Origin of the sequence: Paraburkholderia fungorum, from assembly GCF_900099835.1 — a bacterium.
GTDB classification, from domain to species: Bacteria; Pseudomonadota; Gammaproteobacteria; order Burkholderiales; family Burkholderiaceae; genus Paraburkholderia; species Paraburkholderia fungorum_A.
In genome coordinates, this window is record NZ_FNKP01000004.1 from 345,468 (window position 1) to 403,138 (window position 57,671).

52 protein-coding genes and 3 pseudogenes (1 of these 55 only partly in view) are annotated in these 57,671 nt (G+C 58.2%); 31 read left to right on the forward strand and 24 right to left on the reverse strand.

The genetic code is table 11. The annotated features are described in order from the left end of the window. Positions 1-161: the start of a GNAT family N-acetyltransferase gene (locus BLS41_RS37255; protein ID WP_074774513.1), read on the reverse strand. The gene continues 361 nt to the left of window position 1, outside the view; the window shows 161 of its 522 coding nt (coding positions 1-161); the start codon lies at positions 159-161; its stop codon lies beyond the left edge, outside the window. A 381-nt stretch (positions 162-542) separates the two neighbouring features. Here BLS41_RS37255 and BLS41_RS37260 point away from each other — a divergent pair, with 381 nt between their 5' ends. After that, positions 543-1,037, forward strand: coding sequence for an NUDIX hydrolase (locus tag BLS41_RS37260; RefSeq protein WP_074774516.1), 495 nt, complete (start codon positions 543-545; stop codon positions 1,035-1,037). Positions 1,038-1,145: 108 nt separating this feature from the next. Beyond that, positions 1,146-1,868, forward strand: a complete 723-nt coding sequence (locus BLS41_RS37265; protein ID WP_074774520.1) for a sulfite exporter TauE/SafE family protein — start codon at positions 1,146-1,148, stop codon at positions 1,866-1,868. Positions 1,869-2,064: 196 nt separating this feature from the next. On the opposite strand, the gene BLS41_RS37270 is transcribed toward BLS41_RS37265, so the two are convergent. The 3 genes from BLS41_RS37270 to BLS41_RS37280 all read right to left on the reverse strand — a co-directional run bounded on the left by BLS41_RS37270 (position 2,065) and on the right by BLS41_RS37280 (position 4,777). Continuing rightward, on the reverse strand, positions 2,065-2,883 hold the full coding sequence (locus BLS41_RS37270) for an alpha/beta fold hydrolase (RefSeq protein ID WP_074774523.1): 819 nt from the start codon (positions 2,881-2,883) through the stop codon (positions 2,065-2,067). Between the two features lie 212 nt (positions 2,884-3,095). Beyond that, complete coding sequence (locus tag BLS41_RS40250; RefSeq protein WP_216350664.1) at positions 3,096-3,725, reverse strand: GFA family protein; 630 nt, start codon at positions 3,723-3,725, stop codon at positions 3,096-3,098. Positions 3,726-3,856: 131 nt separating this feature from the next. Beyond that, on the reverse strand, positions 3,857-4,777 hold the full coding sequence (locus BLS41_RS37280) for a LysR family transcriptional regulator (protein WP_074774525.1): 921 nt from the start codon (positions 4,775-4,777) through the stop codon (positions 3,857-3,859). Positions 4,778-4,869: 92 nt separating this feature from the next. On the opposite strand from BLS41_RS37280, the gene BLS41_RS37285 reads away from it, so the two are divergent. Both BLS41_RS37285 and BLS41_RS37290 read left to right on the forward strand, forming a co-directional pair. Beyond that, positions 4,870-5,295, forward strand: coding sequence for a DMT family transporter (locus BLS41_RS37285; protein ID WP_143026508.1), 426 nt, complete (start codon positions 4,870-4,872; stop codon positions 5,293-5,295). 12 nt (positions 5,296-5,307) lie between these two features. Further along, positions 5,308-5,811, forward strand: coding sequence for a DMT family transporter (locus BLS41_RS37290; protein ID WP_074774531.1), 504 nt, complete (start codon positions 5,308-5,310; stop codon positions 5,809-5,811). Between the two features lie 538 nt (positions 5,812-6,349). Here the strand turns inward: BLS41_RS37290 and BLS41_RS37295 are convergent. From BLS41_RS37295 to imuA (BLS41_RS37310), 4 genes are read right to left on the reverse strand one after another with little or no spacing between them, the layout of a single operon-like run. Further along, a complete protein-coding gene (locus BLS41_RS37295; protein ID WP_074774534.1) occupies positions 6,350-7,312 on the reverse strand; it encodes an SOS response-associated peptidase family protein in 963 nt (320 codons plus the stop codon). Positions 7,313-7,369: 57 nt separating this feature from the next. After that, positions 7,370-10,519: an error-prone DNA polymerase gene (locus BLS41_RS37300; protein WP_074774537.1), complete on the reverse strand. Its 3,150-nt coding sequence runs from the start codon at positions 10,517-10,519 to the stop codon at positions 7,370-7,372. Between the two features lie 6 nt (positions 10,520-10,525). Beyond that, positions 10,526-11,995 carry a Y-family DNA polymerase gene (locus tag BLS41_RS37305; RefSeq protein WP_083380293.1) on the reverse strand — a complete coding sequence of 490 codons (1,470 nt, stop codon included), beginning with the start codon at positions 11,993-11,995 and terminating at the stop codon, positions 10,526-10,528. After that, positions 11,925-12,632: a translesion DNA synthesis-associated protein ImuA gene (gene imuA, locus BLS41_RS37310; protein ID WP_074774540.1), complete on the reverse strand. Its 708-nt coding sequence runs from the start codon at positions 12,630-12,632 to the stop codon at positions 11,925-11,927. The genes BLS41_RS37305 and imuA (BLS41_RS37310) overlap by 71 nt, the downstream gene beginning before the upstream one ends. 86 nt (positions 12,633-12,718) lie before the next feature. On the opposite strand from imuA (BLS41_RS37310), the gene BLS41_RS39885 reads away from it, so the two are divergent. Further along, a complete protein-coding gene (locus BLS41_RS39885) occupies positions 12,719-13,003 on the forward strand; it encodes a hypothetical protein (protein ID WP_074774543.1) in 285 nt (94 codons plus the stop codon). A gap of 25 nt (positions 13,004-13,028) precedes the next feature. Next, complete coding sequence (locus tag BLS41_RS38835; RefSeq protein ID WP_074774546.1) at positions 13,029-13,379, forward strand: hypothetical protein; 351 nt, start codon at positions 13,029-13,031, stop codon at positions 13,377-13,379. Positions 13,380-13,952: 573 nt separating this feature from the next. Here the strand turns inward: BLS41_RS38835 and BLS41_RS39890 are convergent. Continuing rightward, positions 13,953-14,285: a hypothetical protein gene (locus BLS41_RS39890; RefSeq protein WP_253189933.1), complete on the reverse strand. Its 333-nt coding sequence runs from the start codon at positions 14,283-14,285 to the stop codon at positions 13,953-13,955. A gap of 486 nt (positions 14,286-14,771) precedes the next feature. Between BLS41_RS39890 and BLS41_RS37330 the strand changes: the two genes are divergently transcribed. The 5 genes and pseudogenes from BLS41_RS37330 (at position 14,772) to BLS41_RS37355 (ending at position 20,461) form a co-directional block, all read left to right on the forward strand. After that, complete coding sequence (locus BLS41_RS37330) at positions 14,772-15,269, forward strand: hypothetical protein (RefSeq protein WP_074774549.1); 498 nt, start codon at positions 14,772-14,774, stop codon at positions 15,267-15,269. A 565-nt stretch (positions 15,270-15,834) separates the two neighbouring features. Beyond that, complete coding sequence (locus BLS41_RS38840) at positions 15,835-16,323, forward strand: hypothetical protein (protein ID WP_253189934.1); 489 nt, start codon at positions 15,835-15,837, stop codon at positions 16,321-16,323. Between the two features lie 669 nt (positions 16,324-16,992). Then, positions 16,993-18,513, forward strand: coding sequence for a hypothetical protein (locus tag BLS41_RS37345; protein ID WP_074774555.1), 1,521 nt, complete (start codon positions 16,993-16,995; stop codon positions 18,511-18,513). Beyond that, positions 18,510-19,112 carry a hypothetical protein gene (locus tag BLS41_RS37350; RefSeq protein ID WP_074774558.1) on the forward strand — a complete coding sequence of 201 codons (603 nt, stop codon included), beginning with the start codon at positions 18,510-18,512 and terminating at the stop codon, positions 19,110-19,112. The genes BLS41_RS37345 and BLS41_RS37350 overlap by 4 nt, the downstream gene beginning before the upstream one ends. A gap of 188 nt (positions 19,113-19,300) precedes the next feature. Then, positions 19,301-20,461: pseudogene (locus BLS41_RS37355) on the forward strand (IS30 family transposase). Between the two features lie 321 nt (positions 20,462-20,782). Here BLS41_RS37355 and BLS41_RS39895 read toward each other — a convergent pair. The 3 genes from BLS41_RS39895 to imuA (BLS41_RS37370) form a co-directional block, all read right to left on the reverse strand. Then, positions 20,783-21,076 carry a DNA polymerase Y subunit UmuC family protein gene (locus BLS41_RS39895; RefSeq protein ID WP_253189935.1) on the reverse strand — a complete coding sequence of 98 codons (294 nt, stop codon included), beginning with the start codon at positions 21,074-21,076 and terminating at the stop codon, positions 20,783-20,785. Between the two features lie 144 nt (positions 21,077-21,220). Further along, positions 21,221-21,703: a Y-family DNA polymerase gene (locus BLS41_RS39900; RefSeq protein WP_253189936.1), complete on the reverse strand. Its 483-nt coding sequence runs from the start codon at positions 21,701-21,703 to the stop codon at positions 21,221-21,223. A gap of 19 nt (positions 21,704-21,722) precedes the next feature. Beyond that, a complete protein-coding gene (gene imuA / locus BLS41_RS37370) occupies positions 21,723-22,400 on the reverse strand; it encodes a translesion DNA synthesis-associated protein ImuA (RefSeq protein ID WP_074774567.1) in 678 nt (225 codons plus the stop codon). Between the two features lie 928 nt (positions 22,401-23,328). Here imuA (BLS41_RS37370) and BLS41_RS38845 point away from each other — a divergent pair. The 8 genes from BLS41_RS38845 (at position 23,329) to BLS41_RS37415 (ending at position 35,468) form a co-directional block, all read left to right on the forward strand. Continuing rightward, complete coding sequence (locus BLS41_RS38845; protein ID WP_143026510.1) at positions 23,329-24,228, forward strand: hypothetical protein; 900 nt, start codon at positions 23,329-23,331, stop codon at positions 24,226-24,228. Between the two features lie 37 nt (positions 24,229-24,265). Then, complete coding sequence (locus tag BLS41_RS37380) at positions 24,266-28,564, forward strand: RHS repeat-associated core domain-containing protein (RefSeq protein ID WP_083380294.1); 4,299 nt, start codon at positions 24,266-24,268, stop codon at positions 28,562-28,564. A 3-nt stretch (positions 28,565-28,567) separates the two neighbouring features. Further along, the gene (locus BLS41_RS37385; RefSeq protein ID WP_074774577.1) at positions 28,568-29,029 is read left to right on the forward strand and encodes an immunity 26/phosphotriesterase HocA family protein; all 462 of its coding nucleotides are present in this window, start codon (positions 28,568-28,570) and stop codon (positions 29,027-29,029) included. A gap of 717 nt (positions 29,030-29,746) precedes the next feature. Continuing rightward, entirely contained in the window at positions 29,747-30,550 is an 804-nt protein-coding gene (locus tag BLS41_RS37395) for a hypothetical protein (RefSeq protein ID WP_074774583.1), read from the forward strand. Then, on the forward strand, positions 30,547-31,353 hold the full coding sequence (locus BLS41_RS37400) for a hypothetical protein (protein WP_074774586.1): 807 nt from the start codon (positions 30,547-30,549) through the stop codon (positions 31,351-31,353). Before BLS41_RS37395 ends, BLS41_RS37400 begins: the two co-directional genes overlap by 4 nt. Before the next feature lie 461 nt (positions 31,354-31,814). Further along, entirely contained in the window at positions 31,815-32,534 is a 720-nt protein-coding gene (locus tag BLS41_RS37405) for a hypothetical protein (RefSeq protein ID WP_074774589.1), read from the forward strand. Positions 32,535-32,784: 250 nt separating this feature from the next. Next, positions 32,785-34,140 (forward strand): AAA family ATPase, encoded by a 1,356-nt coding sequence (locus BLS41_RS37410; RefSeq protein WP_074774592.1) that lies wholly within the window; start codon positions 32,785-32,787, stop codon positions 34,138-34,140. Between the two features lie 185 nt (positions 34,141-34,325). Next, entirely contained in the window at positions 34,326-35,468 is a 1,143-nt protein-coding gene (locus tag BLS41_RS37415; protein WP_074774595.1) for a hypothetical protein, read from the forward strand. A gap of 98 nt (positions 35,469-35,566) precedes the next feature. On the opposite strand, the gene BLS41_RS37420 is transcribed toward BLS41_RS37415, so the two are convergent. From BLS41_RS37420 to BLS41_RS37430, 3 genes are all read right to left on the reverse strand, one after another. Further along, entirely contained in the window at positions 35,567-37,450 is a 1,884-nt protein-coding gene (locus BLS41_RS37420) for a hypothetical protein (RefSeq protein WP_143026511.1), read from the reverse strand. 673 nt (positions 37,451-38,123) lie between these two features. Then, entirely contained in the window at positions 38,124-38,582 is a 459-nt protein-coding gene (locus BLS41_RS37425) for an RES family NAD+ phosphorylase (protein ID WP_253189937.1), read from the reverse strand. Positions 38,583-38,631: 49 nt separating this feature from the next. Next, positions 38,632-39,039 carry a DUF2384 domain-containing protein gene (locus BLS41_RS37430; RefSeq protein WP_074774601.1) on the reverse strand — a complete coding sequence of 136 codons (408 nt, stop codon included), beginning with the start codon at positions 39,037-39,039 and terminating at the stop codon, positions 38,632-38,634. 263 nt (positions 39,040-39,302) lie between these two features. On the opposite strand from BLS41_RS37430, the gene BLS41_RS37435 reads away from it, so the two are divergent. The 3 genes and pseudogenes from BLS41_RS37435 to BLS41_RS40255 all read left to right on the forward strand — a co-directional run. Then, positions 39,303-39,587, forward strand: a complete 285-nt coding sequence (locus BLS41_RS37435) for a type II toxin-antitoxin system Phd/YefM family antitoxin (protein WP_074774604.1) — start codon at positions 39,303-39,305, stop codon at positions 39,585-39,587. Between the two features lie 14 nt (positions 39,588-39,601). Then, complete coding sequence (locus BLS41_RS37440; RefSeq protein ID WP_253189938.1) at positions 39,602-39,925, forward strand: type II toxin-antitoxin system RelE/ParE family toxin; 324 nt, start codon at positions 39,602-39,604, stop codon at positions 39,923-39,925. 443 nt (positions 39,926-40,368) lie between these two features. After that, positions 40,369-40,924, forward strand: a pseudogene (locus BLS41_RS40255) (DUF4158 domain-containing protein); the annotation flags it as partial. An 84-nt stretch (positions 40,925-41,008) separates the two neighbouring features. Here the strand turns inward: BLS41_RS40255 and BLS41_RS37450 are convergent. Then, positions 41,009-42,286, reverse strand: coding sequence for a hypothetical protein (locus BLS41_RS37450; protein ID WP_074774614.1), 1,278 nt, complete (start codon positions 42,284-42,286; stop codon positions 41,009-41,011). A 90-nt stretch (positions 42,287-42,376) separates the two neighbouring features. Further along, positions 42,377-42,664, reverse strand: a complete 288-nt coding sequence (locus BLS41_RS37455; protein WP_074774618.1) for a hypothetical protein — start codon at positions 42,662-42,664, stop codon at positions 42,377-42,379. Between the two features lie 325 nt (positions 42,665-42,989). Between BLS41_RS37455 and BLS41_RS37460 the strand changes: the two genes are divergently transcribed. Further along, a complete protein-coding gene (locus BLS41_RS37460; RefSeq protein WP_074774621.1) occupies positions 42,990-43,334 on the forward strand; it encodes a helix-turn-helix domain-containing protein in 345 nt (114 codons plus the stop codon). Between the two features lie 38 nt (positions 43,335-43,372). On the opposite strand, the gene BLS41_RS37465 is transcribed toward BLS41_RS37460, so the two are convergent. The 5 genes from BLS41_RS37465 to BLS41_RS37485 are packed head-to-tail and all read right to left on the reverse strand — an operon-like array spanning position 43,373 to position 48,439. Beyond that, complete coding sequence (locus BLS41_RS37465) at positions 43,373-44,890, reverse strand: caspase family protein (protein ID WP_074774624.1); 1,518 nt, start codon at positions 44,888-44,890, stop codon at positions 43,373-43,375. A gap of 4 nt (positions 44,891-44,894) precedes the next feature. After that, positions 44,895-46,616, reverse strand: a complete 1,722-nt coding sequence (locus BLS41_RS37470; protein ID WP_074774627.1) for a SulP family inorganic anion transporter — start codon at positions 46,614-46,616, stop codon at positions 44,895-44,897. Then, a complete protein-coding gene (locus BLS41_RS37475) occupies positions 46,613-47,020 on the reverse strand; it encodes a hypothetical protein (protein ID WP_074774630.1) in 408 nt (135 codons plus the stop codon). The genes BLS41_RS37470 and BLS41_RS37475 overlap by 4 nt, the downstream gene beginning before the upstream one ends. 25 nt (positions 47,021-47,045) lie before the next feature. Further along, positions 47,046-47,813, reverse strand: coding sequence for an anti-sigma factor (locus BLS41_RS37480; protein ID WP_074774634.1), 768 nt, complete (start codon positions 47,811-47,813; stop codon positions 47,046-47,048). Continuing rightward, positions 47,810-48,439, reverse strand: a complete 630-nt coding sequence (locus BLS41_RS37485) for an RNA polymerase sigma factor (RefSeq protein WP_074774637.1) — start codon at positions 48,437-48,439, stop codon at positions 47,810-47,812. Before BLS41_RS37485 ends, BLS41_RS37480 begins: the two co-directional genes overlap by 4 nt. A gap of 641 nt (positions 48,440-49,080) precedes the next feature. Between BLS41_RS37485 and BLS41_RS37495 the strand changes: the two genes are divergently transcribed. The 3 genes and pseudogenes from BLS41_RS37495 to BLS41_RS40260 all read left to right on the forward strand — a co-directional run. After that, positions 49,081-50,199: a zinc ribbon domain-containing protein gene (locus BLS41_RS37495; RefSeq protein WP_143026512.1), complete on the forward strand. Its 1,119-nt coding sequence runs from the start codon at positions 49,081-49,083 to the stop codon at positions 50,197-50,199. After that, on the forward strand, positions 50,199-51,410 hold the full coding sequence (locus BLS41_RS37500; RefSeq protein WP_074774646.1) for a zinc ribbon domain-containing protein: 1,212 nt from the start codon (positions 50,199-50,201) through the stop codon (positions 51,408-51,410). Before BLS41_RS37495 ends, BLS41_RS37500 begins: the two co-directional genes overlap by 1 nt. A 68-nt stretch (positions 51,411-51,478) precedes the next feature. Then, positions 51,479-51,544 (forward strand): annotated as a pseudogene (locus BLS41_RS40260) (zinc-ribbon domain-containing protein); the annotation flags it as partial. A 294-nt stretch (positions 51,545-51,838) separates the two neighbouring features. On the opposite strand, the gene BLS41_RS37505 reads toward BLS41_RS40260, so the two are convergent. Further along, on the reverse strand, positions 51,839-52,186 hold the full coding sequence (locus tag BLS41_RS37505; RefSeq protein WP_143026513.1) for a hypothetical protein: 348 nt from the start codon (positions 52,184-52,186) through the stop codon (positions 51,839-51,841). Between the two features lie 240 nt (positions 52,187-52,426). On the opposite strand from BLS41_RS37505, the gene BLS41_RS37510 reads away from it, so the two are divergent. The 5 genes from BLS41_RS37510 to BLS41_RS37530 are packed head-to-tail and all read left to right on the forward strand — an operon-like array spanning position 52,427 to position 56,669. Beyond that, on the forward strand, positions 52,427-53,245 hold the full coding sequence (locus BLS41_RS37510; RefSeq protein ID WP_074774652.1) for a hypothetical protein: 819 nt from the start codon (positions 52,427-52,429) through the stop codon (positions 53,243-53,245). A gap of 18 nt (positions 53,246-53,263) precedes the next feature. Further along, positions 53,264-55,051: a zinc ribbon domain-containing protein gene (locus BLS41_RS37515; RefSeq protein WP_074774655.1), complete on the forward strand. Its 1,788-nt coding sequence runs from the start codon at positions 53,264-53,266 to the stop codon at positions 55,049-55,051. 60 nt (positions 55,052-55,111) lie between these two features. Next, positions 55,112-55,813, forward strand: coding sequence for a hypothetical protein (locus BLS41_RS37520; protein WP_074774658.1), 702 nt, complete (start codon positions 55,112-55,114; stop codon positions 55,811-55,813). Positions 55,814-55,846: 33 nt separating this feature from the next. Beyond that, on the forward strand, positions 55,847-56,029 hold the full coding sequence (locus BLS41_RS37525; protein ID WP_074774661.1) for a hypothetical protein: 183 nt from the start codon (positions 55,847-55,849) through the stop codon (positions 56,027-56,029). Then, positions 56,022-56,669: a hypothetical protein gene (locus BLS41_RS37530; protein WP_074774664.1), complete on the forward strand. Its 648-nt coding sequence runs from the start codon at positions 56,022-56,024 to the stop codon at positions 56,667-56,669. Before BLS41_RS37525 ends, BLS41_RS37530 begins: the two co-directional genes overlap by 8 nt. Before the next feature lie 103 nt (positions 56,670-56,772). Here the strand turns inward: BLS41_RS37530 and BLS41_RS37535 are convergent, their stop codons facing one another. Further along, positions 56,773-57,603, reverse strand: a complete 831-nt coding sequence (locus BLS41_RS37535) for a hypothetical protein (protein ID WP_074774667.1) — start codon at positions 57,601-57,603, stop codon at positions 56,773-56,775. Positions 57,604-57,671: the final 68 nt, after the last annotated feature.

Here is a 57,671-nt window from a genome sequence, read left to right on the forward strand (position 1 = left end):
GTGATCGTTGTTATCGAGTAGTTTTCTTCCTCATGCTTGATTAGATCGCCCGGCGGGTAGTCGATGCCGTATCCCTCCGAAAGAAATGTTTCCCGGAATGTGTCACGTTTCAATTTGGCAAGTGGCAATGCATCTGCCACCGTCGCAATACGGATTCTCATCGGTGCTCCAGCGGTTCAGGGTCACATAGACAGCTGATCTGCCAATAGGCAGTCGAACGCGTCGATACGGCAATAGAATTTTGCCGTCACACTCTACGTGCGCAATGTTCACGTTGCAAATTCGGTCAGTAGCGGGTATTCGACTATTGATTGACCGGTGCGGGTCGAGATATGCCCGTCGCATAAGACGCTGACGGCCAGAACCAGTCGTTCGTCAGCACAGGCTTGATTGTCGACGAAGTGGCGATTAGTCGGGTTACCGTAATAGCGATTTGCTAACCTCCGTGTCCTGAGCGAACGCATGACGATCCTACGGCCGAAAGCAGACCTCGGCGGCGCATGGACAGCACGCTCTTTTATCGCCCAACGTAGCGAGGAAAGATGATCGCATTCGACCTAGGAACTCACCGTTTCCAGTTTCGAGCAGCTGTCGTTATTACGAGGTCTGACCATGTTTTACTGCATCAAGTTGAAGGTCAGGATTTCTGGTGCTTGCCGGGTGGTCGAGTAGAACCCGGCGAGCGCGCAGAGCAAACTGTGATCCGAGAGATGCGGGAGGAAGTTGGCGCGGATATTGATGTGGGAAAGATGTTGTGGACCGTGGAAAATTTTTTCTCCCACGAAAGTCGACAGCATCACGAGATCGGACTGTACTTTGCTGCCACCTTAAAAGCAGGGTCGCCAATGCTTGATTTACCCGGGCGCCACCATGGTGTGGAAGGAAGCAAACGCCTCGAATTTGCGTGGTTTCCACGCGTACAAGTATCGTCACTGGACATCAGGCCTGCATTTCTTCGCAAGTTTCTTGCACAGAGCCAACTCGAACCCGCTCATGTCGTTCAAGACGGAGAGCGATTCACAGTTAGCCGTTCTTAAATCGAGCGCTAACGAGAACTCGCGATATCGAATGCCGATCGATTTCTCCTGCGAACCATTATCGGCTATGACTCTAAATTCATTTTTTTCTACGGTGGAGAGCCTGAGATGGGATATCTCTTGGTGCTTTGCGTTGGCTTGCTCGCAGGAACCTTAAGTGGCGTAATCGGCACGGGATCGTCCATGCTGCTGATGCCTGTTCTGGTCATGCTATATGGCCCGCAACAGGCCGTTCCGATCATGGCGATTGCCGCAATCATGGGTAATCTCGGCAAGGTACTCTCGTGGTGGCGCGAGATTGACTGGCGCGCATGTTGTGCCTATTGCGTGACTGCTGTACCGGCAGCGGCTTTGGGCGTGCGCACGCTGCTGGCCTTGCCACCGCATGCCGTCGAGCTTGCGCTCGGCGTATTCTTTGTCGCCATGGTTCCCACGCGGCGCTGGCTTGCTCGTCATGCAATTCAGTTTTCGCTGCTGCAACTGGCAGGGATCGGTGCGGTGGTGGGCTTTCTCACCGGTATTGTTGTCTCAACCGGCCCGATTACCGTACCCGTGTTCATGGGATATGGTCTGGTAAAAGGCGCATTTCTAGCGACCGAAGCCACCGGCTCTATCGCGGTCTACGGTGCCAAGGTTATGGTCTTCAATCACTTTGGAGCACTGCCGCTGCCGGTCGTGTTCGATGGATTAATCACCGGTTCGGCGTTGATGGCCGGGACGTTCGCCGCACGCCGTATCGTTACGCGCATGAGCCCGGGTACTTTCAAGCTGGTCGTCGATGGATTAATGCTGTCATCCGGGCTTTCGCTACTGTGGGCGGCAGCACGCTAGGTGTAAATCTCAATGGTTATGTGAAAGCAGCCATCGACAAGACATCTGGTCGGCGGTCCCTTTTATGGGCCGGCGTGAACCGATCGCTATCGGCCCCGCTTCGGCCAACAACCGTCACTCGATAACATCTTTTAGATCGTCAACAATCACTTCATGCAACACCGGAAAGTCCTCGTCGGGTTTTTCGCGTCCTCAGCTATTGCTGGGATCGACATTGCTCGATGAAACCCGCGATCACGCTCGTGACTTCCTGAGGCCGCTCAAGGGACGGCAAATGCGCTGTGCTCGATATTTGGTGGAACGTCCCGCGGGCTACGCTGGCCGCGACGTAACGACTTTGCTCCTGAATGCCGGGTAGGTCCAAGTGCCCACACATCACCAAAGTCGGCACTGACAGTTCGCCCAACCGCCCATAGGCGATCGGTGCATCAGTATTCGTGCCCGGCGACCGCAAACCGAGAGCGACAGCGTTCATCTCATTAAACAGCCTACGAGCTTCACCCGTCACGCGCCCCTCAGATTGAAACGGACCATCAAGCCAGAGAGTCGTTCGAATCGCGATAGCCTCTTCAGTGTCATTCTGTGCCTCAGCCACCGCCAAGCGGGTGACCAAATCTTCAACCCGCCCTGCGTGAGTCATTTTCGGCGCGCCTGTCACATTCGGCGCGATAAGAACGAGACCGCGAACACACGCCGGATATCGAAGAGTTGCGTCGAGTGCGATGCCTCCCCCTTGAGAGCAGGCAACGAGTATTGCAGGGGCTCCGCCTGCGACTGATTCGAGAACGGTGATCAAATCCTCAACGGCAGAGTGGTCCTCCGCTTCGGCAACTGTTCCGCCAAATCCGCGTCGATCATAGGCGATGGCTTGGTGGCCAGTGCCAATGTCAAGCATCTGGTGGCCCCACATCCGGCGGTCCGCGACCCGAGCGTGCAGAAATACAATCGGCTCACCGCTTCCGATGACGTCCGTCGCCAAATTCGCTCGGCCCGAAGTGATTAAAAGGCTTTCCATCGCGACCCTCCCTATGTCTGGGAATGTGCATAGTACACGCTGCACTGACTTGCATTCTTCGCCGCTGAACGGCCGCTTTGCAAGAAACCGAGAGTCCGCAACGGGTCGATCTGAGGCGATAACTGTCGGACTCAGCTCTGTCCAATGCGGCCCACCGTTTTGGCCGGCACATACTTCCGGCAGGACGGTCGTTCGACCGGCATGGAGTCAAATTAGGGCGACTGGGGATAGTGTGGAGTTGCCTGACTAAGGCAAGTCCATGGCTGCGCACTAGATGTCCAGATATCCAGCATCGGCTGAAACTTCGACGGATCGTACAGCGTCGGGAAGCGGATGGACATCACTTCCGGAGCAGCTTCCCCACGCGTGAAAAGAGGAGTGCCGCAATCGGAACAAAAGCTGCGAGTCGCGAGTTTGCCACTGCTAGCACGAACTGAGTACGTCTTCGGCGAGCCCGTTATCGTCACGTCGGACACCCGGACGATGAAACCGGACGCAAAGGGAGCGCCGCTTGCGCGCTGACAGTCCAAGCAGTGGCAGTTTAGCGTCGCAACAGGGGCACGCGAGCATACATAGCGGATTGATCCGCAAGCGCACGCGCCGGAAAATGGAGCAGTCACGTCATTGTTTCCTTCTATCGCCTTACGGTCTTTACTGACATTAAAAAGGTGGCTCGCCTGAAGCTTACTGGCAGGCACTTCCTCATCACCCGCGCAGTGTAGCGTTGCCTTTATCGCACGGCAAATACGCTCGCGAGCGTCCGGTTGAGGCAATCGTGACTGTCTGCAACGGGTCGGGAAGACGCATTGCCAAGTGGCCGCTTCCAGGCAGTTGAATTCCACTGACCGCTTTCCGGCGATGAGTTTGAAGTGTGGACGGACTCAGCCCGACCCAAAACGGTCCTCCAAGTAACGCACATTGATTGACTGCTAGCCATTCGCCATCGGTCATTCAAGACGTTTGGCCGTGGCGATCAGAACTCCCAATACGGGGGCGTCCCGATTCGTTCGAGCAGGAAGTCGGATAGCAATTTCACCTTTCGAGAGCGGAGACGGCTTTCAGGAAATACCAGGTTTATCTCCGACGGCTCCGGTTCGACCGAGGCCAGCCAGTCAGGCAACAGGCGAACGAGCTTTTTCGCCTTCAACGCGTCTGCATCGTAAAGCCAGCTAGGGAACAGCACGACTCCCTGACCAGCCAGCGCCGCAGCCACCAGAACTTCGGCATTGTTGCTGCGAAGGTCGCCGCTTATTTCGAAAGGCTGATAGTGCAGTTCGTCGGGACGCGAGAAATACCAGCGCTGAACACCGAGATGCCCTTTGTAGATGAGGCAATTATGTGTTTTCAGTTCACTCGGTTCTGACGGTGCAGCGTTCCTTTTCAAATATTTCGGACTTGCGCAAACCAGATAGCGTTGGGGACCGAGTGTTCGTGCAACAAGGCTTGAATCAGCAAGCTTGCCGATCCGTACCGTGACATCGGCTCCCTCCTGTACCGGATCAACGAAAGCATCTGTCAGCATGAGTTCCACGGATAGCTCGCGGTGCTGTTGCTGGAATTCCGCAATCAAAGGCGCAATGTGCCGCCGACCTAGCGCAACCGGTACGTTGACGCGCACCAGCCCCCGCGGCGCTGCATCCTTGTCGGCCGCTGTCTCGGTAGCCGCGTCCAGTAGTTCCAGTGCCTCCCTGACCTGCACAAAGTAGCGCTCTCCAGCCTCGGTGAGCCGGACTGCACGCGTATGCCGGAACAGTAGCCGCTGGCCTATATCCTCTTCGAGCGCAGCGATATGTCTTGAGACGGACGAACCCGGAACGCCAAAATGCCTGGCGGTTTCGCTAAAACTGCCTGTCCCCGCCACGTGCACGAAAAGCCGCAACGCCTTGATTTGCATGAAGTTGCCGAAAAAGCATTAGTGTTTTCGAATTGTGCTGGATTGTTCCAGAAAATGCATCGATTTACCATGCGTTTCTTTGGGAGCAGATGATGAATTTGTTATTGATACCGCTGATCGTGCTTGCCGGTATGGGGTTGTCGGTTGAGGCGGGGTTACTCGGCCCACTGGGACAGGAAGTGGGACAAGGCTGGGCGACGCTCGGAATCTTCGGAATGGGTTCGCTGTTGCTGACCTTTGGGCTTGTGTTCAATCGCGCCAAGCTGGGCGTGCTGTTTTCCCAACCGCGATGGATGCTGACCGGCGGCGTACTAGGGCCGATCTATGTGCTCGCGCTAACCCTTGCTACCCCGCACATCGGCGTCGGCATGACGATGGTAGGCATTCTGTTTGGACAGGTGGCAGCGAGCCTGATCATTGACCATCAAGGCTGGCTGGGCAGTGTCCGCAGGGAAGTGGACCGTTACCGCGTCGGAGCACTGATCGCGATCCTCGCTGCGCTCTGGTTGATACATTGAAGGAGCAGAAAAATGTTTGTTGCAATGCTGATTCTCGTGGTCGCAAGCGGCGCTGTTCTGTGTGCGCAATCGGCCATCAATGGCCGACTTGGAAGTACCGTAGGTGTACTCGAAAGCGCTTGGCTGACGTTCACCCTCGGCGCGCTAGTCACGTTCGTGATCTCGTTCTTCGCAGAAGGGCATCACGCGCTCACGCTGTTCACCGCACCGCGCTGGCAGATCACAGGCGCATTTTTTGGCGTCATTTACATGCTCGTCATTGTGTTTGCAATGCCGCGAGTGGGTACAGCGGCGGCGACTGTCGCCGTCATTAGCGGACAGCTTCTGATGAGCCTGCTGATCGATAATTTTGGATGGCTCGGCAACACCGTGATTGAACTCGGGACCCGGCGCTACGCCGCAATGGCACTACTCGCCCTGGCGCTGGCGCTGATCTATCAGAGCAATGCTGCAAGCGCCAGAAAGAGCAAACGGATGCAGGGCGACCCGGCACGAGTGCTGTCGGTAATCGAGTAGGAGACCGAACTCGAACAGGTTTAGTACTGACGCGGGTTGCGATTCTTCGCTTGACTGAGGAAGGTCGTTTTCAGGATTTGTCCGGTCATTCAGGCGAGGGCAGTATTCCCGTCACGACCGGCCGGATTTGGCCGATCGGGTGAGTTCGCCAGCGGCCGCTTACCGGCACTCCAGTTCGCTGAACATGGATTCGGCTGAATGACCGGTTTGGAGGAAGCTGTATGACCGGGTTGGGTCGTATTGAGCTGGTCGTGTTCGGTGGCTGCTCGATGCAGCACGGGGCCACCCGCCACCGTGAGTTGCGGGAGATGAGCAGGCCGCATCCGGTTACATCAAACGGTCATCGTATAACCGGAGCGTTTGCAAAATGGCGCTCCGAAGCGTCCGCGAAGTGATGAAGCATGTTGAACGGTTTGGGCGCGCGAAGCGCTGCTGAAGATATCTTCTATCGCGCATCCGTGGACGATCGGGATATGCAGGTAGCCTTTTCAGCGCTCAGATACGGAAACATCGCCACGGCCGTCGGGACTGTGCCGCCTTACGCAGCCAGTCGATGCTCATAATACGGCTGGTCGCGGTCATCGAGGATGGCATAGAGAGCTCCGAGATCCGACGCATCGGTGTTAAGCCACGCGTCGATGTTTTCTGGTTTGATTGGAATGATGCACCGGTCGTGGCCAGCAGCCGCCACTTCCGGTGGTGGTTCATCGGTGATCGCCGCGAACGACAGCAGATCCGGCTCGCCCGGTGCTGTCCAGCGTGACCAGATACAGGCGACATGCATTAGTTCGCCGTTACTGGGGCGAAACTCCAGAACGACGTTTTCATCGCGTTCGTGTGTCTCTGAAAGCGTTCCTTCGAATTTCGCCTTGCTGACGTTTTCATAGAAAACGTCGACCAGCATGACGCCATGCGTGTACCCAAAGCATGGTTTCCAGAACCCTTCAAGGTTGTCGCGCCGCGCGTTGTACGTTCCAGGATATTTGACGTCGTAGGACGCGGGCTTCCCGGCAATACGGCACTGATAGCGCATGGGTTTAATCACGCGCTGGCCATTTTCCATGACCATGACAGGCGCGTACTGACCCGGGAAAATGCGTGAGTCCCGAGGTAGAAGCTCAGGGCGTCGAATGTCATCGAGCTTGCGCAATGCCCAGGCAATCTTGTCAGTAGCGATGCGTTGGCTCTCGGTCGCCGCCTTGGTCACTTTCGTTTGAAGTGTCCGTTCGGCATCGGCCAGCCGCTTGCGCTGTTTAAACAGGTCCTGCTCGAGTTTTGACAACTGTTCGGCGTTGAACCGTTCGATCAGTGTTTTGATCTGCGCGTCAGTCTCAGACTGTGGTTGGGCGAACGCGTCTTCCATGGCCTTGGGCACCTTTGCCTTGCTGATGCCTTCAGCGCGTTCGAAGAACAGGCGCGCGAACTCGTGAATGTCCATCAGCGCGCCGAACATGCGCACGAACTTGCGGTAGTCCGCCACGATCTGAGCCGAGTAACACATGGAACCCTCCGTGGTGTGTGTCCATGGTGCCTGTCCATGATACGCATTTGTGCGCGGTCAGCAAAAGTCCCGGCTGACGGTGGTCAGTCCGCCTAGCAGGTGCGACATGTCCACGAGCCGCTGGGCGACAAGATGCCGGACTTCGCCCTGACATTGCCACGTGCCATAGACGGCAAGCAGAGGGGCGCCAAGGGCTTCCTTCCGCTGCTTCTCCAGCAGGCTGGGCCAGATGATCACATTGACGTTGCCCGTCTCATCTTCGAGGGTCACGAACATGACGCCCTTGGCGGTGCCAGGCCGTTGGCGTACCGTCACCAGCCCGCAGCCTCGCGCGAGACGGCCGTCGCGATAGGTGCGCAGGGTCGACGCCGGCATCAGGCGGTTTTCGAGCAGTTGCGGTCTGAGCAGTTCCAGCGGATGTCGCCCGAGTGTCAGGCCAACCGAGCGGTAGTCGGCCACCATGTCGTGAGCCTCCGTCGGCGCTCCGAGCGCAGGCGTCTCGTCCTGGACGGCAGCGGTAGCCAGCATGTCCCGGTCAGGGATCGCGGCCACCGACTGCCAGAGCGCTTCGCGGCGATTGCCCGCGAGCGAGGTCAGTGCATTCGCGTCCGCAAGGACGTGCAGGTCTTTCCGGTCGAGTTGTGCCCGACGGGCCAGATCGTTGACGCTTTCGAAATGCCGCACGGCGCGGGCATTCTCGATGCGCTCTGCGGCGCCATCCTTCATGCCGCGGAGCAACGAAAGTCCGAGCCGGACAGCAGGTCGTATCTGGCCAGCAATCGATTCGAGCGACGAGTCCCATCCGCTCACGGTCACATCAACGGGCAACACCCTGACCCCGTGTCTCGTGGCGTCCTGCACCAGCTGCGAAGGCGAATAAAAGCCCATCGGCTGGCTGTTGAGCATGGCCGTCAGGAACGCCTCGGGCTCGTGGCATTTGAGCCAACTGCTGGCGTAGACGAGGAGCGCGAAACTGGCCGCATGGCTTTCCGGGAAGCCGTACTCGCCGAAGCCCTTGATCTGCTCAAAGATGCCTTCGGCAAATGCGAGCTCATAGCCGCGTTCCTGCATGCCAAACACGATGCGATCGTAGTATTTTTCGAGACCGCCTTTGCGCTTCCACGCAGCCATGGCGCGCCGCAGCTGGTCCGCCTCGCCGGCGGTAAATCCTGCCGCGAGGATCGCGACCTGCATCACCTGCTCCTGGAAGATCGGTACACCTAGTGTGCGGCCCAGAGCTGTCCTGAGCGCCTCGCTTGGATAGGTCTCCGGCTCGAAACCCTGGCGTCGCTGGAGATACGGATGGACGGCGCCGCCCTGGATAGGGCCGGGCCGTACAATCGCGACCTCGATCACCAGATCGTAGAAGGTGCGTGGCCGCATGCGCGGCAACATGCTCATCTGTGCGCGCGATTCAATCTGGAACACGCCGACAGTATCGGCGGCCGAGATCATGTCGTAGGTGGCCTCATCCTCGGGTGGAATGTCCTGCATCTCGAAGCGTTCGCCGCGCTGCTCTGAAACCAGATCCAGGGTGCGCCGAATAGCGGACAGCATGCCGAGCGCAAGCACGTCGATCTTGAGCAGCCCCAGCGATTCAAGATCATCCTTGTCCCACTCGATCACGCTGCGGTCCGCCATCGCCGCGTTTTCGACGGGAACGAGCCGCGTGAGCTTGCCGCGGCTGATGACGAATCCGCCAGAATGTTGCGACAGATGGCGGGGAAAATTCAGCAGCTGCGACGCAAGTCGAGCCCATGACTGGATCAAGGGCTTGCTGACGTCGAGGCCCGACTCTGCAAAGCGCCCGAGCAGGTCCTGACTCGTGTCAAACCATTGGTGCGACTTCGCGACCATATCTACGATCTGCGGATCGACGCCGAGCGCTTTTCCTGTCTCGCGCAGCGCGCCGCGTGGCCGGTATGTCGAGACGGCGGCCGCGATCGCTGCCCGGTCCCGACCATATTTGCGATAGATATACTGGATGACCTCTTCGCGTCGCTGGTGCTCGAAATCGACGTCGATATCGGGTGGCTCGCCGCGCTCCTTGCTGATGAAGCGCTCGAACAGCATGTTGCCCCGGGCAGGGTCGACCTCGGTGACGCCTAAACAGTAGCAGACCGCACTGTTGGCGGCCGAACCACGTCCCTGACACAGGATGTGCTGGCTGCGCGCAAAGCGCACGATGTCATACACAGTCAGAAAATATGGCTCGTACTTCAGGTCCGCGATCAATTCGAGTTCGTGTTCAATCTGCTCCTGGACGCTGTGTGGAATGCCCGATGGAAAGCGTCGCTGTGCGCCGAAATAGGTTTCCTGCCGGAGGTAGGCCGCCGGCGTAGAGCCAGCAGGAACCAGTTCGTCGGGATACTCATAGCGCAGTTCATCCAGTGAGAACGTACAACGGGCAGCGAGGTCAACGGTCGCGTCGAGCGCATCGACCGGATACAGGTTGGCCAGTCGAAGCCTTGAACGAAGATGCTGTTCCGCATTGGGCGCCAGATCGTACCCGCATTCGTGCACCGGCCTGCCCACACGGATGGCCGTCATCGTGTCCTGCAGCGGCTTGCGTGAGCGCACGTGCATGACCACGTTGCCGAGTGCCACGACGGGCACGTCCGCGTTGCGGGCGACGAACTCGACGGCGCCGCGATGGATGTCGTCCATTGCGCGCTGATGTAGCACCAGTCCGACCGACGCGCGACCGGTGAACGTATCGTCAAGCCACTGAACCTGTGCGGCCAGCACATCTTCCTTTGCCGGAAAATCCGGAACGAGGATAGCGAGACAGTCCGGCATGCCGAGCAGATGCCGATTGTCTTTCTCAGGTCGCGACAGGTCCTGCGGCGTGAGCCGGTAACTGCCTTTCGGTGCGCGCGTACGGGCGAGGGTGATCAATTCGGACAGGTTGCCGTACCCCTCACGGTTTTTTGCCAGCAGGACGAGTCCGAAGGCAGGGGAGCCGTCAGCATTCACCAGCCTGAAATACGAACCTACAATGAGCCGCAGCACTGCCGACTTTGCCGCGACGTGGGCACGGACCACGCCTGCGAGTGAACACTCATCGGTAATCGCCAGCGCAGAATAGCCGAGCTGCGCTGCGCGTGCGGCCAGCTCTTCCGCATGCGATGCGCCGTGCAGAAACGTGAAATTCGAAAAGCAGAACAGTTCCGCGTAATCCGGGAGGGTGGAGAAGCTGGTATCCATCGCATGTCATCCAAACATGCCGTGCAGAAACCACCTCTGATCGTCTTCGGCGTCGCGGCTGCTGACGCGCTCACGATAGATCCAGAAGCAGCTCTGGTCGTCACCCTGTGCGACGAAGTAGTCGCGCGTGACCAGTTCGCCGTCGAACCAGCCGGCCTCGATGCGCTCGCCCGGCGACACCATGCGCAAGGGCGAGCCATAGAACGGACGGTGTTGGCGCATCAGGAGCCGCACCGGATTGTCGAGCAGCCAGGTGGGTCGCGGAAATCCCTCGGGAAGCACTGTGCTTTTCGACGTGCTCGCGACAGGCACCCACCGGTTGGCAATCTCAGGGCGGTAATCGGCGGTCGGCGCCGGGCGCAGCACGTTGTCTTCGCCCAGCCGTGCGACGAGCAATTCGAGCAGACGTGCGTGGTCCTCGGCAGAGCCGCCGGGTTCTGGAAATAGCGTATCGGAGACCGCTTCGGCCGGCTGGACGTTCGTTGCGTCGAGTCGCAGGGCGATGACAGGCGCTGTCAGTTCTATGCGGCCAAGCCGTTCCTTGATCAGCCGGACGAGGTGATCCTCTTTCCACGTCGGCTCGCCTAACGCAATGTCGATCGGCGTGGGCTCGATCGCCTGCCTGCCGCGCTCGTGCTCCAGCAACAGTGTCGCTCCCGTGAGAGCAAGCTGTTTGGCGCACAACCAGCCGCAAAGCTGCACGATCAGACGGTGTGCACCGAAGAGTGCGGCATCGGCGTGTTCAATACGGTCCGGCATCTCGATCCGGGCAGAAAATGTCGGCGGCAATTCCAGCCAGTCGAAAAGCTCGGGTGCGGTGCCGAACGCACGGTCCAGCGAATCGAGCAGGTGCTCGCCACAACGGCGTTGCAAACCGGCCCGGGGCAGCCTCCGGATGTCGGCGATCGTGGCGCAACCCATACCTGCGAACCAGTCTGCAAACTGCCGCATTTCGGGCACGGATAGCAGGGGCAACACGGACAACTGCCGCTCGAGCGAGTCCAGCTTGACCACGCGACGGCTCCCGCTTCTCGCCAGTAGCCAGGCGCCTTGGCCCGTCGGCGCGGCACTGATGCGCGCTGTAAGCCCAATAGCGTTGAGGAGGCGGCGGGCTTCGCGGCATATCGCAAGCAGTCCACCAAAAAGACGCAGGCTGCCGCCAATGTCGGCCATCACGACGGCCTCATCCAGCACCGCGACGTCAGGGGAAAACTGCATGAGCGCCAGGGCGACTTCGCGCTGCGCTGCGTCCTCGCGCGTGGTGTCGCGTTCGACCATTTCCGTCTCAGGCGCCAGCGTTAGAACGCCGCCGCGCTTCATGCCAGTCCGCACACCGGCTGCCCGCGCAACGCCGTCCGCTACCAGCACTTTGCCCCTGTCGAGAACGACACAGCCATGCGTTGGCTCAGACAGCCACTTTGGCCGGAAGACCTCGAGTTGCAACCGGGGCAAGTGGACGGCGAGAAATACGCGCATGGTGTGAAAACAGGACAGGTGTTGGTTGAAGTGGAATGGACAGAGGTTCTGCGCGTGCTGGACCTCGTCGCTTGGTGATGTCGACGGTCAGGCCGTCCCGCTCTGGCCGTAGCGCCAGCCGCAAAACGGCAGGTGATGCATCCTGCGCAGCAGCCAGCGGCCATACCATGAAAAAGAGCGTTTCCGATGATTGCGCGGCCAGATGAAGCCGTCTGAGCGACGACGTCTGGACGTACTGCGACCAGAAGAGCAGGGCGCCACAGCTTCCGGCACGCAGGATCTGCTCGGCCGACCACAGGGCGTCTGCTGTCTTTGACGCACGGATCTGCAGTAGCTGGTCCGGCGTCATGCCGATGTATTCGAGCCCAAGTGCGTTCGGCACATGAGGTGGCTGCACCATGGCGACCGGGCGCTTACCCAGCGTGCTGAGCGCGGGGCGAAGCAGGCGCATCTCTCCTACGCCGGCCTGCTGAACCAGCAGGTCGACCAGTGCGCCGATCGGCCAGCCCCCGCCCGGGAGCTCCTCCGACAGGGCCGGATAGCCGGTGTCGACGACCCGCCCACGCCCGCGCGCAAGCTGGGACGCCCGCCACAAGGACGGGTGAATAGCTTCCGGGGACGGCGCGGGCAAGGTCATGTTTGCCAAAAATACCTGTATGGATATACAGTATCCTACACGGATTTGAGTGACAGTGGATAGACACTTATCGGCGGGTAGACAAGATAGATATGCGTGTGCGGAAGCCTGTTGGACACCCAATGCCCGAGATTGCCGAGTTTGTCGCGGGCATGAATAGGGTGTTCGGCGAGACGGAGATTGACGAAGCCATTCGCCGCGGCAAGGCTGGGGAGCCGACGTTTTACGCGCGTGAAAACGGGCGCACGGTCGGGACGCCCAGCCACGGCCAGACTAATGTCTGGGCAGTTGACCGATCTCTACGGGACCGGCACTATTGCGCCGGCTGCGACGGCGGGTGCGTCGGAACCGCGAAGTTGTGCAAGGGATAGGTGGAATGGCAACTCTGGAGAATGCATGCGTCGATACCTGGGAGCGGGGGTGATTCTGCTGATGTTCGCGTCGTCGGTGATGGCAGACGAACACTATATCGAGGTCTGGAACCCGCCCGAGGCGCGTGGTGGAAGGCAGCATCCCGGGTCATTGCATAAGCGATCCAGGCATCATCATGCGCCGGTTCACCCGATTCGTTACCGGACGCACACGCGAACTGTGCCATTGCCTCAAGCAACCGCAGAATGCTGCAAGGCTGTGGGTCGATCGAAAATGGCCGAGCCTGACTGGACGGATATTCCACGCCAGATCACACCAGAAGGGAACATCCTGCGTGTCGATTCGCGTCGGGCAGATGTGCATATTGCACGTTAAGGACATGCATCACGGACAGGACACCAGGTAAAGGCGCAGTCTGCAGGACGTTGGATTCGAGTTGCGTCTCGGAGACTGATTGTCGATACAGCCACGATCTGGCCAGAACGCAGAGGAGCGCTGAACGTCGACGCAAAACAAAACGCCACCTTCCGGTGGCGTCTCGCTCAGAAAAATCCACCCATTTACGACTCTGATTCCGCAGTGCGCCGGGTACGCACGCGTACCGTTGCACGGTAGGTCTCGCGCGCCGTCTTTCCGGCCAGTGCACCGTTCTCGACCGCTGCTTCCGTTCGCTGGAGAATCACGGCAACGCCGCGCTTCTGCAGGGCTATCACCTTCGGGCGTAGCCTGCTAGATGCGTTCAAAGCCATAAAAACCTCCTTCGTCGGATGCTGGCCGGGTCACACAGCGAAACGTTCCCCGAGTTCACCGCGCCCAAATTTCCTCACCAACCTATATATAACGCGTCCAGTTTGCCCGTTTGTGGCATGTAAAAGTATTGCGTCGTTTCCGGAAACGCATCGGCATGCGCGATTGGCGTCATGCCGAGTGCCTCGCTGGACTGCCAGATCATCGCGGGACCGGGCAGCGGCCATTCGCTGGGTAAAACATTGTCTCCCGATCCGCCTCGGCGCGAAAAAACTTGACCAGCCGGGAGTTTGGAGCGGGGAGGAATGCACCATTCCATGCAGCGGCGGTTTCTCGGACAAACTGTTCGTCGTGGCCCGCATACGTCATTACGTCAGCAAAAGAGACCAGGTAGCGGATGCCGTCGAAGTCGATGCCACTCGCTTCAATTGCGTCATCGACCGGGACAGGTTCGGTTACGCGCAACGCGCCTGCCCCGCCCACTCCCTCTGGGAAAAGCGTCGCCAGCAGGGTCTCGCTAACGAACTCGATCATTCCAGGTTCCTCGTTTCGTTCCCCTCCATTTTCTCATCCCGGAGCCCATGCCCAGCGGGCAATTCCAACTGTCAGCCGCGGGTGCCAGCAGCAACTGGTGGTTCGAGATTCGGAAGCTTGTCGCAAGAGCGATACGAGGTCGCCCATGATCACAAGTGACGATCATCCGGACCAGAATGACGACCGACGCACCGATATGTCGCAGAATCTTTTCTGCACAATTTGACGATCGCGTTGGTGAACTGCCCTGGCTTATTCGCCCAGACATGACTGGCGCGACATCATCGGATGTTCCACTCGCGACGCGACAACTCCTACTTCGAATCGTCCACTTCGGAGCGCCCGGCAGCCGCCAGGGTTGCCCGGACGGCATCGAGAATTGCGCAAGCGAGCCAGACGCCTCAAGTTCCAGTGTGGCAAGCCGTATAGGCGAGGGCGGCATGACAGAACGACACAGACGAGAGGTCCGGCAAGACCGGGAAATATGTGAAAGAGCAGTATATTGAGGATGACCATGCACGACATCTCGCCGACCGCGTGCGGCTACTGATTTACGCCTGGAACCGTCCATTGCGGCGCCTCGTCCGGGACGTCGAGAACCTGGCGTGCTTCGATTCGATCGACGGCCCGATGCCACCGCACCTGCAGCTCGCATGCGCGGCTCCCCCCTTGACTCCGCCGGCGTCGGCCATCGTTGACGCGGTCGTACGCATCTGGGGCGATTGTCTGGTCTCGGCGAAGGCGGGGCGGCTCATGGTGGGCACGCTGGCCGTCAAAGGGCCAATTTCTGGCGCTGAATCGCTTGTGCTGATGTGGAATGGGCAGCAGCCTGATTCGCCCCGCCTGCAGGAAACCGATGACGCCTTCCGGACCAGTTTTGCCCGGTACCCGGAGCTCTATCTGGCGGACGCCCGAAAGCTGCTTCAGGCCTATACGTCGAGGCTTCCTGGCGACACCAAGACCGCTCATAATCCGAAGGACTAAGCACGGCTACGCGACGAGTGCCGGGCGCTTCGCATCAACGCGAGACAACAGGGAGAAATATGGGCAAGGTCCCGTACGTGTACAAGTGCGCAGACTGCGGCAAGCGTGGCGAACGACACCTCGATGGAGACTCGCATGACGGCCTGACTTCTACCTGTGCTTTCTGCGGTGCGCCTGTAACCCTGGAATGGGATGGCGGCGTTGTGCTGGAGACGCCGCAGACTATCGCAGCCGAAGTGATTGCGCGTGCCCGTGCGCTCAAGCGATAGGCAACAAACGCGTCTCACGGCATTCGAAGGAGCTGTGAAGGCCTACGCGCCTTGTGAGACATTTCGTTGAGGTTGATGGTGAGCTCCCCGAAATCTGGGTAAGGCAAAAAGACAAATCAACCTGAAGAGCTAACGCATCGTGTCGCGAGCGCTCTACAAGATAGCGGTGCGGAAAAGAGGGCAGTTAGCGGCTGCTTCTGGCGGCGACGAATTACGCTGCGGGCTGCTGGGAGATCCATCGCGCGATTTCCCAGACGAGTCACATTTTTGGCAAGAGGAGTTGGAGCATCTGCAGCATGAGTTCAAGACGAAAAGGCGGGGTCCGTTCACGCTCGCCACTGACGAAAACGCAATTGCTGCCGATGAGCCCAGCATTGGCGCGAGAGCGGTCATTGGCCTACCACCTCGCGCTGGCCAGTTGGCGCACCGGCCACGGTTATCCGCGCTCGGTCAACGAGCTTATTCACGCAGCTTACATCGCGTGGTACGTGCAATGTGCCGGGTACGGTGAAGAGCCCGTCGAGAACTTCAAGATCATCGAGTTTGCCGTCGAAGCAACGCTCGCGGCGGATGACGCGGGCAGCTGGACCCTCGATCCCGATGCTGTTTCCGCATTCGAGAGCGTGCTGGCGCTTTCCGACCGGCAACTTGCTTCTGTTCCGCAATATCGTTTCGACGATGCGGAGCGACAACTCGCAGCGTTTCTCCGGGGAACCGAGAGGTCACCTATCCCTATGCCAATCAATGTCGTGACCAGCGAGCAGCCTGTATTCCCAAACCTGTAAGAGGTAGACCGGCGTTCAATGCTCAGGGGCATCATGCCGGTCGCGCGCATTGTGTCCTTCCATCTCCACGATGGGAATAATCCGCGGACGGAGTCTGTTGGCGGAACGGTGTCACATCTGCGACGCCGCAATCTGTTGGTGCAGCCAAAGTCGAGTCTGCCCTTGTCTTGCTGTCGGGTGCCACCATTAGTGAATAATGCTTTGTTGGGTTTAAAGCGATTTTTCACGACGAGTGGCATCGAGCGACCAGCACGTGCCAGGGAAAGTGAAATATCCGTGGCGCATCGCCGAAGTAAGTGGAAAAGGAAACTGGCGATCAGCGACAGGCAAAATCCGGCCACAACCGGCCGCTCGACGACAGAGGCTAAATCGTTGACAATCTCGTGTCGTTGATTCGAGTGCACTTCATGCCAAGAACGTGCAAGATTCGGCGCAGCAGCATTACAGTTGCTGAAAGGACCGAGGTCCAGCCGGCGTGAGTGACGGACGAACTCGAACGCTCGTTCGAGCCGTGTAGGGACGCGACACCGCAACATCTCGGCCGACCTCGCGCGTACCAGATGGGCGGAAATCAATCGAAGCCGCCGCATTCGCGATACTACACTCTGCAGGAATACCGAATACACGTCCCCTGAGAACAATATTCAAAAATCCGGCGCGGTCGAAAAAATGAATAGTGTCGAAGACAATGCTCCCTCTGCCGAAGATATAGCCCAACAGCATTCTGGTCTTAAGGGCCGCCTCACGCGCTGCGCAGTCTTTGTCATCAGTCTCGCGCTAACGGGCTGTGCTTCAGATCCTACTACCCGCAGCGGGGGCATCGGTGAGGTGATGGTTTCCGGCGCCGCAACCTGCATGGGATTAGGGTTTGCACGTATTTGTGATACACAAAACGACAACATATCAAAGCCATTCTACGAGGCGTTTGACAGCACCTCAATGGACCGGCGACGAGTAGCGAAAGAGATCGTAGCGAGGCACGCCAGCGTGTCGCTTTCGAACATAGAGATCCTTCCGGTTGCAAGTCCGACAACGCAGCGCTGGCATGCAAAACTCGCGGTCGTTGCTGCCTCCTCCGTTTTTGACAGTTCGAAAACACCCTACCTGCCCCAAGACGAAGAAACCCGCAGCTGGATGCGACATCAAGATCTGCCAGTGTTTGCCAACGTGTCTTTATCTCCCTTCAAACTTCAGGTCAACGATTCGGCCGTGCGGCAATGGGCTTTTCGGCTGCACAACGATCCATACGCGGCTGACAAATGCACATTTAATGGTGTTCCGGAAGACTGTGCGACTGTTCTAACTCCGGACCATATCCATACGCTGGTGACTCTGATCGACAAGGCATCACAATCTTCAGATGAGGGGCAAGATCTCACGGGATTTTTTCGTCGCGAGTTGGCGGCTCAGCGTTTTCAAAAATTCACCAACAATTCTTTATCAACGATAGGCCGGGACGTCTATGTTGTCCATGCAGAAGGTTTCTCGCCGCAAGTTGATTTCCTCGGTAATCTGTACATTCCCGATACCTTCGAGAGAAATTGGGATCAGGCCGAGCAAGAGCTGATACTTGACCACGAGGCGGCCCATGTCTCTGCGTTTGGGGTGGACTGTCAGACTTTTTTTTTGCAGCAGGCCTTCACCTACTATTTTTCCAGTGGAAAAGTTGATCTTTCGCCCTTGTATGCCATCATGCGAAAACCCGATGAGATGTTCGTCGATCTTTTAGCGGCGCGCGCGTTTCATATGACACCACAGCAACTGCGAGAATCTGCCTCGTTGCTCGACGGTCTTGAAAACGCATCGCCAGCTCGCGCGGACGGACTAAGGGAGTTGGCGTCGCTTGAAGCGAAGGGCATCGCAATCAATACACTGGTTGGCCGACGGCTTCAGACTAATGTGACGGCTTCTCAGTTGCCAACTGGCACGGACAGCTCGCCGCGAGATATCGATACACGGTTGGCCAGGTACCGGGATCTCACCGCTGAGTATCAAGCTTACCTCGCTCCTGGGCGGGTGCAGGCACTCGCCGGCGATATGACGATTGACAATCTTGCAGTACATGACTACGTTATCCGCGCGCTCCATAGAGCCGACTCAGCGCAACTCAGCTTCAACACGAGCGATGGAATCACGTGGGCGCTGACTTTTACGACCATTTCACTGAAATATTCTGGGGACACCAGATGAAGTATATGCAATTAATTTTTCTAATAATTTTGGCAATTCTCAGCAATATTGCCCACGCTGATGACCAGTTGCTTAAGCAATGGGACGATGCAACTCCTGCCTATCCGTTTTTCTCCAATGGCATCATCAAGGAGTGCCCGTCGTGTGACACGCTAGTAATAATCGCATCAACTACCAAAGTATCGCCCCAGTTGGTTCAGCAATTCAGAAAGCTATCGCAGCGCATCGGCAACGATCGAACAAACCAAGGTGTGATCATGCGACGAGATCAGGTGTTATCGCAGGCCGACGAACTGACAGAGCTTCGATGCCCCCTTCCTGAGCATAACGAGTTAAATGTTGCTTATTTTGTTGATAGAAAGGGCCAGCGTTGCATCAAAATCCCTTACCAAGACGAAGATACATTGAGAATTACACTAGAAAGGATCTATGGCTATCTAGGTAATACATCCGAGGTCGCCGCCCAACTCGACACGGTTAACCGAGATCGGGTGCTTCGCGAGTACTATGAGAATGCTAAGGAAGCTATAGGCTCGACGGCACCGTACATTCACGATCTGCTCCAGCTAGCTCTCGCGTTCTTACAAAGAGCGAAGTAGATTGGCGTCCATGTCGGCACGGTATCCATGCGGTCATGCAACGTGTGGGTGGCGCTGTCGCACGTGCGCGGGATGGTGACATTGCTCTGAACGGCGGCTTTTGAGAGACCGTAACGTCCGTTCAGGGTGGCGGATTCAACCGGTCGATGCAACACCTAGAATCTGCGTGAGCAGCGGAGGTGTTGCAAATGAAACAGCGACCGAGAATCTATTACTCCGAGACCCAGAAAGCGCTGATGTGGGATCGATGGCGCAAGGGCGATACGATTCATCAGATTGCCAAACTGTTTGATCGGGGCCATTCTTCGATTCAGCGAATACTATCGGAGAACGGTGGCATCCAGCCACCGCAAAGGCATCGTGCGCCACAGGCATTGACACTCGCGGAGCGCGAGGAGATTTCCCGTTCACTGGTGTCCGGGTTGTCGATCCGGTCGATAGCAGCCCGGCTGGGACGCGCTCCTTCCACTATAAGTCGTGAGTTGCAGTGCAACGGAGGCAGCCAGGGCTATCGGGCAAGCCAGGCGGACGCGATTGCGTGGGAGCGTGCACGTCGGCCGAAGGTTTGCAAACTGATGCAAAACCAGACGCTGGCGCGAGTGGTCGCTGCAAAGCTGAAGTTGCAGTAATCCCCTGAGCAGATTGCCGGTTGGCTCAGACATGCTTATGCGGTCAATAAGGACTATCTGGTGTCGCACGAGACAATCTACCGGAGCCTCTATATTCAAGCTCGTGGTGCCCTGAAAAAGGAACTGCTTGAGCACTTGCGACGCTTTCGAACCATGCGCAGGTCCTGTCATCACACACTTAAAACCGCGGGTCGCACGAACATTCGCGACGCCGTATCGATAAGTGAACGCCCCGCGACGGCGGAGGATCGCGCAATACCTGGGCACTGGGAAGGTGACTTGCTGTATGGCAACGCGACGAGCCAGATTGCAACTCTCGTCGAACGTCAAAGTCGATTCGTGATGCTGGTAAAAGTGCCCAGCAAGGATTCTGAGGCTGTGGTCGACGCGCTGATACGACACGCCAGCAAACTCCCGAGAGAACTTTATAGATCGCTGAGGTGGGACAGGGGATCGGAAATGTCGGATCACCACCGCTTTAGCGTTGCAACCGACATTGAGGTCTATTTCTGCGACCCACAGCATCCCTGGCAACGCGGTTCGAACGAAAATACGAATGGGCTTCTGAGGCAATACTTCCCCAAGGGTACTGATCTATCTGCCTACTCACAGGCCGGACTGGATGCCGTCGCCAGGCGGCTAAACGAACGTCCCCGAAAAACACTAAGCTTCGATACACCAGCCGAGCGATTTAACCAAATCGTTGCATCGACCGGTTGAATCCGCCGTCGATAACGGTCCGCCACTACGCGCAGTAGCCCACCATAAACTATCCGCGGACCGATTCGTCATGCTGAGGTTTGTATGGCACTTTCAGCGGAGGCATCGTCTGTCCTTCATGCGCGAACTCAAACGTCTTGAGCGCTAATTCATTAGCAGCGGAGTTCAGATCGGCCGCCCTGTGATTTTTGTCGGAGTGCCTTATCAGGGTCCATTCCAACGTGGTTTCGGCGAGATCCGCCACTGGCAGCGGACGAACAGAGGGTGCACTCCGATGGATTTGAGGCATCGCCGTTACTCCCCTGTCCCGGTCGAAGAACCTCACTCCGCTACCTGTGTTGCGCTCAGGCTTACCGCGATGGCCGCCGCGCCAAGTTCGATACGTCCGAGCCGTTCCTTGAGCAGCCGCACCAGGTGCTCTTCGTGCCACATCGGCTCTGCGGGCGCAATTTCAATGGTCGTTGGCTCAATGGCATCCCGGCCACGCTCATGTTCGAGTTGTACCGTTGCCTTTGTGAGTGCCAGCTGCTGCGCACTGAGCCAGCCGCACAGCTGCACCACAAGCAGGCGAGCGGAAAAAAGGATTGCGTCCGCGTGCTCAACGCGATCTGGCAATTCGACGCGCGCGTTAAAAGCGGGCGGTACCTGAAGCCATTCGAATATTTCCGGTGCGAGGCCGTATGCCCGGTCCATTGAGTCGAGGAGCGCGACGCCACACCGCTTTTTAAGTCTCGCACGTGGAAATCGGCGGATGTCGCTTCACTGGACGCAGCCTAGCCCGCTAAACCAGTCGGCGAAGCGACGCATTTCGAGCACGACGAAGAATGGCATCGTGTCCAGTGTACGTTCCAGCGAGCGCATCTTGAGCACCCTTGTCTTTCCGCGCCTGGAAAGAAGCCACGCGCCTTGACGGGTTGGAGCAACACTGATTCGACCCGTGACGCCAACCGCCTCGACGATCCGTTTGATTGAGCGGCGGATGCAGGGAACGCCGCCAAAGAGCCGGATGCTTGCCGTGATGTCAAAAACGATAGTGTCTTCGGCGCACTCGGCAACCATCGGCGTAAATCGCATGACCGCATAGGCAATATCGAGGAGCAGGGCACGTTCGCGCGCAACGTCCCGATCGTAGACAAGCGCTTCCTCGGCGAGCGTAATGACTCCGCCGCGACGCATGCCGATGGCAACGCCTGCCTCGCGCGCCGACGCATCCGCTATGAGCATCTTTTCCCGATCGAGCACGACACATCCATGCTCCGTCCTAGGCGACCACCTCGGACGGAACACCTCCAGCGGCAGGCGGGGTAAGTGAATGGCGACGAACACGGCCATCAGGGCTTAGCAGAATCGGTGAGGGTTGAAGGGTGATGGACAACGTTTCGTTTCTGATGGGTCTTCGACGCTTCAGGACATCGACGATCAGTCCGCCTTCAGCAGGGCGCAGACCTAAGCGCAACGCAGCCGGCGACGCATCAGCCGCGCTCGCCAGCGGCCGGACAAGCACCAGGAGGGTCTCCGTCGCCTGCGCCGCAAGATGGAGCCGTCCTAATGCGTCGGTCCGGATGTGCGGTTGCCAGAACAGAAGGGCGCCGCAACTGCCTGTCCGCAATATCCGCTCCGCGCTCCAAAGAGCGTCCGCAGTTCTGGGCGCCCGAATACGCACGAGTTTCGCGGCGGGCAAACCGAGGTACGAAAACGCTAGCCCATTGGACACATGCGGCGGCTGTATCAAGGCGACAGGACGCTTGCTGACTGCGGCCAGCACAGGCTGAAGCAGCCGTATTTCGCCGACTCCGGGTTGCTGGACAAGTAACTCCATCAGAGCGCCAAGCGGCCAGCCCCCGCCAGGTAGCTCGGCGGAAAGCGCTTCATAGCCCGTGTCTACGGTTCGTCCAGTGCAGCGCGCGAGCTGGGCTCCGCGCCAAAGGGCGGGATGCATGGACTCGGCATGAACGGGAGGGCGGACCCGGAATTTACCTGTATGAATATACAGTAGTAATTCTAGCCCATATTCCGTGAAACCTGGGAAGCCGGGAGAAATAAGCTCGGTTCAGAACGCGGTAGCCGCGCGCAGTGGGGACACCTCCCAAATCACGTCCCAATCCGAACAGTGGCGTATCTCTCACCTGCGCTGAACAGTTTGAACGCCGCCCACTCTCGAGCCGTCTTGCCCATTAGCCCGGCATCTATCTCGCGCTCAACCGCGGGATTGCGGAAAACACCGGTCGCGGCTTTCCCAGCGAACGTCGTGGCGGTAGCATCTCGCTCGCTCGCCTGCAGGAATGCTTCTCCACTATCCTCAAACACGACGATACCGAGCGTTCCCGGTAACCTTGGAGGCCATTCCCACGGCGCTTATGCGGGACGATTAATTACTTTTTAAAATTATGCCAACTGCATTTTAATAAGCTGCGCTGCATTATTTTTATATTAACTTATAAAATTATCGATCTTTACTTGACAGAAATGATGCGCATGCTTATAAACTCCACTCTATCATTAGACGGAACCACTTATGGGTGAGAGATATATTCCAATCGAGGCTATTTGAACCTTTTCATCCGATCTTGACTGGACAATATCAATTGCCAGAGCTTAATGGCGCTTACACATCAAAAAGATAAATTTCATTAGACAAAAAACTACGGACCTCTCTCGCTATGATGGTCGTGCGTAGAATTCGGCGCCACTAACGGCCGGGCTTCGCCTTGGATAAATAATTTAGAGATATTGGCTGATTAAACGGGGGCATGATGCGCGGGCGCTACATTCTGTATTCCATGGTGACTACTTGTCTATTTTTTCTAAACGCTATTCCCGCCAACGCAACGTGTGCGACTTTACCCAACAATTTAACGAACGGCCAAGTGGCGGATGCTAGCCAGGTGATGGCCAATTTCAACGCGTTACAGGGTTGTATTGGCCAACAAGGTAGTGTGAGTAGTGGCAACGCCGGGCAGATTGGCGTGTATGGTTCGAATGGGAACACGGTTTCTGGAGAAGCGCCTTCCGGCATGCTAGATTCAGCATTTGGCGCAACCCCGGGTTCTATCCTTTATCGTGGTACATCCGGGTGGGCTGCATTAACACCAGGGACGCCCGGCCAGCTACTTTCGACGGGCGGATCGAATGCCAATCCTGTCTGGACCAGCGCCAGTGGAGGGGGGAGTACAAGCCCTTTTTTTACCTCTTTGCAACCACCGTCTGCAAACGCCTTCTTACTTGTGACTGCAGCGGGTATCACAGCAACGCTCACAGATCTGCCAAGCGGTCGTGGAATGACCATGAATAATAATGGTAGCAGCACCAATACCATGTCGAGCATGGAGCAGCCCGTTTTATCGCAGTCAGCATTTACAGTCACAGCATGTGTATATCTTGCGTCGTCTCTTGCCAACAACTGGTTTATAGGTATTGGAGTTGCCGACAGCAGTGGCAAATACGATGCATTTGGCTGGCGGAATAATACCTATGGCCTAGGCGCGTTCAACGAGTTTCAGTTCAGTAGTATCAATACGTTCTATTCGGCGACAGCGTTCTTCGGAGCATTTAACCAGAACGGACCTGTCTGGTTAAGGCTTCAATTAACCGGTGGTAATTTTGTTTTTTCCGCGTCGTTTGATCAGGAGAACTGGGAAACGATCCAGACCGTGAGCGCGACACATTATCTTGGATCGGCTATTTCAAAAGTCGGATTAATTGTAGACAATAATAGTACACATCATATGATAGTCGACGCTTTCTCGTGGTCGCAAGTAACTCCCTGATTAATAATTTAATAAAAAAAATTTCAAGGACGCACTCATGGTCGCTGCCATTCGTACGTTTTTCCGCGTCATCATCGTAATTTTTATACTTATCTTGTCTAAACCCGCGTTGGCGGCCTGGGGCACTACCACCTCCAGCGGATGCGGGCAAAATTGCGCGTCTCCTCAGGACGTTTGCGACTTTTGGGGCGCTGCAGTCCTGGGATACTGTCTAGGGATTGGCCCCCCAATTTATAGCGCAACGGGAAAAATGATCGGGACACATTACTCGGTCAGTTTCGTTCAAGAATATCCGGTTATAGATGGCGAAGCCTTCCTGTTTTGCACGGCGCCTTACACATACGACGGATTAGCTCCAAGCGGCTGCTCCCTTGCCGTTACAGTCCCAGAGAAACAATTGGGATGTGGCTGCTCAGGTGAGGGAATGGTAGGAAATCCCATTACCTTGAATATTGGAAATAAATTTGAAGTAACGACCGATTTCGAAACAGACGGTCAAAACTCTTTAGCGTTCGTTCGTTACTACAACAGTCAGTCACAGCAGAAATCTTCCTTGGGTTTTAACTGGCGCTCCAACTTCGACCGGGGTTTTCGCTACAACGGCGGAGATGCTTCAACTTCAACAATCGTTTGGTTCACTCGACCCGATGGGGCGACATATTCATTTACCAACGTCTCCGGAGCGTGGCTGCCAAGTGATGTTGATGTCAATATGCAACTTACGTCATTGGGAGCATCGGGTTGGGTGCTGGCAGATCAGAACGACAATGTCGAGACATATACACTGAATGGCCAGCTGACTTCGATAAAGACGAGATCGGGCTACGAGCAGGATCTGACCTACGATGCCGATGGCAATCTTGTTTCGGTAACGGATTCTTTTGGTCGTACCCTTGCGTTTTCGGTCGTAAACGGGGTTATCCATACGATGACCGACCCCGACGGCAAGCTCTATACATATGGCTATGCGAATCTTCTCTCGACGTCAGACCAGCTGGTAAACGTCAACTTTCCTGGCAGCAATTCGCCGACCATTCAATATCTATATGAGAACGCCTCGTATCCGTACGCTCTTACAGGAATTGTCGACGAGAAGGGCACCCGCTATGCAACGTGGTCATACGATTCGACCATGCGCGCTGTTAGTAGTGAGCACGCAGGTGGCGTCGAAGCAACGTCCCTCGCCTATAACCTGAACAGCAACGGAGCAGGGACGGTTACAACGACGAACGCACTCGGCAAGGAGATGATCTACACGCTTGGCCTAGTTGCGGGAGCAGGAAAAATCACCGGAATTTCAGGCCCGGCAAGCGCGAACACGGCAGCGACATCGGAAAGCTTCACTTACGATAGCAACGGTTATATCGCGAGTCACACTGATAACAATGGAAATCTAACAAAATACGTTAATGACACACATGGCCATGTAACCAGCGAGACCGATGCCTCCGGGACGGAGCAGGCTCGAACCATTACTACCGCCTGGGATGCCATCTATAATTTGCCGACGGAAACCGTGCAACCGGGCTTGACAACCGACTACACGTATTCATCCGGCTTACTAACTACAAAATCTGAAACAGATACGACCACGACCACCGCTCCATACAGTACAAATGGAACGTTAAGGACGTGGACATACACCTATTTCCCAACCGGCCTTTTGCATACCGTTGATGGACCGCTTACCGGAACAGTTGATACGGTCGCCTACACCTATACGCCTCAAGGCTGCGTTGCCTCTTTCACCAATGAAGTGGGACAGGTCACCAGCATTACCTCCGTGAACGGACGCTGTGAGCCACTGTCTTCGGTCGATCCTAACGGCGTCGTGAGTAACTACACCTATGATGATCGCGGCCGCATCACCTCGGTAACAATAAATCCCGGTGCGGATCAATCTGAAACTGGCTTTACCTATGATCTCGCCGGAAACCTCACGGATGTTACTTTTCCGGATAGTTCCACACTGACCTACGCGTATGACGACGCGCATAGATTGACCGCTATCACCAATAATCTGGGAGAGAGCATCACTTACTCCCTTGACGCGATGGGCAATCGAACCGCTACGGCGATCAAATCAGCGTCGATGGTCATCACCAAGCAGCAATCGGCAACTTTCGATGAACTCGGCCGCCTGATGGCCGACATCGGTGCGGCGTCACAAACCACTACGTATAAGTACGATCTCAACAGTAATGAGACAGCCACGACCGATCCACGCGGCAAGGTCTATGGTCATACCTTCGATGTGTTAAATCGCTTATATCAGGAAGTCGATCCAGATTCCGGCTACACGACGACAGCCTTCAATGGCAAGGACGAGGTAATAGGCGTGACAGATGCCCGTTCGCTTGGGACTACGTACGTACGCGACGGGTTTGGGAACACCATCCAGAGGACGAGCCCGGACACTGGTATCGACAAATTCTGGTACGACTTGAGCGGCAACATTATCAGGAAGGTGGACGCGCGGGGCGTAGAAACGGATTTCGCATATGACGCCGCCAGTCGATTGATCAGTCAGACCTTTCCGACAGCGTCCTCGGAAAACGTTACGTTCGGTTATGACGCTACGGCGAACGGTAACAAGGGTGTCGGCCACCTGACGTCTTTCACCGACCCAAGCGGTTCGACGGCCTCGGTTTATGATGCGCTCGGACGAGTCGTATCCGACGCAAGGCTGGTTGCGGGTGTGTCTCATGTCATGACTTACACCTATGATCGTGCCGATAACATCCTCACAGAAACCTATCCCTCGGGCCGTATCGTCGCCTACGCGCGCGACGCGACGGGCCGCATTACCGCGGTAACGACGCAGCAGAATTCGGGTGCCGCGCAGGTCAGTATCGTAGCTGGCGCGAGTTACCAACCGTTTGGCCCACTCGCTGGCTTAACCTTTGGTAACGGTCTCGCTGCGTCAATCACGTCTGATCTGGATTACCAACCAACCGGTTTTAAGGTAACAAACGGTACGACGACGATCCAGAACATCACTAACGGCTTCGACGCGTCGGGCAATATCACATCGATCACCGACCACCTGGCGACCTCCCGCAGCCAGAACCTGGTTTACGACGATCTCAACCGTCTAGCGACCGCAAGCGGTACCTATGGCACACAAACCTACACCTACGATGGGGTAAGCAACCGACTATCGCGCAGTGCCAACGGTACGACGGAAGCCTATGCTTATCCATCCAGCTCCAACCGTTTGGCATCGGTCACCACCTCGGGAGGGAGCGCACGGAACTTTTCATATGAAGCGAGCGGTCAGATGTCGCAAGATGTGCGCGACAGCGGCCAAACCTACGTTTTTACGGTGAACGGAGACGGACGAGACGCCGCCGTCTCACTGAACGGCGAGGTGGCTGGCAGTTACCTTTACAATGCGCTGGGACAGCGGGTGCAGAAGATCGCGGGTGGTATCACCACCCAGTTGATATTCGATCGCGCTGGCCGCCTCATGGAAGAGACGGATGGTTATGGCGCAGTGCTGCGGGACTATGTCTGGTTGGACAGGGTTCCAGTGGCACTGGTGGATGACACTGGTTCAAGCCCGGTGATCTATTACATCCACACGGACCAGCTGGGCACGCCACAGAAGATGACTGATGGATCCGCGAATATTGTATGGGACAATGTTACGGATCCGTTCGGTAATTCGGTTGCGACACAGGGAACAAGCTGGAGCGCGGCGAACTGGGGCAGCTTCAACTGGGCTGGGACGATGCTGTCGTTGAGCAACCTCCGGTTCCCCGGGCAGTACTTTGACCGAGAGAGCGGGCTAAACCAGAACTGGAATCGGGACTACGATCCAACCACGGGGCGGTATGTGCAAAGCGACCCGGTGGGTTTGATTGGTGGCGTCAATACCTATCAATATTTAGCGAATCCTGTAACGTGGATTGATCCGTTCGGATTAGAGAAAACTTACCAGACATACACAAAGCTCAACCCAGTTACCGGAGAAGTCTATACAGGCAGAACTAGCGGCGATGGAGATCCGCTGGCGAACATCGCGAGGCGCGATCGATACCATCACATGGGTGATAGGGGTTTCGGGCCTGCAGTTCTTGACGTATCTTCCACAGATGCCTGCGCGATTCGCGGTCGGGAGCAATTGCTGATTGACGCGCACGGTGGCGCGCGCTCTATGGGCGGAACGTCGGGTAACGCAATCAACGGGATCTCGCCCTACAATCCTAAACTTTCAACGTTTTTGGGGGCTGCAGAAGCGGAGTTTGGCCCTATTGGCGGAAGCGGCGGCGGAGGAGCAAACCTCCCGCATGGAATTATTCCCGACCCGAAGACCGAGATTCCATACGAGTAAAAAATGGCGAAAATAAGAGGACGAGGCAAGGTCGGTGACGTTGTAAAAATCGACCTTGCGAATGGCATTTTCGGATACGGGCGAGTTTTACCCGAGCCCTTGATGGCTTTCTATGATCTCGGGTCAACTGAACCACTCACCTTGCCGGAAATCGTTGGCTCGCCAGTTTTGTTTCTGGTTAGCGTGATGTACCGTGCGATTAAGTCGGAGCAGTGGGAGGTCATTGGGACCTGTCCGCTTGAGGAGCGGCTTGCAATCAAGCCCAGGTTTTTTATGCACGACATGTTTAGCAAGAAATTTTCGATCTATTTCGAGGGAAAAATTACCCCTGCCTCTCGGGAAGACTGTTTGGGTCTCGAGCGGGCGGCGGTATGGGAAGCCGCCCACATCGAGGACCGTTTGCGCAACCACTTTGCCGGCGTGCCGGATCCGACAACGCAACGTTTGAAACTCCCTGATGCGTAGTGTATTTCGGCATACTGAAGAATAATGGGTTGCTGTCGCAAGCACCTTCGCCATGCTGACTTGGAGTGTAGGGCGCATCGCTGGAACCAACGTCCTAAAGCCGTAAAGTTTATTGCACCGGGAAGCTTGAGACCGACAGTGTTGCCGGCCTGATCCTAAAAGACTTTGCACTTCCAATCTTCGCTTCTGCAAGCCGCACATAGAATGAGATGGCTTTCGGCAGCCTAATCTGCATTATCAGGAAGTTAAGGTCGGGGCGTAGTTGCCTAATGGACCCGGACACCGATTAGCCGAGAATACTCGGCGCGAAGACATGTCTACAAGCAAGCAACGGCGTACGTTCCCCCCGAATGGAAGCACGCCCCGCATCCCTTGCCCTGGACCAGAGCTATAGGCGTTGCTTGCAGGGGATGGCGAAACCTACGTTCGAACGCGGATTTAGTAGCTCCTATCGTGCGTTGAGTCTTCTCACACTCCGTCGCAGGTCGCTATGTGGGACTGTGACGGTTGCAAGATGCTGGTGACGCTCGAAGTCGCGGAGCCGCAGTTGGACGATGATGGCGTCTACTTCATCTACCCTGTGCCCCGCAACCGCAATGGGCTGCAAGCATTGCCGAGACCGAACGCGAACGACCACTGGAGCAGGAGCAGGAGCAGGGTCACAAGTAAGGTATATTTGTCGGCGCCGCCCGGTTAGGGCCATATACGACTTGAATAATGATCGCGAATCTCACCGACGCATGGAGCAGCCTTAAGAACGTCCCGAACATCGTCGGAATATTCGTTGCAGGCATGACTGCTGTGGCCGGCGCAACGGGCGCGCTATTTGGCGTTGTAATCACCGCGCTGGTAAGCCTGCGCAATACGCGCAAGACGCTCGACGGTCAGCGCGTTACTGCCGCCCGATCTGCGTCCACGTTCATTGGCGACAAGCGCCAAAAGTGGATAGACGACCTTCGAGACGACATGGCCCTTTTCATAGCGAACACGCATGAGCTCGTGGCCATCTGGCTAATGTTCGTAATAGAGCAGGAAGATGACAACACTGTTAACCCGATGGATGCTGCGAGGGTCGCGCGTGAGCATCTGAAAGCGCACATTAAGTTGAATCGGGACAACACAGAGCGCGACGCCGCGCACCAACAGGTTTTAACACGAATACGATTTCGGCTGAACCCATTAGAAACAGAACATCTCGAATTACTGAAGACGCTATATCGGGTGGGGCACGCATTAGAAACCATGGTAAACGGTATAGCGAGGCGTGAGATTCTAGCAACTAAGTTGTCATCAGACATTTATCAAGATCTTGATAAATGCGCTGCCTACACCACGGCGATATTTAAAGGGGAATGGAACCGAATCGCTCGAGAAGTCGCGGAGCCTGAGAAATTGCTTGAGTCGATAATTGCAAAGCCCTTGCTCAACGTTGGCGCCTTAGCGGCCGAACTGCAAAAGAGGAGGCTTAGTATCCGTCCCACGTCTGTAGCGAGTAAGTCAAGAAGGGGGCAGACGCCATGAGTATCCACACGGCGGGGTGGGCAATCATCGGCTCCGTGTCCATCGGCGCCCTGTCCATCCTCGGCAACATCTACCTTGCTTTCAAGAGCCGCAACCAGGTGATTGACCAAGCGGCCAGCCAATTCAAGCAAGCCGCCGCGTCTCTCGACGTGCAACGAACCTCTACAGCACGCGCAGCATCCACGTTCATCGCTGACAAGCGCCAAAAGTGGATAGATGAACTGCGCACGGAAACCTCCCACTATATAGCGCTGACGCTGGAACTGACGGAAGCCTGGAAGCGTCTCTGCGACGCGATGAACGAAGTATGGTACGAGGTGAATCGAAGCCCGCAGGACCAGCTTGATGAATGCGCAGATTTGCGCTCCAAGTTTGAGCACAGCATCGCGGCAAGCAACAGCGAGCACTATCAGCTTCTGGTTCGCGTCACCATGCGACTGAACAATGACGAGTTGACCCACCAAGGTTTGATTAATGCTCTCAGGAAGCTGCGCGGCCTACTCGCTGACCTCCAAGTGCGTGCGCAGCAGGATAGGACTGACATTCGTGATCTATTGATCCTAACGGAAAGCGAGTCTCAGTTCGCAACCGGCTTTACCAAGTCGATCCTCAAGGAAGAATGGCAGAAGTTGAAGCGCGAAGTAGCCGATCCTGAGCGTCTGATTGCGGACATCCTCGCTACCGGCCCATCTCTAGACTACGGCTTAGAGACGCTCGTTCGTAAGGGAGTAGCTCGCGTATCCTCACCGCTCTCAACTGTTGCGCCAGCGCCGACTTCAGCCCCTCCCAGCTCTAACCCATAACGCTAAATCCTCCCACGACTTCACCTCAACTTCGGGAAGGTCGGTATTCCGTTGCTGCGAACCTTCGGTATGGCTGTCCCCCGGTGCCGGTAATTGTGGACCCTGAATGTCCCGCCTGCAGGAGTAGCTAGCTGAAGCGCTGCGACGACCGTCACCCGAGTCACCCAGATCTCCTAAGCGGCCGTAGATGCTGGAATTGCCACCGTTCGTTGCCCGCAAGGCTTGCATCATCGATCAGACCACAGAAATCAACGCGTGAGCATTGCACAAGTGCGAATAGTCAAAGCTGTTGATCTATACAGCCCGACGGCAGATAACGATGACAACAACGGGCAAGTCGAGTTGAACCGATCGGGCGCATTACTTGGGAGTGGACATTCGATACCGGATAGATGGCTGTCGAGTAGTCGCTACTATCATGCTAATCTTGCCGTTTCGTGTGAAATAGCGATATTGAGCTTATGGCGGATGCAACGGCTGTGACAAGCGTGGATTGGATAACCGTAGTTGCGTCCAGCGCTGTAATCAGCGCCTTTGTCAACGTATGTTGGGGCGCAGCTTCGAAGTTGCTGGATCGCGCACGAGAAAATGCGAAGGACAAACATCGGATTGATCATGTCAAACTCGCCGTTGCACAGCAGCTCGAAGCCTTTGCGAAGAGCTGCCACACCTACATCGAAGACGTTCAGGAAGCGATCGGCAGATATCACAATCACGAAGAGAAAGCTTTCGATAATATCCAAGGGGCGTTCGTCCTCCGGTTCGACCCTGAACCTAAATGGGAAGAGCTATCGGTGGGGTTCGTCTCAACCGTCAAAGCGATGCCCCGCGAGTTTGACTACTCAGCCGAGTGGATTGGTCGCGCAGGCCTATGGGCTGGCATTGACGACCAATATGAATTCGAGTCTGAGCGGGCAGCGTATTACGGTTTGAAGGCTATGCGTGTCGCGGCAAGCGTGCGCAACGAGATCGGCGCCGTCGGTGATAGTCGCTTGCAGATGGCCGCTGCCGAGCGGTCGTTTCGAAAGTTGATAGAGACCAAACGGAAGGGTTTTAGAGTAAGCGGCGACGACATAGACGTCCTTCCTGAATTACGAGCCATGTTCATACAAGAGTCGGAACATTGGCTGACAAAACCACGGATCGACACAGTGCCAGATGTTGATGTTGACTTAGCGTAACGCGCGGCTGGGTCGCCGGATCACGAAAAAGCCGAGCTAATTCGCTCTAGCGCTATGAGGCAAGCTTTACCACACTCGGACGCCATTCTTGACATGCGGATTGTGGCGGGCAGACCAAGCGGTAAATCGTCGGTACTATTTGGCGTCATCGGTCGCATTAATGTCGCGTCGACAGGTCAGGGCTCCTGGCTGCTCGCCACGCGCAGAAACGCACGCGTATTAAGAGCAAACATTCTGGGGAAGCGGATATATGACGATCGCGGGGTTCGACAAACAGGCGATTCGCGAGCAACTTAAGGTCGCGCTATCAGCCGCGCAACCAGTGCGCACGCCAGAGAAACTCAAGGGCCGGGAGCGTGAGCTAGAGGACATCGATCGCGCCATATCGGCCCGTGGGCGCAACATCTTCATTTTTGGCGACCGTGGCGTTGGCAAAAGTTCATTAGGCGCAACCGCAGCCTACGAGTACCAGAGCGCGGACAATCGCCCCATAATTGTAGGCGGCTCACCCAACGAGACCTTCGATTCCATCATCGCTAATATCGCGAATCAAGCGATCGGGTACTCGCGGACAACTAACGTCAAGGAGCAGTCCGGTATCTCGCTTGAGTGGCGCGGGCTGAAGTGGCAGCAGGGCCGAGAGGTTAGCGCCAAAGATGTGAAGGAGCAACTCAGAACGGTCGGCGACGCAGTAGATTTGCTTGGGGAAGTTGCGCGCGTGCATTCGAAGCAGCCCGTCGTCGTTATCGACGAGTTCGACACAATTCCAGACACGGAAGAACGCAACCGGTTCGCGGCACTACTCAAAGCGCTCGGCGACCGCGAAGTGGACCTCAAATTCATCTTCACAGGCGTTGGGCGCTCGCTCGAAGGACTGCTCGGAGCGCATCAATCGGCCTACCGCCAACTCGCAACGTTCGAGGTACACCGCCTTGGCTGGGATGCGCGACGCGAGATTGTCATCCAAGCAGCGCAGGAATTCGGGTTGGATGTGGACAACGATGTGAACTGGCGCATTGCGATTGTCAGTGACGGTTTCCCGCACTACGTGCACTTGATCACCGAGCATATGATATGGCAGGCCTTCGATGACGACGGCGACTGCGACACGCTGGGGCCGCACCATTACCAGTTGGGCTTGCGAAAGGCAATCGAGCAAATCAATGTCGAGTTGAAGCGCCCGTACGAACGAGCTGTGCTGCATCGGGCACCCGAGTGGGAGGACCTCGTTTGGGCAACTGCTGACGGCGAGGACTTGATCCGGCCGAGCAAGGACATTCAGCACTCTTACCGGTCGATTGTCGAGCGTCGCAACAGTCCAGTAATACTCGAGAACGGAAAGTTCGCGGAATCACTGCGTCGACTAAAGGCAGAAAACTATGGCTCGGTACTAGAGGGGGTGCCCCAACGACAGGGCTGGTACACGTACCGGGAAAAGATGCTGCGAGGCTTTGTACGTATGCAGGCCGAGGCGTCAGGTATCGAGCTTAATGGCGAGGTCCCGCTGCAGCGGCAGCGAATGCATGTGCCGGCGAACATGCGAAGCGGATACCAAGAGGCGCGCGTACCGAGCAACGTTCGTCTGCGCGACGATCGCAAGAGGTGAGACTGCGCAACACACGTTGCCCGAGCTAAGTACCGCACGGTGCACTTCGAACGCCCCTCGTAAACGGTGAGACGGTAGGCTCGGCTCGCAACGTCGTGATCCTGGCGCCGGAATACGCGAAGGTCAAAGCTGTGCTGGTGACTTCAATATTTGGATACCGTACACCCTTTACCCCCGGACAAACAATGATGCACACCGACACTCCACTCCATCTGGATATTGCGCAAGCTCCAGCGCGATGCCTATGGCTTCTCGACAGAAATCTGGTGGAGTGGATCATGCAAGCGAATGGAGCCAACCCGAAGCTAGACGACGCGAAGCGGGCTATGCTGACCGCGCTATCCACGATCGATCACAAGGGAAGCTACATCAGCCCGCTGGTTTCGATCATCGAAGGTGAGAAAGGGCGGTTTGATACGGCTGAGGAGAAGGCCGAATGTCTAGAAGCGGAAACCGCGGCGGTTCGAAAATTTTTTAAAGCCGCGACTCTTGATTCTGACTACCTTAAAGCAAACGAATCCCTCGCCTCACTCGTCTTTACTCAACATCGGGAAGGCTTCGGGACGCAACGAGAGATTTTTTTTCGACAGGCGCGAGGCCTGCTTGTTGAAATAGCTAAAAAAGTAGAGCGAAAGCGCATTCAAGAACAACTCATCACCATCGCGACGTCCGTAGGGCTGGCGCTCAATGACCCCATTCTCGTTTTTTCTATCGCGTGCCTGCATCAAAATGATTGCGCACGAGATGTGCTCAAACCGCGAGACGACTCGATTTTCAATGCGCTCAATGACGTGCATCTGGTAAGCCGAATCTCCGCCGTAATGGCCGTTGGACTGGCACATGATTCAAGTCTCTCGTTCGGCTTTCTGACCGGAGATATCGGATTGCGAGAAGTCCTGCGTTTCGTGCAGTTCGGCACCCCAAAGATCTCTGAGGACGGCACGGTTTTCACCGAACTCAAATACTCTGCCGATCTATACCGTGGCCTCGGACAGGACGAACGCGAGCTGCTGAAGAATCGCCTCGAACTACCAGCACCCTTCGACAGCGATAATTTAGAGCCAGCGCACACTTACGAGTCAATCACGGCAGGCACGGAAGCAGCTTGTCACGAGTCTATGGGTATAGCCGCCCAACTCGCCGCAGCTGGAAAGATGCAAGAATGGGCGATGCAGCGAGCAGTGGCAAGTGGGCTAATAATCTCGTGGCAGTGGTTGACGAAAGACAGCGTTAGCCGTGCAACGTGGAAGGTGGATCGTCAACGCTTGGATGCTATCGTTTTCCCTGAAAGTTCAATGTCGCGCGAAGCTCAGACGCGACATCCATAATAGAAAGATCTGTTGTTTATATCGATCGACAGGGGAAAAAGAGGCATTGATTCGGACAGACATACCGCACCCCAAAAAAACGCGGTGTAAGTCATCGATCAGGCGGCAACAGCGTCCTTGCGCGCCAACATAGTAACGAGTGTCGCATCGCTGGACTTCACCAGTTCCGCGCGCACCTGCCTAATGGCGTGTTCTTGCCGCTCGAAGAACTCACGCGCGCTCTGCATCGTGGGATGGCGATGCAAAGCCTCAAGGAACGTCGCGAGGACTGACTTAAGATAAAACTCCAGATTTGCACAGAGGAGTGTCGCGTCAACCATTCGCTGTGCGCTATGCACAATGTCACATCGCGCACGGTAGATCCGTTGCACATGCCAGCGCAGGCGGCGCTCGTGATTGGCAAGCGCTGCTGCGAGCTTGGCCTTGTCCGTCAATATTCCAAAAAGGCGTCTCAGATGAACGAGGACGAACGGACGGTCTGCGCATGCAGCCTCGATGGCAGCGCGCTGCGCCTGGTCCTGCAAAAATGCGTAGAAAGCTGCAAGACCCAGACTTTTCAATTCTACGGGCGTCCCGGCCGCGTCAGTGAGTTCGATCTTCAACTGGTCCACAAGCAGGACGCGCAGGGCCAACAGCAGTTTCGGCAGGTAGGATAGGGTGACCGTTGGTGCCAGCGAGTGCTCGACGCCTGCCCCGATCCCGTCCGACGCTCCTCCGCTGCCCTTGACCAAATATTCAATCGCGGTCCACCAGTTAATCAGCTTGTTTTCGAAGTTGGAGGTCTCCGCGCCGATCCGGTACAGGCGAAACGCCGAGTAGATTCGGTCCTTCGTATCGGCACTAAGGGTACCGCTGCCAACCAGTTCCTGAAGCCGTCGCATAAAGATGCCGAGTTGCTCTTCGCCTAACGAAGAATCCGGATTCGGGACGGTGCCTGGCAACGGCAACAGGATATGTTTGCCCGGCTTCTCGACCAGAAAGCTGTCGGCGAGTTGGAGGTTCTTGCGCTCATAGTCGTAACGGACCACATCTAGAACCGCCGCGATGCGATCGCTTGCAATTGAGCCAGCGATCCGTCCGTCCTGCGCTTCAACCACCATTGTGGCGAACAGCCGTCCGCCGACTGCCCGGGCATAGCGTTGAACATAGCCGCTTGACCGCGCGCCTAAGTCCGGCGGATTCACGCTAAACGCGATCGAGCCGACCTGCTCGGGAAAGCTTGTAGGCTTGCTCACGTTGCTGATCGCAAATGTGACGCGATACGGTTTTGGTTCTGCCGTGAGCCGTTGGAAAACCTCGGCCAAGGCCACGTCGAACGCATAGGGTTTGCCAGAGGCACCAGCATCCACCGGCAGCAGCAGCGACCGGTAAAGCGTAAAAAGGGACGCAAAACTCCAGCCTTGGTTGACGAGGGTGCTCAACAGCGTGGACAGTACCGCCTCTATTTTGACCAGATGCGGCTCGACCTCATCAAAGTTGCTTCCCTCGTCGACGACAGAAAGCTCGCGAGAGAGCCAGGCGATGCATCTGGCAACGAAGTGCCGCTCCAACGCGTCAAGCAGTTCGCGCCCAAAAGCGTCGATCAGCGACCGGTGTTTCATCAGGGACGCGCCGGCCGCCTTCGCGGCATCGGCGGCCTTTGAACCTTCGTCCGCCGGCTTCGACTGTTTGCCACCGAGCGCATCGTCGAGCAACGCACACAATTGCGCCGCGACCGGATTGAAAACCGGATCGCCCAGAATGGTTTGGTCCGCGAGGATCTCTCGCGCTTCGAGGGCAACCCGGCCGATGTCCGGCTCCTTCGCATGCTCGACGTCGAACATTTTCAGCAACTCGCGAACGATGTTCACCGGATTCATAGCGCGAACACGGAAGGCGTCAAGGGAGGCTTCGTGCACTAGATTGAACCAGCAATCGCAGAAGAACCGCTGGCGAGGCGTCAGTAAGGCCTCTACGTTGTCGATCCGACGGTCGGTGCGCATCGGTTGCCCAGTTGGTGAGAAAGTTGTATTCTACTGATTCAGCCAGTGAAACTTTCTTGGCGTCAGAAAAATGGGGTTAGGGCTTGCTGGTCTGGACGTCGTTCCGCAGCATTCTCCGCCCCGCCTTCACCACGGCCCGCCTTATGCGGGCCGTTTTTTTGCCCCTTGAAAGTCTGATAATTCTTACTATTAGACTTGCATTTGGGCGGTCGAGCACATTCCTGGCAAAGTGGGTGGCGATGTGACCCGTTGTCGGTCAGTGTCGTTAGCGCATTCTGGTAACTTGATTACGGCGGGTCCCCCAAATGCAAAGGCCGCGCATGGTCTGATGAGGAGCGTCTCATGAGCGTTCTGGATGTCGCGGACGCTTCGTTGCCAGATGGGCGCTCGGTATCTCTTACCCTGTCGGCGCGCGGCTGCCAGTTTGAAGGTGCGATCGCACTGCACCGCGCCGAAAGAATATCTCCGGCTACCCGCGGATGCCGACGCAGCGCGGACTTTTGTGGATGGCCGAGAGCGGATCGTTGCCTTAGCTCAAAGAACGTGGCTGGCGAGTCAGGATACGGTGGTACGACGGGACACCCACGCTTTTGTCGTCCGGTGATCCGGGCTACGTTCAAGTCCAGACGACGAGACCGCAGCCGACCCAGCGTCGTCGGGGATCAACTACACCCTATGTCCATGACGATTGATCCCTGGGAAGCGAACTTTGGGGATCGTGGACGTCAATCCGGTCCGCAGGGGTCAGGTCGTCGACATACATGACTAGGTTGACCCCTTCGGCGGACAGGCGAGACCGGAACAGGCTGCCTTTTGCCCCAGCGGTGACGACTTCATCAGCGATGATCCAGCTTGGCGGTTCGATGCGCTGGTTAAACCAACAGCCGCGCCACTCGCAATAGAACTCTTCCCACACGGGCGACCAGACGCCGCCCTGAAAGCCACCTGTGAAATCAACGACCGGATCGGCAGTAACTCGGTAGCTGACGAGCGTCCCGGGTGGCATCAATGGGGAAATCTGCTCGTATTCCGATACCGCAGTCTGGACGTCCAGGGCTAGGTAGAGCGCGTTCAGTCCGATGCGGTTGACGCGACCGCCGCGCCGGCGCCGCTGGTCGGCGCTACAGCCCACTTGGGCACGTGCATACGGTACGCCGTGAGGCCGGACAGGTTAGTGAGAATCATCCCGCTGCGCCCGCCTCGAGCGACGACACGTAACGAAGCAGGTCGTCCGTCCGGCCATCGGATACCAGCTGTTCGGCCGTCTGGTAATCGAATACCGGCAGAGGCTCGTTTCTATACCAGAACAAAGCCTGACCGACATCGCCCGAGATATCGGTGGCTGCCCGGATGACCCGGAGTGCGTCGCGCAGGAACCGCTGGACGCTTTCCGAGCCGGGCTGGCGGCTCAGGGTATTTCGATGCACGTGCGCCTGCTCGGCGAGTGTCTGCAGATCGATGTGGAGCACCTCGCCGAAGCGGCGCGCTGACAGGATCGGCGCGGGGTTGTCGGGATCGCGCAGTGAGGCCATGAACTGGTCAAAGCTGGCGCGCGTCGTTGCGCCGGCGTGAGTGGAATCCGGGCTCATAAGCAATACTCCATGCACAAAATATGCACAAGAATAGCACAGAGTATGCTACAAAAAAGCAGCATGTCGGCCAGCGCAACTCAGGCTAGCTCAGCTGCTGAACGCAAGATAGGTCCGAAACAAATCCGATAAAACGCTCCGACCCTATTTTGTTGATAACTTTAATTATGTCAAATACGATCTTATTTAATCAGACGGCAGGATTGCCATCGAACCGTTAATGGTTTAAATTCAGTCTTGATGAACCTCCCGTGGAGCGGACAATGCATCTCGCCGATCACATCAAGCCCATCAGTTACCTCAAAAGCGAAGCCGCTCAAATCGTCAAGGATCTGACTGATTCCGGCGAGCCGCTCATCATCACGCAGAATGGTGAGGCAAAGCTCGTCGTCCAGGACGTGCGATCGTACGAAGCGACACAGCAGACACTCGCGATGCTGAAATTGCTGGCGATCGGCCAGAAGCAGATCGAGCGCGGAGATCACGTCGATGGTGACGATTTCTTTGCGGAACTCGATGACCTCGACCGCCGGGAGCAACTGCGCTGATGGTGGAACCGCTGATGAAATACCGTATCCTCCCGACCGCGCGAATTGGCATCGACGAACTCAGAAGCTATGTCGTCCGGACTTTCGGATGGGAAACATGGCGGCAAACGTCGACGCAACTGCAGGAAACGATCGCACATATTCGCCAGTTCCCCGCTAGTGGTCACACGCCTGACGAACTTGAGGGCCTGTTCGAGGACAGTTTCCGGCAGGTCCTGTCCGGCAAAAACCGGATCATTTATCAAGTCCGTGAAGATACCGTTTTTATCCATCTCGTCGTTGACGTCCGGCGTGACCTACCCTCCCTCCTCCATCGAGTCCTGCTTCGCTTGATGTGACAGATCAGACGAGCAGTCCTGTGCTTCCCTCACTGAAGTTCAGCAGTCGACCCTGAAGCGCTGTATGTCAAAGTGATCAACTTTTTCGTGCTTGCTCCCATTGTCCTGACTGGTCTTCTGCGGTTGCTTCCCATAATCATTTGGCATCGCTGGTGAGCCACGGCTGAAACGCTTAACAGATATTTCGCGGCGGTTGGGTCTTTAGCTGGTGTTCCATCAAGTTTCCCCTGCCGCCGTCACGCAAACGCAGGGTCAAGAAGGATCAGTCCCACGTCGTTATAGGGGTAATCGTCCTTTTCGTGCTAAAGCTGGCGGTTCGTCCGCAAAGCCTTTATCTATACCGCTGCGATCGGCTCTAACTGTTGTCTGAAGGTCTCAAAAGCGCTTGCGATAACATACCCGCCCGCAACTGTGGATCGCGCGACTTTGATGGGAGGCAGGAAATTCCAGGTCTGGAATTTCGCTATGTGGGACAGCGTCGCCCGCCAATCCAATTGTCGGAATTCGACGTGTAGCGCTACTTCGCGGTGACTGACAGCGACATTGCCGCCGTCAACAAGCATTTTCGGCGTGATCGCCGTGCCGGCGTCGCGATCCAGTTGCTCTTTCTGCGGGCGAGTGGCCACACTCTTGATCATGTCGGCACACTGCCACGCCAACTGTTGCACTATATCGGTGAGCGGCTCGGCCTGCCCACCCCGACGATCGCCCCCCTCTCCCCACGCTCTATCAACGCTATAAGACACTCTACGAGCATCAGGCGTGGACCTGCTAATACCTTTGAAGTGCGGATGCGACAGGACGCCGCCGAATGGCTCACGCTCGACGAACTCCTCCAGCACGCCCATTGCGGGCTTTATGAACGTCGCGATCTGATACCCGCCGAACGAAAGCCGGTCGATCTGGTCGGACGTTGAACGTGGCTTGCTCGCACTTATCGAGGCCACGGTCACAGAAACGCAGTTGATGCACACCGATGCGGTCCTATCTGCCCAGCACGATATCCAACTGATCCTTGAACTCAACACCTGATGTTTGCCCGGGACAAAAGCGCGCACCCATATGGATGCGCGCCCGCTCAGCTCATTGCTTGTTGCACAGACCCATCACAAAGAAGCCGGATCCGTTTGGCTCGTCGAGCCAGTACATCGTCGAGCTGTTCACCGGCAGCAGTACGGTGGTTTCTTTTCCTGCCTTCAGCTGGAATTGCGCCGCAATCAGACCGTCAATGCCTTGCGCAACCACCGGATCGGCACCGGACAACGCAGCCGCATCAAGGTCGAAGGCCGCGTTGTAATACAACGGTGATTGCGATTGACCATCCGCGCTCAGCATCAAGGCACCGCTGATGGTGGTCTGGATCACATCGGTCTTGCCGGTCAGCACATTGGCGGGCGTCGTATCAGGTTCGGTACAGACCCAACTGCCGTCGTAGTCGCCGCTATTCAACGTGCGAGTGCTGGTCAGCACCCACGAACCCGTGCGCGGATTACCTTCGGGTGCAGTGCCGAAGCGATCAATCAACAGCGTCGTGTTGCCGCCCTGGCGCGTGGTGAACACACGGCCGACCTGCTGACCGCCGACCGTCATGTCAAACGCGCCAGGATAGCTGGTCTGGTCGGGGTCGGCGGAGAAAGTTGCAGTGTCGGTGAGCGTCGCCCCGGTCGACGTATCGATGTCCGTGCACGTATCCGAATAGACCTTGCCGAAGCAGAAGCGCGCACTGCCGTCCGCATTGATGCGAACCTGGCCCGCTTCCGGCGCCTGCGAGTCGACCGGCACACCCTGGCTGCTGTAGTCGCCGGTCAACCCGACCATGCTGTATGTGCCCGCGAGTTGTGCGAGGTCAGGCACGCCGTTGTTGGTCAGCGCAAGTTGGCCCTGCAGCAGCCCCCCGCCGCCCAGCAGGTTGGGCACATTCGACAGCGCGCCGCTCAGCAGGCCCGCTCCGCTGCTGTCCTTCACGAGCGTAAGCGACAGACCCAACGCCGCGGCCTGCGCGGCTGACAGTGTCGAACCCGTGCCGGCCGTCAGGCCCGACACTGTAATCTGGTTGGTGCTGCTGATCTGATAGGAGCCCGTCACCTGCCCGGCCAGACCGAACTGCGACTTGACGAAGCTGAGCGTCAATTTCCCTGCCACGGGTTGGTCAAGATCGACGCGAATCGTATCGCCGAAGCCCACCATGCCGACATAGCTAGATCCGGAGGTGAGCGGCGTCACGGTGCCGGCGCTCTGAGCGGTTGAGGTTTGCGTCGACGGCGAGCCGGAACCATTGCCGGCGCCCCCGCCGCATGCGGACAACAAGATCGATGCGCCGACGCAGAAGGTGAGAATTGTCAGATTGGTCTTTTTCATCATGTTTTATGTTGAATCAAAGTTTATGTGATCGAATCAGAGAGCCATTGCGCTGGTCGACAGGTATCCACGAGTTGATGCCGCGCTGTGGCTTCATTGCCCCGACGTGCGGCAATAGTTTTGAAACCCCCTTTGCAATCGGGGATGCGCTTTCACGACGTCAAGACACAAGTCGGGGAATTGCTTTAGAAACGGAATCAAAGGCGTGTTGTCGCGCGGAAAATGAGTGTCATCGGTGGGGCAATCGATTGTGACTTTGTTCGCATCCGCGGAAATCTCGATTCGCGGCCACGCGAGGCAGATAAAGCAGCCTTCCACAAAAACATTGGTATCGGAATGAAATGCCTGAGGAACAGCGTCCAGCATGAATTGCAGCGCCATGGATTCCATAGTTCTTGAATAACCGGTACTTGCTATGCGTAGACCGTGCATGAATGGCGCGGCCGGATCGACGCATCTAAGCGTCTTACTGAGGTATTCGTGGATGAAGCCAATTTGTTCGCCACCGGTCCGAAAATATTTTTGTCATCCGGTCGCCGTGGAGAAGACGACACGGACCCGTCATCCGCTTCGATATAGCAATGTTACCTTTTAAGGCGCATTGAAACTCAATACGCCCTGTATGTCAACAGGTAGTGATGCGACTATTAAGGTAGTGTGCATACCAGCGCCAGCAATCACGCAATCACCAGCAGGACAGTGGAATATGAATCGAAACGAAGAACAGGCGTTGGCCGAAGCAGTCGGCCGTGTGATCGCGCGCAAGCGCGTCGAGGCAGGGTTGACGCAGGAACAGGTGGCGGAGCAACTATCGCTCGGACGGGAAGCGGTTGCGCGAGTCGAACGCGGCACGGCCGTGCCGACGGTCGTGCGTCTGGTGGAATTGGCGGAGCTGTTTGGCTGTCGCGTGGAGGAACTGCTGGCCGGCGCGTCGACCCGCGAAGACGATCAGGCCGCAGCGATCGCGCGCAGCCTGCGTGGCGTAGCATTGAAGGATCGGCAGATGCTGGTCGACTGGGTCGAGACGTTCGCACAGCGTCTACGCAAATAGAGCGAGGCGCATAGGGCCTCGCTCTACCTCATGTCACTTCACTGACCCGGTGTACTGCCTGGATACGGTTTGCGTGGCCGGATGCTGTCGATCATCAGGTTCATCGCATCGGCCCAGTTTTGCATCGTGTTGCCCTGGCCACGTTCGGCGCGCAGCTGCGCGAGATCGAGCCGCGCACGGCTGAAGTCCTGGGCCGCCGCGCGTGCCAGCCACTTCTCCGCCTGGTCCAGATCGCGCGGGACAAGTTTCCCTTCGAAATACGCCTCGCCGAGCAGGGTCTGCGCGATCGGATAGTTTGCCTCGGCGCCGCGCCGGTAGTACGACATCGCGGCGCGCGGGTTGCGCGGCACACCAAGCCCCTCTTCAGACATCATGCCGAGCGTCGTCAACGCTACCGGATCGTGCGGACGGGAACGCAGATTCTGCAGATCGCTGCGGCTGCTTTGATGCGCGGCCGTGGTAATCCTCATTTCGGCGTCGTCCCACGACTCGGCTCGCTGCCGGGTGCCGGGATCGTTGCGCAGTGGTTGCAGGTTAAGCGAATTGTTTGCATTGGCCGGATTGACCGGCGCACCGGGTGCGGGCACCACCGGCACTGTCACAGTTGCCAGATTCGAGGGAGTGGGCCACGGCGGTGTCCCCGCCGCAGCGACCCCACGCGTAGGGCCGTTGGGCGGCGCGACCTGCGCATAGACCGGTGGTGGAGGCGTGCCTGTCAGGTTCTGCGCGAGCATAACGTCGCCGATCAGTCCGCTTTCGATCCACGGCTGCTGCTGGCCACCGGTGATATCCGCGACCTGTTGCTGCGTGTGTTCGAGTGCTCCTTTGATTGTCGCATTGGGGGCCTTCATGTACATCGCCAGGTAGTACGCAAACGGACCGTCGTCGGTCTGCGTGCCGAAGGTGCGCATCGAGTCATAGGCGGCAGCTTGCGTCGCGGTCGAATAGGCGATCAGTTCACCACGTGCGGCGGGTTCGCGTTTGAGCGTGCTGGTGGTCGCGCCGCGCGACGGCACGCGGCACGCATCGATCAGCGCAATGAACGATGTGGGCTGCGACGCCCTGACCTTCGCCAGCGCGCCCTTCAGACGGATGGCCCGTTCAAGTAGCAACGAACGCGTCATCGCATTGATGGCGACGCCGGCATGCACAGGCACGAGGAAGTTATCGCCCGCCGATTCGAAGCCATGGCCCGCGTAATAAAACACCACGACCTGCGCGCCCCGCGCGTGCGTGGCCAGCCAGTCGATCGATCCATTGAACTCGTCTTGCGAGAGGTCATAGTCGACCCGTGTATCGAAGCCCAGGCCGCGCAGCGTTTCGCCGATCAGGCGTGCGTCGTTGGCGGGTGACACCAGGCGATCACCGCCGCTATACGCGCTGTTGCCGATCACCAGCGCGACCTTGGCGGCGTGGGTGGTTTTAGTGACCGCGGATCCAGTCTCAGGTGCACTAGCCAGAGTTCCGGCGGTCGCGAACGCCGTTACATATAACGTACAGGCCATCGTCGCCACGACGCCTACGATCAGTTTCGACAGATAAGTCCAGCGCAGCATGAGGTTATCCGGTGACGGCAGAGGTAGCGGGGGTACGAGGGCGAGCCGCGAAGTCCAGACTGTCCGCGCGCTGAAAAGCCCGCATCGCCATGGCGACCTGCCCTGCGCGCGCGTGTGATGGTTGCGCCAGAATGAAGCGCAACGCAACCCCACGTTTCGCACAGAACACATCGAGTTGCGCCAGCGCGCGGCATGCCGACGCGTCAATTCGTGCGACTTCGCCCAGATCGAGCACGATACGCGCGGGCGGTGCGCTCTGCAGGCGGCGCAACAGCGGCCCGACGATCTGTCGCTCGACGTTGTAGCTGAGCAGCGCACCCTTTGCGCTCAGACCCAACTGCGAGTTTAGTTCCCCCGGCTCATCCCAATGGACTTCGAGCGAACGTGGCGACGGAACACCGAGCAACGCACCGGCCACGCAGCCGACAAAAAAGCCAATGCTGGGCTGCGCGGTGAACAGCGTCACACCCGCTTCGATCAGGAAAAGCCACATCGCGCAGCCGATCACCAGACGCGGCTCGGTGTCCGAGAACGCCATCGAGGTCATGGAGCGCGACCAGTCGTCGATCATGTCGAGTGACATGACGATCACCACGACTGCGGCCGAAAGTTTCGGCAGCATCGCCACCAGTTGCACGCCCGCGGTCAACGCCAGCAGCACCAGCGCGGCATGCAGCAATGCGACAAGGCGGGTTTGCGCGCCTGCGGCGATCGCCATCGTCGAGCGGGTGACCGAGCCGACGCAAGGCAGCAGCGCGAGCACACCGAGCAGCATGTTTAGCGCACCGAATGCAGTGAGATCACGGTCGACAGAACCGCGCCGCTGCGTCAGCGATTCAATGCTCGACACTGCGATCACGGTATCGATCGAAGCAATGAAACCGATCGCCACGCCGTAACCGATCACCCACGCGAGCGTCGACAGATCGAGCACGCCAGCGAGGCGCTGCCAGAGTGGCAAATCGAGCGGCCGCCACGCCGCCAGGTCGAGCCCCGCGACGCCGACCAGTCGGCACGCGGCAGGTGGCGTAGGCAGCACCGAGACCACTGCGTAATACGCGGCGGCGGAGACCATCAACGCGGCGAACATCGACAGACCCGGTGGCAGCTTCACGTGCGGTGCGACACCCCGGCACAAGGCCTTCCAGCCGAAATGCGCGGCAACACCGAGCACCACCACACCGAGCGTGGCGACGTGCCAGTCGAACACGCAGGTCGTGACAAAGGCGAACTGATCGCTCATCGCGAGACCCGCCACGCCGAACAGCAGGCCGGACAGCACCGGCGCGGGTACCATGCGCACGAGCGAGCCGCCGCGCAACGCGCCGAGGGCGAGTTGGAACAGGCCGGCAATCGCCACTGCGACGCACGAAAGCGCCATCACAGCCTTGATGCCGAGCATAGCCACCTGGCCGTTCAACAGCAGTTGCCCCACCAGTTGCGACATCAGCACGGTCGCGGCCACTCGTGGCCCGGAGATCATTGGGCGTGTGCTAGCGCCGAGCGCCGACAGAGGCACACCGATCACGGCCGTCAACACACCGAGCATCACGCCATACGCCGCTGCCTGCGACCCCGGTAATGCCGAGGTGGCCTGCGAGCCGAGCGCCACGTACTCAGTCGCGCAGCCCAGCGTGACTATCAGCGCGGCGAACGCCTCGACCAGCCAGCGAGTGCGGCCCTCGGGCGCGGCGCCTGGCGCTTTCAAGGTGCCTGGCGCATTCATGACGCTGCGCCGTCGGGGACCACCACGTCGGCGGCGCGGCATTGCGCATTGGCTCGAGCACGTATCACGCCCGTTGCGCGCGAGGTGACCTGAACCGCCTGGTCCGACTGCAAGTCCGGAAAATGCAACTGATACGCGCCCTCTTCGTTCGGGCCGTAAGTGATGACCGCACCGTACTGAAGCAGAAAATCGTTGACCGAGCGCAACGGCACGTCAGCGGCGAACCACGTCAGGACCTCACCGCACGGGCCACTGCTCGCGCCGCGCGTCGCGCTATGGCCGTGGTCGCCCGTCAGCCTAACGGCGGCGTGTGAGAGGCCCATCACCAGCCCGATCAGCACCAGCGCGAACGCCAGTACGAAAGCCGCTTTGCTGTTGATCCAGTGTGCAAGGGTGTTTAGCATAGGCGTTTCGTCTGGCGGATGAGGGTCAGGGGGCGCTGGTCGCGGCGGCGGCACGATCACCGCACTGCACTGCGTCGTCGATGCTTTGTGTCAGGCGGCTGCGAGCCGGGTCATGGATGAACGCGACACGCGATTCGACATCCGGCAACGTGATACGCAAACGGCCCTGGGCATCGGGGCCGGCCACAATCGAGCCGCCATACTGCAGCAGCCAGTCTCGCAAGCCCTTGACGGTCGCATCCGGGGTTGGCGTGACCCAGACATCGAGGCACGATCCGGTCGCGCCGCGAGTTGCCGCCGGCGCCTCGGTGGTCACATGATCGCGATTCTGGCCGTTGATGAAATAGCCGAGCACGCCCGCTTGCGCGACGATCAGCGTAAGTAATATGGGCTGCAATGCCGGGGCGTGCGAACGCAACCACGCTTGTAGCCGCTCGAATAGCGATGGCTCGCGGCGGCGGCTCGATGCCGATGCCCGATTCGGCGATAGCGACGTCGGGTTGGGCGCGTTGTCCGACGTAGTGCGCCCGGCATGCGTGCCGCCTAGCGCACTTTCCAGGCGCGCGAACGCGGCATCCGCTGTGCTGTTGACATAATCGTCCTGCACCGCCTGGGCCGTCGCGCGCAACCACGCGAGTTCTTCCCGCAAGGCCGGCGAAGCGGCCAGCCGCTGTGCCAGTTTACGCATCTGTTCGACGTCCAGCTCGCCGCGCAGATAGCTAAGCAGCGCATCGTGTGAGTTTGCACCGTGGTCGTCGCCGTCCATTTCCGGCAAAGGTGTGTCCATGCTCATGCTGCGCCTCCCAGCGAGGATTGCGCGCAACGCGTGAGTACGCCCTTGGTTTCGGAAATGCGCCGGCGCACGGCGACGGCCGAGCCAGCGCCGGTATGCGCCTGGATTTCGACGTCGCCGTAGCCACGTAGCGCGAGTTCGAAGGTTTGCCTGGCCAGCACGGTCAGCTTGCGCATGCAGTCGGAGAGCACCCGCATGCGCGTTGCGTGCATGAGGTTGTCTTCAGGCGTCGGGGTGCTATGCCCAGCCTCGCGCATCAGCCGGTCGAGCACGTCCGATGCGTCCTCTCCGTCTTCGACGACAATGGGCTCGGGATCGCCCGGACCCGGCCGGCCGATCCGGTCGATGATCTTGTTGATGGCAGCTGCACGCAAGTAGGCGGACAGGTGCGCAGCGAAACGCTCCAGATCGTCGAGTACGGCTGACGGCGCCGAGTAACTGCCACGGCGCTCGAGTACCGCCACAAAGCATTCCTGCACGCTCTCCTCGACATCCGCGTCGCGCACCCACGGAAAACGGCGCCGCGCCATGCGAAAGACATCCTTACGCAAGGTCAGGAAGAAACTGCGCAGTCGCTCCCGGTCCGCAAGCAGACGGTCGATCGCAATGGAAGCCCCATGGTCCATTATTTGGTCAATCTCAAAAGCATTATTTTTGAGTAGCGCAGAGTATCAGAATTGAAACCGCCGCGAAACTCCCACGACACAGGCGTTGCGGACCGCATGCAAAAGAGCTGCAAAAACCAGCGAACAAATCCGCCTGGCCCACGAATAGCAAGGGGAGCCCTACCATTAGGAGAATTTTCATGCCGCGCTTTCGTCTTTTCATTTTTTTGCACAACATACCTTCCTCATGCCGTATTCCCGGCATAAAATCCGCGTCACAAAGCAAATCCGAAGTAACGCAGCGTGCGGTAAGGCCAGGGGTGGCCTGTGGCGCGGCGATGAACCAAAAGAGACCAAAACATGCGATATGAATACGTAAAACGTTTGCCCCGACCGCGATTAGAAAGTCGGTCTTGTACATTGGCATTTTTTCAGGCCGGTAATTAGCGTATTCGTCGCCGCCTTCAGGCCGCTACTGCCATCCAAATGTCATGGTGCTTTAAACGTACCGAATAGAGACGCATTAAGCGCGCCGTCAAGTTTTTCCGATCTTATGCCGTTAAGTCGAACGGGCATTGTGTCGTCGCACGTCATTGCTTTATGCAACGTTTCGCGCCGGTTCATTTGCCCGTCATAACCACAATCTGTTAGCCGGGGAATAAATGTCATCATCACAAGACGCGATTCGCGGATCGTTAGTGGTTTTCGAAGCGGTAGATTCCGCACGCAATACGCGCGCTTTTGCCCTGTTCCTCGGTTGCGCGGTCTCCGCGCTGGTCGTCGCCGGGGTGTTCGCCGGGATCGGCGCAACGCTGGCCGGCAATGGCGTATTCGTGATCGGCGGCCTGTTCACGTTCATCGGCGTGATCGCTGCCCTGATCGTGGCCGGCACCGGCGTGTCGGCGGCGGGCAAGACGCTGATGGATCAGATCCAGCAACGCGCGCCGCTGTCGATTCGCGACGCACTGATTACCGGTCTGATGACGCTGCCCAAGCTGCTCGGTGTCTTCCTGATCGAAATCGCGGTCTTCATCGCGTTCATGATCGCGCTCGCGATCGTTCTGTTCGTCTGCAAGATTCCCGTCCTCGGACCGTTGCTCTACGTTGTGGTCTATCCGGTCGCTTCCGTGATTGCAGGGATCGTGTGGTTCACGTTCGTGTTCATCGTCAATCCCCTCGCAGCGCCCGCACTGTGGGAAGGGTACGGCGTGCGCGAGGCGCTTGGCGTGCTGGGTCTGAATCGCCGAGCCTTGAACATTGGCCGCTTGTTGCCGCCGATCGTGCAGCAGATGGCGTTGCTGCTGGTGGTCGGGCTGGTCGGCTTCATAGCCTCGGCGATCCTGTTCAGCGGCTCCGCTTTCGTTGGGATGTTGGGCGGTGGCATCATCGGCTTCGGCGGCGGCATGCTGTCGATGGTCTCCGGCATGGCCGGGCTCGGCGGCATGGGTGGCGGCCTGAACGGCTACGTGCTGGCCACCATGATCGGTGTCGGCGTCCTGGCTTCGCTCGCCTACACGTTCCCGCTGATGGTTTATCTCGCGGGCACCTGCCGCATCTTTCTGAATCTCGCCGACGGCTATGCCGGACCTGGCGGTCCCGCATTGACCGTGGAGCCGTCCACGCCGGCTCCACACTTCCCCGCCGCGCCGATGGCCACGACGACCCAATCCACCGTGCCGGCCACTGACGCGACTCACGCGTGCTCGCACTGCGGCACGCCGGCCGAACCGGACGATGCGTTCTGCGGTGAATGCGGCGCCGATCTGCCGCGAGGTGTCTGATGGCGAAATTCTGCGTCAAGTGCCGCGCCGCGCTGGAGGCCGATGCGAAGTTCTGCGACACATGCGGCGCGCCAGTGCGTGCGCCGCGTGCCGCGCCGGTGGCGCCACTCGTTCAACCGCACGGCACCGGCCCGACCGCTGCCGCCCTGGCCGCGCCGCCACTCGAGATCAACTGGCGCAAGGTCGGGTTGTGGGGCGGTACCGGCATTGGCGTGCTGGTGGTGGCAGGCGGGATCGCCGCCTTTCTCGCCATGCCGCCCGCAGCGCCCGGTGCGAGCGATGTCGAAACCATCGTCAACGCAAACCCGGTGCGGGTCGCGGACCTGACGTGCCTGAGCAATTTCCCTTATGACAAGAACCCGGTTCAAGTTGGCAGCTTCGACACCAACACGCAGCAATGGCTGGCGGTGCTGAGCAAAGCCAACATCTATACGACTCCGCAGCACGTGGGCAACGGGGCGATTTTCGGCGGCAGTCTCGAGTATTCGCACACGGCCGATGGCGAGAAGAAGATTCACAACGGCAAGCTCTGTTTTGCCGATGGTCTGACGGTAACGTCGGTGCAGTTAGCCAAGCCGGTCAAGCTCGGCAAGCAATGGCATGTGCGAGGCACGTATAGCTACGGCTACCGTCACGCCGACGCATGGATCCAGACGCCGGAAGCGCAACGCAATGTGCCGGATCGGTTTGCGGACCTGCCGAAGACCGCTTCGATTGCACTCGTCAAGGGGGAACATGGCTGGGAGGCGGATAACGGCTCCGGGTTCGGCTATGCGGCCCAGACCGACGGGTTGAATGCAATGGCTAACGGGTTGTCGCAAGGGTTGACCCAAAGCCTCGCGCGCCGGGTTCTCGAACACGCGATGGGAGCAAACGGATCCGCCGATGAGCGTGCCGCAAGCAGCAACCAAGCCGGCATTCTGAGCCAGCTCAAGTCGATGGTGTCGGGACTATTCGGTTCGAATAGCGGGCTGGTCGGCAAATGGCAGGCTGATAACGATAGCCTGCCCATCATCGAATTCACACGTGACAGCCTGCTGATACAGGGCAAGCCGATTCCCGTCACGTTCGATAAAGACAGCGGCGACGGCAAACGAATTCACGTCAGGACGAAAACCGGCGCGACGGTGGCCGACATAGACATCATCGACGGCGACCATTTTTATATTTCCCAAGGCTTTGGAAGAGCGCGTTTTCATCGCGTCAGCTGACGTTATGCGCGCCCGATAGCGCGTCATGCGCAAATCCAACTGCCCATTTACGAACCTTGAGACCAAGCATGCGTTGTCAGAAATGCGGATTGACCAATAGCCCGACTGCCCGGTTTTGCAAACAATGCGGCATGCCGATGCCTCGCAGTGCGCAGGCGGCAGTCGTCTCGCAACCTGCCGCTCACGCAGAGGCGCTGGCGTCAGAGACTGGCGGCGTGATGGAAACCTTGGTCGTACCCGCTGAGCTGGAGGTCGGGAGAGCTGACCCGGCTGCCGCTGCGGCTCTTGCCGATACGCAGGCCACAACTCCAGCACTGTCCATATGTCCACAATGCTCAACCGAACGGATTGGCGGCAAGCGCTTTTGCCGAGCCTGCCGGTTTGATTTTTCCACGCTGCCTACGGCGGACGACGACAACGCCGACACGTCAGTGGAGCGTAAGGCCATAGAACAGCGCCTTGCCGCTGAAGCCAAGGCCGAGGCGCAACGCGAAGCCGAAGCGCGCGCTGCTGAAGAGGCAGCAGAACGACAGCGTGCCGCTGAGGCTCGAGCCGCAGCGCAACGCGAAGCCGAACAACGTGCTGCCGAACAGGCCGCCGAACGACGCCGAGCCGCTGAGGCTCAAGCCGCGGCGCAACGCGAAGCTGAACAACGTGCGGCTGAACAGGCCGCCGAACGACAGCGTGCCGCTGAGGCTCAAGCCACGGCGAAACGCGAGACCGAACAACGCGCCGCCGACCAGGCAACTGAACCACGCGTTGCTACTGAGGCTCAAGCCACGGCGCAAAACGACGCCGAAGCAGGCGCCACCGCAACCCAAGCCACCGAAGACGAGCCCTGCCCGACTTGCTCGACGCCGCGCGCGAACGGCAAACGCTTCTGCCGCACATGCCGTTTCGATTTCGTCGAACGTATCGCACATCAAGAGCCGAGTAAGGTTGTCGGCGAAGACACCAGCACCTCGCTTCCGATTAGCAGTGGTTCCGATCGCGAAATTGAAGAGCCGGACGCTACCTTGCTCGCAGAGAAGCCGGAGGTCACAACGCCGGCATCCGGCACCGGTGCATCAGCCACAGCGGCCGCCGGTCAGCGCAATCAGCCAGCTTCTGACCTGGATCAGAACGCCACGCAACCCAAGCTCGAAATCGAAGCGGGAAGCGACAGGTCCCTCCCCGCCAATCGCAGCAAAAAACTGCTGATCGGCTCGATCGCCATTGTGGTGCTAGGCGTTGCTGTTGGCGCAGGTTTGTTCATTCGCTCGCAACATGCGAAGCCCACGGGCGATCAACCGCAGGAAGCGAGCGCGCCTGCCACTGCCGCGGCTGCTCCAGCGTCGGACACCGCGCCCACCGCCGCGACCGCGACTGCATCGCAGTCCGTCGCGGCCTCACAGGCCGGTGCGCAACCGGCCACGCAGCCGGCAGCAAGTGGACCCGCGAACGTCGTCGACTCCAGCGCGTCGACTACAGCGGCGAGCCAGACCGACCTTCCTGCGGCGCCTCAGACAGCCGAACCCGCCCCGGCGCCCGCGCCCGAAGCTCCAGTCGCCGCCCCGCAACCTGAAGCAACAGCAACCGCGCCAGCGCATCCGAAGCCGCGCAAACCCGTCGCGACGCCAGCAGACGCCGGCGCGCAAAGCCCTACGATCCGCGCGGCGATCGACGGCAGTCTCGCGGACGGCACCCGCTGTTTCGAGGACAAGAAGTACGACTGCGCGATCTCGAATGCCAATGCCGTTCTGCGCCTCGATCCGCACAATAGTCAGGCGCTGTCGCTGCGCCGCCGCGCGAAGTCCGCCCAGGACAACGCGTTGAACAGTCTGTCGATTCAATGATGCGAGACGGAGCCAACCATGTCGTATGAGTTCAATTCTGAAGGTGATCGTCTCAACCTGCCGAACCCGTTTCGTGTCGAGAACTGGTTTCGCTTTGCCGCCGCGCTGTTGCTATTCGTCGGCGGTTTAGCCGCGCTTCTGCTGAGCCGCCACAACCTCGCCGAGCATCACGGCGGCTGGGCGTTTTTGCCACTGGCGATGGGGATCTTCCTGCTCGGCAGCGGCATCAACTATGCGCGACTCGGGATGATGCAGTTGCGCTTTTACTTTGGCCGCGGTCAGCCGCTCAGCCTTGCCGATGAAATCGCCGCTAGCAATCAGGACGGCGTCATGAATGGCGCGGCGAATCTCCAGGAGCGTATGCGTTCCGGCGCCCTGTGGTTCGAAGATCCGAAAGGCGCGCTCAACGGTTTGCTGTACTCGCTGATTCCGGCGCTGATCTATGCACCGGTACCGATCCGACGACTCGCACAGTCGCAATTCGAATCGGGGCTCGCGCTGACCGCTACGCTGCTGAGTTTCCTGATCGCCACGATCGGCTTCGACAACAGTTCGGACCGCACATGGGTCGCACTGCTGTTTTTTGGCTTTACGTTTTTCCTGCTGCTCAAGCCAATCGAACATGCCGGTCAGAAGACAACACCGCTAGGTCCGGCTGGCCTGATCGGGCTGCTGCTCGTCGCGGTATTCGCGCCGATCGTGGTGCCGCTCGCGTCAGCGCATCTGCCGGACCTGAGCTGGCTGCCACTGACGACACAAACTTTCGCGCTGCTGATCTGCGCCGCGATTGCCGTACTGCTGTTCTTTGTCGCCCTGATCCGACAAACGGTTGTCCCGCCGAAAACCAGCATGGGCAGCGAACTCGCCACGGTGTCGTTAAACGGTCAACCGAAGCAACTGCTCGACGAACTCGAGCGTCACATGCAGCGGCGCTGGGTCGAGCAGATTCCGAACCGCCGTTACGCGCGCCAGACGCCTAACGTGGCCGGACAATCCGGGCAATTCAGCGGCCAGCTGTTCGAGGAGACCCAGCCGTTGCCACGTGACGATATGCGCCGGGTCGATCTGCAACGTGCTTTCACCGAACCGCGCTACCGCTGGCTCGTCGGCCTGAATGCCTTCGGAGTAGCACTGGTCGCTATCTCCGTAATCTGCCTCCTCTGGTTTGCCGCCGCCTTTTCGTCGTCGCTCGACAGCACGCGCTCCGATGCGCTGGGTTGGGCCACCTTTGGCAGCGCGATGCTCGCAGTAGGTGCATTCTGCCTGCGCGTCGGCCACATGCTGTGGGCCCGCTTCGACTTCCTGTCCAAACTCGTCTGGGTGCAGTTCGATGGCAATTTCCAGCGTTCGAAAATGAACATTGGCGCGCAGTTCACAGACCGCGTGCGCACCGAAAGCGATGTGATCGCCGTGCACGACATGTCGGTACGCATCTGGGTAGCGGAAATCGATTCGGTGACATTCGGGCGCGACCATCGACGCATGATCGTCGGCATGCGTGGCCTTCCCGATGAAGCACGCGAGTTGCGCCAGATTCTCGAGCAATGCGCACAGCAGCAGACTGTGGTCGTGGCGCCGACCTCGCAACGCGACGTCGAAAAAATCGCCGTTGCCAGTGCGCTGAACAAGCTCGGCGATACCGCTCAAACGGACCTGTTGCCGAAACACCTACGCGAAACCCTGAGTGGTGCTTCGCCGACCGGGCGCGATGTGGCTGCCTTCAGCAGACACGACTGCACGAGTTGCGGCGAAACACTCGAAGCGGATTCGCGTTTCTGCGACAACTGCGGCCAGGTAGTGAGCTAACGGCGTCCCATTACCGTTGCCTCACACCGGCTGCACGACCATAACGATCAAGAGGAAGCCATGCAAGTGATTCAGTTTTCAAAGCGCCTGATTGCCGGCGCCACACTCACCGCATTGATGGCGGGTTGCGCCACCAACGGTGGTCCGTCGCCGCTCGCTAATATTTCCTGTAACCCGGCGATTGCCGCTGTGGCAGGCGGCGTGCTCGGCGCGGTCGTCACCGGCGGCAACAAGGTCGCGGGCGCCGCAATCGGCGCGGGCGTCGCCGCGCTGATCTGCGCGGCCGTCGACTATGAAGCGAAGCAGATCAAAACCGCGCAACAAGCCCAAGCCGACTACAAGGCTGAACACCATGGCCGCTTGCCAGAGCAGGCGGCGGTGGTGAAGTACACCACATCGTTCACGCCGTCGTCGATTTCCGCGGGCGACAAGGCCACCCTGAATTCATATATCGAAGTCGTCAAAGGCAAGCAGGACGCCGCCGACCCGCTGATCGAGGAGGAAGCAACCATCTATAAACCGGACGGCACAGTCGCCAAGTCGGTTCGCAAGCCGGTCGCAAAGACAGCCTCCGCAGGCGCGTTTTCCAGCAGCTTCACGATTCCGATGCCGCAGGGCGTGCCGCAAGGTGCTTATCCGGTGAAGTCGACGCTCTACGTGAACGGCATGCAGGTTGCCGAACGTAAGGTGGCGTTGCAGGTCGTGGCGAGCGCGTCGGGCGGCGCGACGTACGCGATGGTGAATGCGTCGGTGAATCGATAACCCTCTTTCAATCCCTCAAATCAGGACGAATCCATGTACAAATTCATCACTATCGAAGGCGCCTGCGGCAAGCCCTACGACACCACTTCATGCGAACGCCACGCCAACCGCATGGCGCAGGAGGGCTACTGGCTCGTGCAGGTTTATCAATCGTCCACGGCAACGTGTGGTGGCTCGAAGAGCGTGCTTGTGATGGTGTTCCGCCGCAATGAGTGAGTCCGGCGACAAGCGGCAGCCAGTCGACTTTGCGAACTTCGGCACGCCGATGCCGTCGTTTGCTCAGGTCCGGCAGCTCGCCGCCGGCTCGGGCATGTTGCGCTGGGCGCATCATCCGCATTGCTCGCGCCACGATCACCATTTGCTGCGGCCGTTTGGCCGCCCCGTTTGCCTCGGCTGTACCTGCGTGGCGATTGGCGCACCGCTGGGCATCGTTTTCGCGTGCGCGATGCCGTGGCACGCGTGGACGATGTGGCAATGGATCGCGTTGCACCTGCTTCTGCTCGCGCCTACTGCTGTACAACCGCTGTTGCAAAAGAAAGCATTCAAGATGTTCGCACGCATACTGCTTGGTGCGGTAAGCGGCAGCTATCTGATCAGCGGCCTGTTCAAGGTCGACTTCTTTGCACCGGCCTGGCTGTTCAAGCTGGCGGTCGCATTGGCCTTTGCGGCCGTGCTGAAGATTCTGTTGGCCTGGCGCAATCGCCGCACCAGTGATCCGTGCAGCAATTGCCCACAGGGCATGTTCCCGACATGCGAATGGAATCTGCCGCGGCTGCTCGCCGCGAATCCGCATGATTCGTTGCTGAGCCAGATCCGGATCAGCGATGTCACGAAGCCGCAGAACATCAACGGGTGAAACGGACGAAGCGGTATGAGGCGAATGCCTCATACCGCTGGTTGCGCTGCTCGTCTGGACGCAAACCGATCAAGTTATCGTTGCACGCCCTGCTTCCTCTGCGTCACAGATCGAACGAAGCAAAGACCTTGCCGCGCTTGTCCCACGCCGGCGCATCGTAAAGGTCGATGTGCATATGCGTCGCGGTCGCCAGCACACGGTTGCCGTTCTGAATGCCATCCACGTGGAAATAGACCAATCCCCGCGCCGACAGCTTGTTGGCCGCGCGTAACTGCTCGATCTGCTTGGCAACTGCCTCATTCGGCACTGGCAACTGGCAAAGGTTGCTGCCCGTTTTCGTCAGATCGAGTGCCACGTTCTGACGATTCATATACACCATGTTCCAGCACTGGCCCGAACTCATCTGGAAACTCTTCGTACTGAAGTCGTACCCGCTCTGGAAGAAGAAATTCATATTGAGCGAAGTGACCGTCGGATCGCCAAATGGCAACGCGTAATACGCCTGGTTAGCGTAACGCTGCAGGTTCGCCTTGACCGGTGGCAGTTCCGTGGCCACCAGATCGTGTTTCTTGAAGACGTCCGGTTCGTTAAAGTAACGAGGTGAAAACATCCCGAGCAGTTCGTCGTCGCCCGGCTGCGGCGTCGCACGGCTGACGGCCACGTACGTCAACCACGTGCCGCCGTCGGACTGATCGACGGTCGTGTAGTTGGCAACTGGTACGCCAGGGTCGGCTTTCGGCTGCGCTACCTCCGTTGCTTTCTGCGCATCGGCGAAAGCTTTAGCTGCATCGCTGTTTTTTCCGGACTTGATGTCGCTTGCAGGCGCGGGGGCCGATGCTTTAGTGCTGGTGCTGGGCGTGTCGGACTCGCGTTGTCCACAGGCAGCGAGCATGGCAATGGTGAGCAGGCAAAGGGCGGAAAGTTTAACGTTCATCTGAATAGTCCTCGAGGCGGGTGTTCAATACGATCGTCGAAGACGAATCGCGCGCGGCGTAGCGCCGT

Excerpts from the sequence above, each read along its gene's own strand:
- BLS41_RS37410 (WP_074774592.1), top strand. The coding sequence starts at position 32,785 with ATGACGATCGCGGGGTTCGACAAACAGGCGATTCGCGAGCAACTTAAG.
- BLS41_RS37295 (WP_074774534.1), bottom strand. The coding sequence starts at position 7,312 with ATGTGTTACTCGGCTCAGATCGTGGCGGACTACCGCAAGTTCGTGCGC.
- BLS41_RS37515 (WP_074774655.1), top strand. The coding sequence starts at position 53,264 with ATGTCGTATGAGTTCAATTCTGAAGGTGATCGTCTCAACCTGCCGAAC.
- BLS41_RS37400 (WP_074774586.1), top strand. The coding sequence starts at position 30,547 with ATGAGTATCCACACGGCGGGGTGGGCAATCATCGGCTCCGTGTCCATC.
- BLS41_RS37485 (WP_074774637.1), bottom strand. The coding sequence starts at position 48,439 with ATGGACCATGGGGCTTCCATTGCGATCGACCGTCTGCTTGCGGACCGG.
- imuA (WP_074774567.1), bottom strand. The coding sequence starts at position 22,400 with ATGCATCCCGCCCTTTGGCGCGGAGCCCAGCTCGCGCGCTGCACTGGA.
- BLS41_RS38840 (WP_253189934.1), top strand. The coding sequence starts at position 15,835 with ATGAGTTCAAGACGAAAAGGCGGGGTCCGTTCACGCTCGCCACTGACG.
- BLS41_RS37450 (WP_074774614.1), bottom strand. The coding sequence starts at position 42,286 with ATGATGAAAAAGACCAATCTGACAATTCTCACCTTCTGCGTCGGCGCA.
- BLS41_RS39890 (WP_253189933.1), bottom strand. The coding sequence starts at position 14,285 with ATGATCGAGTTCGTTAGCGAGACCCTGCTGGCGACGCTTTTCCCAGAG.
- BLS41_RS37465 (WP_074774624.1), bottom strand. The coding sequence starts at position 44,890 with ATGCTGCGCTGGACTTATCTGTCGAAACTGATCGTAGGCGTCGTGGCG.
- BLS41_RS37435 (WP_074774604.1), top strand. The coding sequence starts at position 39,303 with ATGCATCTCGCCGATCACATCAAGCCCATCAGTTACCTCAAAAGCGAA.
- BLS41_RS37305 (WP_083380293.1), bottom strand. The coding sequence starts at position 11,995 with ATGCGCGTATTTCTCGCCGTCCACTTGCCCCGGTTGCAACTCGAGGTC.
- BLS41_RS37385 (WP_074774577.1), top strand. The coding sequence starts at position 28,568 with ATGGCGAAAATAAGAGGACGAGGCAAGGTCGGTGACGTTGTAAAAATC.
- BLS41_RS37300 (WP_074774537.1), bottom strand. The coding sequence starts at position 10,519 with ATGGATACCAGCTTCTCCACCCTCCCGGATTACGCGGAACTGTTCTGC.
- BLS41_RS37420 (WP_143026511.1), bottom strand. The coding sequence starts at position 37,450 with ATGCGCACCGACCGTCGGATCGACAACGTAGAGGCCTTACTGACGCCT.
- BLS41_RS37460 (WP_074774621.1), top strand. The coding sequence starts at position 42,990 with ATGAATCGAAACGAAGAACAGGCGTTGGCCGAAGCAGTCGGCCGTGTG.
- BLS41_RS37285 (WP_143026508.1), top strand. The coding sequence starts at position 4,870 with ATGAATTTGTTATTGATACCGCTGATCGTGCTTGCCGGTATGGGGTTG.
- BLS41_RS37380 (WP_083380294.1), top strand. The coding sequence starts at position 24,266 with ATGGTCGCTGCCATTCGTACGTTTTTCCGCGTCATCATCGTAATTTTT.
- imuA (WP_074774540.1), bottom strand. The coding sequence starts at position 12,632 with ATGACCTTGCCCGCGCCGTCCCCGGAAGCTATTCACCCGTCCTTGTGG.
- BLS41_RS37415 (WP_074774595.1), top strand. The coding sequence starts at position 34,326 with ATGATGCACACCGACACTCCACTCCATCTGGATATTGCGCAAGCTCCA.
- BLS41_RS37405 (WP_074774589.1), top strand. The coding sequence starts at position 31,815 with ATGGCGGATGCAACGGCTGTGACAAGCGTGGATTGGATAACCGTAGTT.
- BLS41_RS37475 (WP_074774630.1), bottom strand. The coding sequence starts at position 47,020 with ATGCTAAACACCCTTGCACACTGGATCAACAGCAAAGCGGCTTTCGTA.
- BLS41_RS37395 (WP_074774583.1), top strand. The coding sequence starts at position 29,747 with ATGATCGCGAATCTCACCGACGCATGGAGCAGCCTTAAGAACGTCCCG.
- BLS41_RS37455 (WP_074774618.1), bottom strand. The coding sequence starts at position 42,664 with ATGGCGCTGCAATTCATGCTGGACGCTGTTCCTCAGGCATTTCATTCC.
- BLS41_RS37525 (WP_074774661.1), top strand. The coding sequence starts at position 55,847 with ATGTACAAATTCATCACTATCGAAGGCGCCTGCGGCAAGCCCTACGAC.
- BLS41_RS37480 (WP_074774634.1), bottom strand. The coding sequence starts at position 47,813 with ATGAGCATGGACACACCTTTGCCGGAAATGGACGGCGACGACCACGGT.
- BLS41_RS37520 (WP_074774658.1), top strand. The coding sequence starts at position 55,112 with ATGCAAGTGATTCAGTTTTCAAAGCGCCTGATTGCCGGCGCCACACTC.
- BLS41_RS37350 (WP_074774558.1), top strand. The coding sequence starts at position 18,510 with ATGAAGTATATGCAATTAATTTTTCTAATAATTTTGGCAATTCTCAGC.
- BLS41_RS37500 (WP_074774646.1), top strand. The coding sequence starts at position 50,199 with ATGGCGAAATTCTGCGTCAAGTGCCGCGCCGCGCTGGAGGCCGATGCG.
- BLS41_RS38835 (WP_074774546.1), top strand. The coding sequence starts at position 13,029 with ATGCGTCGATACCTGGGAGCGGGGGTGATTCTGCTGATGTTCGCGTCG.
- BLS41_RS37440 (WP_253189938.1), top strand. The coding sequence starts at position 39,602 with ATGAAATACCGTATCCTCCCGACCGCGCGAATTGGCATCGACGAACTC.
- BLS41_RS37470 (WP_074774627.1), bottom strand. The coding sequence starts at position 46,616 with ATGAATGCGCCAGGCACCTTGAAAGCGCCAGGCGCCGCGCCCGAGGGC.
- BLS41_RS37495 (WP_143026512.1), top strand. The coding sequence starts at position 49,081 with ATGTCATCATCACAAGACGCGATTCGCGGATCGTTAGTGGTTTTCGAA.
- BLS41_RS37290 (WP_074774531.1), top strand. The coding sequence starts at position 5,308 with ATGTTTGTTGCAATGCTGATTCTCGTGGTCGCAAGCGGCGCTGTTCTG.
- BLS41_RS37280 (WP_074774525.1), bottom strand. The coding sequence starts at position 4,777 with ATGCAAATCAAGGCGTTGCGGCTTTTCGTGCACGTGGCGGGGACAGGC.
- BLS41_RS37270 (WP_074774523.1), bottom strand. The coding sequence starts at position 2,883 with ATGGAAAGCCTTTTAATCACTTCGGGCCGAGCGAATTTGGCGACGGAC.
- BLS41_RS37430 (WP_074774601.1), bottom strand. The coding sequence starts at position 39,039 with ATGAGCCCGGATTCCACTCACGCCGGCGCAACGACGCGCGCCAGCTTT.
- BLS41_RS37345 (WP_074774555.1), top strand. The coding sequence starts at position 16,993 with ATGAATAGTGTCGAAGACAATGCTCCCTCTGCCGAAGATATAGCCCAA.
- BLS41_RS37265 (WP_074774520.1), top strand. The coding sequence starts at position 1,146 with ATGGGATATCTCTTGGTGCTTTGCGTTGGCTTGCTCGCAGGAACCTTA.
- BLS41_RS37260 (WP_074774516.1), top strand. The coding sequence starts at position 543 with ATGATCGCATTCGACCTAGGAACTCACCGTTTCCAGTTTCGAGCAGCT.
- BLS41_RS37535 (WP_074774667.1), bottom strand. The coding sequence starts at position 57,603 with ATGAACGTTAAACTTTCCGCCCTTTGCCTGCTCACCATTGCCATGCTC.
- BLS41_RS37530 (WP_074774664.1), top strand. The coding sequence starts at position 56,022 with ATGAGTGAGTCCGGCGACAAGCGGCAGCCAGTCGACTTTGCGAACTTC.